Annotated in this window: 43 protein-coding genes and 2 pseudogenes (1 of these 45 cut by a window edge); 16 read left to right on the top strand and 29 right to left on the bottom strand. The window is 57.6% G+C overall.

Translation table 11 applies throughout. The features are described 5' to 3' along the window. Window positions 1-201, top strand: the 3' portion of a protein-coding gene (locus ACOTX5_RS15620; RefSeq protein WP_006811693.1) for a DUF2002 family protein. 144 nt of this gene lie to the left of the window's left edge; 201 of the gene's 345 nt are visible here — the last part of the coding sequence; its start codon lies beyond the left edge, outside the window; it ends in the stop codon at window positions 199-201. A gap of 32 nt (window positions 202-233) precedes the next feature. Here the strand turns inward: ACOTX5_RS15620 and alaE are convergent, their stop codons facing one another. Continuing rightward, the gene (alaE, locus tag ACOTX5_RS15615) at window positions 234-683 is read right to left on the bottom strand and encodes an L-alanine exporter AlaE (protein WP_045911573.1); all 450 of its coding nucleotides are present in this window, start codon (window positions 681-683) and stop codon (window positions 234-236) included. Between the two features lie 497 nt (window positions 684-1,180). Between alaE and stpA the strand changes: the two genes are divergently transcribed. Then, the gene (gene stpA, locus ACOTX5_RS15610) at window positions 1,181-1,585 is read left to right on the top strand and encodes a DNA-binding protein StpA (protein WP_022651717.1); all 405 of its coding nucleotides are present in this window, start codon (window positions 1,181-1,183) and stop codon (window positions 1,583-1,585) included. 37 nt (window positions 1,586-1,622) lie between these two features. On the opposite strand, the gene ACOTX5_RS15605 is transcribed toward stpA, so the two are convergent. Then, a complete protein-coding gene (locus tag ACOTX5_RS15605; protein ID WP_006811690.1) occupies window positions 1,623-1,802 on the bottom strand; it encodes a hypothetical protein in 180 nt (59 codons plus the stop codon). 83 nt (window positions 1,803-1,885) lie between these two features. After that, the gene (locus ACOTX5_RS15600; RefSeq protein WP_045911572.1) at window positions 1,886-2,404 is read right to left on the bottom strand and encodes a rhodanese family protein; all 519 of its coding nucleotides are present in this window, start codon (window positions 2,402-2,404) and stop codon (window positions 1,886-1,888) included. Window positions 2,405-2,583: 179 nt separating this feature from the next. On the opposite strand from ACOTX5_RS15600, the gene ACOTX5_RS15595 reads away from it, so the two are divergent. Further along, entirely contained in the window at window positions 2,584-2,742 is a 159-nt protein-coding gene (locus tag ACOTX5_RS15595) for a YqaE/Pmp3 family membrane protein (protein WP_045911571.1), read from the top strand. On the opposite strand, the gene ACOTX5_RS15590 is transcribed toward ACOTX5_RS15595, so the two are convergent. Next, window positions 2,739-3,668 (bottom strand): LysR substrate-binding domain-containing protein, encoded by a 930-nt coding sequence (locus tag ACOTX5_RS15590; protein WP_015571650.1) that lies wholly within the window; start codon window positions 3,666-3,668, stop codon window positions 2,739-2,741. The two genes, ACOTX5_RS15595 and ACOTX5_RS15590, sit on opposite strands and share 4 nt — an antisense overlap. A gap of 320 nt (window positions 3,669-3,988) precedes the next feature. Here ACOTX5_RS15590 and ACOTX5_RS15585 point away from each other — a divergent pair, with 320 nt between their 5' ends. From ACOTX5_RS15585 to ACOTX5_RS15560, 6 genes are all read left to right on the top strand, one after another. Beyond that, entirely contained in the window at window positions 3,989-4,594 is a 606-nt protein-coding gene (locus tag ACOTX5_RS15585; RefSeq protein ID WP_045911570.1) for an ankyrin repeat domain-containing protein, read from the top strand. Window positions 4,595-4,702: 108 nt separating this feature from the next. After that, entirely contained in the window at window positions 4,703-6,244 is a 1,542-nt protein-coding gene (gene fdrA / locus ACOTX5_RS15580; protein ID WP_045906887.1) for an acyl-CoA synthetase FdrA, read from the top strand. Further along, window positions 6,244-7,659 carry a DUF1116 domain-containing protein gene (locus tag ACOTX5_RS15575; protein ID WP_045911569.1) on the top strand — a complete coding sequence of 472 codons (1,416 nt, stop codon included), beginning with the start codon at window positions 6,244-6,246 and terminating at the stop codon, window positions 7,657-7,659. Before fdrA ends, ACOTX5_RS15575 begins: the two co-directional genes overlap by 1 nt. A gap of 11 nt (window positions 7,660-7,670) precedes the next feature. Next, window positions 7,671-9,251 carry a hypothetical protein gene (locus tag ACOTX5_RS15570; protein WP_045911568.1) on the top strand — a complete coding sequence of 527 codons (1,581 nt, stop codon included), beginning with the start codon at window positions 7,671-7,673 and terminating at the stop codon, window positions 9,249-9,251. Next, on the top strand, window positions 9,248-10,204 hold the full coding sequence (locus ACOTX5_RS15565; RefSeq protein WP_045911567.1) for a carbamate kinase family protein: 957 nt from the start codon (window positions 9,248-9,250) through the stop codon (window positions 10,202-10,204). The genes ACOTX5_RS15570 and ACOTX5_RS15565 overlap by 4 nt, the downstream gene beginning before the upstream one ends. A 1-nt stretch (window position 10,205) precedes the next feature. Then, a complete protein-coding gene (locus tag ACOTX5_RS15560; protein ID WP_045911566.1) occupies window positions 10,206-11,585 on the top strand; it encodes an amidohydrolase family protein in 1,380 nt (459 codons plus the stop codon). 110 nt (window positions 11,586-11,695) lie between these two features. On the opposite strand, the gene ACOTX5_RS15555 is transcribed toward ACOTX5_RS15560, so the two are convergent. Then, entirely contained in the window at window positions 11,696-12,298 is a 603-nt protein-coding gene (locus tag ACOTX5_RS15555) for a short chain dehydrogenase (RefSeq protein WP_017382759.1), read from the bottom strand. A gap of 97 nt (window positions 12,299-12,395) precedes the next feature. On the opposite strand from ACOTX5_RS15555, the gene ACOTX5_RS15550 reads away from it, so the two are divergent. Beyond that, window positions 12,396-13,283: a LysR family transcriptional regulator gene (locus ACOTX5_RS15550; RefSeq protein WP_015571641.1), complete on the top strand. Its 888-nt coding sequence runs from the start codon at window positions 12,396-12,398 to the stop codon at window positions 13,281-13,283. A gap of 20 nt (window positions 13,284-13,303) precedes the next feature. Further along, on the top strand, window positions 13,304-14,485 hold the full coding sequence (locus ACOTX5_RS15545) for a PLP-dependent aminotransferase family protein (protein ID WP_017382758.1): 1,182 nt from the start codon (window positions 13,304-13,306) through the stop codon (window positions 14,483-14,485). A gap of 26 nt (window positions 14,486-14,511) precedes the next feature. Here the strand turns inward: ACOTX5_RS15545 and ACOTX5_RS15540 are convergent, their stop codons facing one another. From ACOTX5_RS15540 to ACOTX5_RS15485, 12 genes and pseudogenes are all read right to left on the bottom strand, one after another. Continuing rightward, complete coding sequence (locus tag ACOTX5_RS15540; RefSeq protein WP_015571639.1) at window positions 14,512-14,877, bottom strand: HigA family addiction module antitoxin; 366 nt, start codon at window positions 14,875-14,877, stop codon at window positions 14,512-14,514. A gap of 10 nt (window positions 14,878-14,887) precedes the next feature. Then, window positions 14,888-15,187, bottom strand: a complete 300-nt coding sequence (locus ACOTX5_RS15535; protein WP_032654718.1) for a type II toxin-antitoxin system RelE/ParE family toxin — start codon at window positions 15,185-15,187, stop codon at window positions 14,888-14,890. A gap of 250 nt (window positions 15,188-15,437) precedes the next feature. Next, window positions 15,438-16,637: an HlyD family efflux transporter periplasmic adaptor subunit gene (locus ACOTX5_RS15530; RefSeq protein ID WP_017382757.1), complete on the bottom strand. Its 1,200-nt coding sequence runs from the start codon at window positions 16,635-16,637 to the stop codon at window positions 15,438-15,440. Continuing rightward, window positions 16,618-18,810, bottom strand: coding sequence for a type I secretion system permease/ATPase (locus ACOTX5_RS15525; RefSeq protein WP_045328302.1), 2,193 nt, complete (start codon window positions 18,808-18,810; stop codon window positions 16,618-16,620). Before ACOTX5_RS15525 ends, ACOTX5_RS15530 begins: the two co-directional genes overlap by 20 nt. Further along, the gene (locus tag ACOTX5_RS15520) at window positions 18,807-20,210 is read right to left on the bottom strand and encodes a TolC family outer membrane protein (protein ID WP_023295304.1); all 1,404 of its coding nucleotides are present in this window, start codon (window positions 20,208-20,210) and stop codon (window positions 18,807-18,809) included. Before ACOTX5_RS15520 ends, ACOTX5_RS15525 begins: the two co-directional genes overlap by 4 nt. A gap of 82 nt (window positions 20,211-20,292) precedes the next feature. After that, window positions 20,293-31,716 (bottom strand): BapA/Bap/LapF family large adhesin, encoded by an 11,424-nt coding sequence (locus tag ACOTX5_RS15515; RefSeq protein ID WP_234101223.1) that lies wholly within the window; start codon window positions 31,714-31,716, stop codon window positions 20,293-20,295. An 864-nt stretch (window positions 31,717-32,580) separates the two neighbouring features. Next, window positions 32,581-33,756, bottom strand: a complete 1,176-nt coding sequence (locus tag ACOTX5_RS15510) for a hypothetical protein (RefSeq protein WP_023295302.1) — start codon at window positions 33,754-33,756, stop codon at window positions 32,581-32,583. A gap of 11 nt (window positions 33,757-33,767) precedes the next feature. After that, complete coding sequence (locus ACOTX5_RS15505; RefSeq protein WP_023295301.1) at window positions 33,768-34,559, bottom strand: HpcH/HpaI aldolase family protein; 792 nt, start codon at window positions 34,557-34,559, stop codon at window positions 33,768-33,770. After that, entirely contained in the window at window positions 34,541-35,284 is a 744-nt protein-coding gene (locus ACOTX5_RS15500; protein ID WP_017692805.1) for an alpha/beta fold hydrolase, read from the bottom strand. Before ACOTX5_RS15500 ends, ACOTX5_RS15505 begins: the two co-directional genes overlap by 19 nt. Window positions 35,285-35,292: 8 nt before the next feature. Next, on the bottom strand, window positions 35,293-36,057 hold the full coding sequence (locus tag ACOTX5_RS15495; RefSeq protein WP_045911564.1) for an SDR family NAD(P)-dependent oxidoreductase: 765 nt from the start codon (window positions 36,055-36,057) through the stop codon (window positions 35,293-35,295). A 3-nt stretch (window positions 36,058-36,060) separates the two neighbouring features. Continuing rightward, window positions 36,061-37,382: pseudogene (hisD, locus tag ACOTX5_RS15490) on the bottom strand (histidinol dehydrogenase). Between the two features lie 75 nt (window positions 37,383-37,457). Next, window positions 37,458-38,696: an MFS transporter gene (locus ACOTX5_RS15485; protein WP_022651680.1), complete on the bottom strand. Its 1,239-nt coding sequence runs from the start codon at window positions 38,694-38,696 to the stop codon at window positions 37,458-37,460. A 308-nt stretch (window positions 38,697-39,004) separates the two neighbouring features. Here ACOTX5_RS15485 and ACOTX5_RS15480 point away from each other — a divergent pair, with 308 nt between their 5' ends. The 5 genes from ACOTX5_RS15480 (at window position 39,005) to ACOTX5_RS15460 (ending at window position 44,948) form a co-directional block, all read left to right on the top strand. Then, the gene (locus ACOTX5_RS15480; protein ID WP_003862277.1) at window positions 39,005-40,075 is read left to right on the top strand and encodes a LacI family DNA-binding transcriptional regulator; all 1,071 of its coding nucleotides are present in this window, start codon (window positions 39,005-39,007) and stop codon (window positions 40,073-40,075) included. Next, window positions 40,072-41,043 (top strand): nuclear transport factor 2 family protein, encoded by a 972-nt coding sequence (locus ACOTX5_RS15475; RefSeq protein ID WP_015571630.1) that lies wholly within the window; start codon window positions 40,072-40,074, stop codon window positions 41,041-41,043. The genes ACOTX5_RS15480 and ACOTX5_RS15475 overlap by 4 nt, the downstream gene beginning before the upstream one ends. Window positions 41,044-41,148: 105 nt before the next feature. Beyond that, window positions 41,149-42,291: an ester cyclase gene (locus ACOTX5_RS15470; protein WP_015571629.1), complete on the top strand. Its 1,143-nt coding sequence runs from the start codon at window positions 41,149-41,151 to the stop codon at window positions 42,289-42,291. Then, window positions 42,292-43,587, top strand: coding sequence for a histidinol dehydrogenase (gene hisD, locus ACOTX5_RS15465; protein WP_045906895.1), 1,296 nt, complete (start codon window positions 42,292-42,294; stop codon window positions 43,585-43,587). 53 nt (window positions 43,588-43,640) lie between these two features. Continuing rightward, on the top strand, window positions 43,641-44,948 hold the full coding sequence (locus tag ACOTX5_RS15460; protein WP_045911563.1) for an amidase: 1,308 nt from the start codon (window positions 43,641-43,643) through the stop codon (window positions 44,946-44,948). Between the two features lie 72 nt (window positions 44,949-45,020). On the opposite strand, the gene ACOTX5_RS15455 is transcribed toward ACOTX5_RS15460, so the two are convergent. The 12 genes and pseudogenes from ACOTX5_RS15455 to ACOTX5_RS15400 form a co-directional block, all read right to left on the bottom strand. Continuing rightward, window positions 45,021-46,076 (bottom strand): ABC transporter ATP-binding protein, encoded by a 1,056-nt coding sequence (locus ACOTX5_RS15455; RefSeq protein WP_234101224.1) that lies wholly within the window; start codon window positions 46,074-46,076, stop codon window positions 45,021-45,023. A gap of 1 nt (window position 46,077) precedes the next feature. Continuing rightward, window positions 46,078-47,289 carry an ADP-ribosylglycohydrolase family protein gene (locus tag ACOTX5_RS15450; protein WP_032104644.1) on the bottom strand — a complete coding sequence of 404 codons (1,212 nt, stop codon included), beginning with the start codon at window positions 47,287-47,289 and terminating at the stop codon, window positions 46,078-46,080. Beyond that, on the bottom strand, window positions 47,286-48,686 hold the full coding sequence (locus tag ACOTX5_RS15445; protein WP_045911562.1) for an extracellular solute-binding protein: 1,401 nt from the start codon (window positions 48,684-48,686) through the stop codon (window positions 47,286-47,288). The genes ACOTX5_RS15450 and ACOTX5_RS15445 overlap by 4 nt, the downstream gene beginning before the upstream one ends. Window positions 48,687-48,700: 14 nt before the next feature. Beyond that, window positions 48,701-49,600, bottom strand: a complete 900-nt coding sequence (locus tag ACOTX5_RS15440) for a carbohydrate ABC transporter permease (RefSeq protein WP_017692842.1) — start codon at window positions 49,598-49,600, stop codon at window positions 48,701-48,703. After that, a complete protein-coding gene (locus tag ACOTX5_RS15435) occupies window positions 49,600-50,523 on the bottom strand; it encodes an ABC transporter permease (RefSeq protein ID WP_223832628.1) in 924 nt (307 codons plus the stop codon). Before ACOTX5_RS15435 ends, ACOTX5_RS15440 begins: the two co-directional genes overlap by 1 nt. Before the next feature lie 121 nt (window positions 50,524-50,644). After that, entirely contained in the window at window positions 50,645-51,883 is a 1,239-nt protein-coding gene (rbsK, locus tag ACOTX5_RS15430; RefSeq protein ID WP_045911561.1) for a ribokinase, read from the bottom strand. Window positions 51,884-52,521: 638 nt separating this feature from the next. After that, window positions 52,522-53,181 carry a type I restriction enzyme HsdR N-terminal domain-containing protein gene (locus tag ACOTX5_RS15425; RefSeq protein WP_063438861.1) on the bottom strand — a complete coding sequence of 220 codons (660 nt, stop codon included), beginning with the start codon at window positions 53,179-53,181 and terminating at the stop codon, window positions 52,522-52,524. A 337-nt stretch (window positions 53,182-53,518) separates the two neighbouring features. Further along, window positions 53,519-55,853: pseudogene (locus ACOTX5_RS15420) on the bottom strand (primase-helicase zinc-binding domain-containing protein). A gap of 14 nt (window positions 55,854-55,867) precedes the next feature. Beyond that, complete coding sequence (locus ACOTX5_RS15415) at window positions 55,868-56,188, bottom strand: DUF5375 domain-containing protein (protein WP_063438863.1); 321 nt, start codon at window positions 56,186-56,188, stop codon at window positions 55,868-55,870. Beyond that, window positions 56,185-56,412 carry a hypothetical protein gene (locus ACOTX5_RS15410; protein ID WP_063438864.1) on the bottom strand — a complete coding sequence of 76 codons (228 nt, stop codon included), beginning with the start codon at window positions 56,410-56,412 and terminating at the stop codon, window positions 56,185-56,187. Before ACOTX5_RS15410 ends, ACOTX5_RS15415 begins: the two co-directional genes overlap by 4 nt. Beyond that, window positions 56,409-56,960, bottom strand: a complete 552-nt coding sequence (locus ACOTX5_RS15405; protein ID WP_063438865.1) for a host cell division inhibitor Icd-like protein — start codon at window positions 56,958-56,960, stop codon at window positions 56,409-56,411. Before ACOTX5_RS15405 ends, ACOTX5_RS15410 begins: the two co-directional genes overlap by 4 nt. Next, complete coding sequence (locus ACOTX5_RS15400; protein ID WP_063438866.1) at window positions 56,957-57,223, bottom strand: helix-turn-helix transcriptional regulator; 267 nt, start codon at window positions 57,221-57,223, stop codon at window positions 56,957-56,959. The genes ACOTX5_RS15405 and ACOTX5_RS15400 overlap by 4 nt, the downstream gene beginning before the upstream one ends. Window positions 57,224-57,671: the final 448 nt, after the last annotated feature.

Here is a 57,671-nt window from a genome sequence, read left to right as displayed (position 1 = left end):
CTCATTATTCACCCGACACTTAAAGACAGAAGCCTGTCATTTGCTGAGCCCGCCTCGGATATTAAAACCTGCGATCATTATCAGCAATTTCCGCTCTATTTAGGCGGCGAGACGCATGAACATTATGGTATTCCGCACGGTTTCAGCTCGCGTATGGCGCTGGAGCGGTTCCTGAAAGGACTGTTTGGCGACGTACAATAACTCTGCGACTGGCATGAGCCAGTCGCCTTACCTTACGCTTTTGCCTGGCTATAAGGGCTGACTTTAAACAGGCGGCGGCAGTAGTCAAGAAAGTAACCGTACACCGCACCCATCAGCATGGATACCACGATATTTGAACTTACCGCAGCGGCGATTTGATGCCAGTCTGCGCCCACCGTCAGCAAAATAACCACATACACCGGGGACTGGAACGTTACGTAAGCCAGCACGTCCGCCAGGTTTTTTACCCAACCCGCCGGGCTAATACGCCGGGCTAAACGCATCACTGTATCGCGATACAGGCCGTACGGCCAGGCAATCATGATATTCACCGGAATGGCCACCAGGCGCGACGAGAGGGATTGCTCAAAGGACATTCCCGACAGGAAAATTTCAATCAGCATATTCACGACGGAACAGTAAACGACCATCGCGAACGTATCCGCTACCGCATGGCGCAGGCGAGACTGCGGTGAGAACATGTCTGAACTCCTCGAACAGGACAAAAAAGTGGCGTTTTACCTGCGGCCTTTAGTGCTTTAGGTTGGTTTGTTTTGAGTGTATAGCGTATCTCTCTGGATTTTAACTAACAAGTAGTGATTAATTTTTATTTACAGGCGCTTTAGCCATAAAATTCTCTAAAATTGTGCGTTTTTTTGCGCGCTTCGTTATTTTCTCTCCTCGAGCCTATTTTAGTGAAATATATCAATGGATTAGTTTGTCTGTGTGCGTGTGAAACCTCTGTTGTGTGGGCGAGTGGAGGCGGTTTTTTGAACTGTTTTAAACAGGAGCTTGTGGTCAGGGGAAGGGCGGTATATTACACATTAAAACAGACATATATTTCGGGGTTATATTAACGGGATATTCTAAAACATTTACAATAATGTCAAAACGTCAGGGTGGGTAGATATCAGAACCAAAATCAATTATTCTGTTGCCTGATTTATGTTATACACACGAAGAAAGGTTTTTCATTATTATGGCTTTAACGTTACAGAATCTTAATAATATTCGTACCCTCCGGGCGCTGGCACGTGAATTATCCATGGATGTTCTGGAAGAAGTGCTGGAAAAATTCCGGATTGTCACTGAAGAAAAACGCAGCGAGCAGGCTGAATTAGAGCGTCAACGCGCTGAACAGCAGGATAAAATTAATGCTCTGCTGGAACTGATGAAAGCTGACGGTATTTCTCCGAGCGATCTGTTAGGCAGTGACCTGGCGCAGGCGGGTCAGCCGACGAAAAAACGTAAAGCGCGTGCGGCGAAATATCGTTTTATTGACGCGAACGGTGAAGAAAAAACCTGGACCGGCCAGGGGCGTACGCCAAAGCCAATTGCGACCGCACTGGCAAACGGGAAATCGCTGGACGATTTCCTGATCTGATGATTATTCGGGCGGTCTATTCCGCCCGATTATTGACTTAGCAGACGCCAAAGTCACCTTCTTCGGAGTACAGAACCACGTCCGCCGCTTTCAGGTGATATTTCTCGCCCTGCTCATTGCTGGCCTGCACGGCCACAATGTTTTCACCATTCACTTCGAGCACTTTCAGTTTCGGACCGCCCTGACGCGGTTGGACATAATCACCGACAGAAAACATAGCACCTCCTCATCATTGTCATGATCTTCACCATAGCCCACGTCCGGGGGCGGGGTACAGCCTAATCTTTCAGATACCCCTTATCAGGTACGTCGGTTCCACGGCATCACTTTCAGCAGTCGCGCCATACCGCAAAAACCTGTCACACCGGCAAACAACAGCCCGGCGCCCACAAAACCGCTCAGCAGGAAAAAGCCGCTGGAGACGCTGTAACCCAGCACCACGCCGCAGAGGATCAGCAGTCCGGCGGCGATCTGCACCTGACGCATCAGCGGAAGCGGCTGCGATCGATCTTCAACGGTCAGCAGCCCGGCCTGCTTCCAGCCCTGAATGCCTCCCTCAACCACAAAGGCGTTCGCAGGGGACGCTGCCTGCGCCAGACGAGCAGCATGGTTTGAGGTTCGTGCGCCGGACTGACAGTGGAAAATCACCGTTTCTCCCGGCGCTGCGTTAAGCCCGCCGGGTAACGAATCCAGCGGAATGGAGTGCGCCGCCGGAATATGCTCGCGGGCATACTCGTCGGGGTCGCGAATATCGATAAGTCTGGCGCCTTCAGCAATCAGCGCGTTTGCCTGCTGCGGCGTAATAAGAGGAAGAGACATTGTGTTTCCTTACGGACAATTTCGGAACAGTAGAGCATTTAAGGCGGGGTTTAAGCCAGTGTAAAGAGGGTAAAGGCAGGTAAAAGCGCGAGAGACGAATGGCAGTTAACCGTAAACTGGCTACGCTTAGAGAAGTGTCTTTTATAATTTTCAATTGGTTAGCTTGCACGGAGTGTTTTATGGGTTTTTGGCGCGTTGTTTTTACGATTATTCTCCCGCCGCTGGGCGTGCTGCTTGGCAAGGGGCTGGGCTGGGCGTTTATGCTGAATATCCTTCTGACTATCCTGGGCTACTTCCCCGGTCTTATCCACGCATTTTGGGTTCAGACGAAGAGCTAGGTACGCCACAGTAAGTCACTGTAGATTCGGGTCAGCACGCCTTCCGGGCCAAACTGCTGTTTGATCCAGCGCGTGACCTGACCGGTCGCCGCATGCTGCGTGGCGAGCAGCATGCGCGAATCCTGACGTGGATTATTGATCCGCCGCGTTACCAGCAGCCCGTCCTCCACCGCCTCACGCGTCATATATTCCGGTAAAAAGCCAATACCTTCCCCCAGGATCTGACACTGGCATTTCGTGTTGAAGTCCGGCACCAGAATCGCCTCCTGGCCGTGAAGCAGCCAGCCCACCTTCTTGTTGATGGTATGCGCGGTGTCCTCGACCATGATATTGGGATACAGACGCAGCTGACTTTCGGAAATGGGCTCCGGGGCGAACGCCAGCGGATGGGTGGGCGCGATGGCAAATACCCAGCGGATCGCGCCTATCTCGGTGTAATCAATGCCGCCGCCGTCCAGCAGCGTATCCGGCGCGCCAATGGCGATGTTGGCCTGATTATTAATGATGGAATCCCAGACGCCGTTATACACCTCGGTCGTCACCGTGATCTGGCAGGTGGGAAACTGTTTTTTCAGCACCTGGAGCAGACGCGCGGTATGGCGTGGCGTATACAAAAGCTGATTTATGCAGATGCGCACCCGCGTCTCAATGCCCTGAGAAATGGTATCAATCCCGCGCTTGATGGCATGAAAGTCATTCAGCAGGTCGGTCGCTTTACGATAAAAGTAAAAACCGGATTCTGTCAGCTCAATGCTGCGCGTGTTGCGTACAAACAGCACCACGTCCAGTCCGGTCTCCATGCGTTTGATGGTGTAACTGATGGCGGAGGTGGTCACGCCCAGCTCGGCAGCCGCTTTGCTGAAACTGCCAAAACGTGCCGCGGTGGTGAAGGCCAGCAAATTCTCTTCGGTAAAGATGGAATTCATATTATGGCTCCTGGTGACCATCAGTTTTGAACATTTTTTAACAGCGGTGTTACATCATAGTTGATGCCGGTCACAGTTCTGGCTTTTTACGTAGGGCCGCGCTGTGTAAGGCTTTTTCAGCCATAAGGATAATGCAGCCTGAAGCGCGTAAACGCGGTAAAACATAAGAAAAAGGTTGCACAGACGCACGTTTCTGCCGGACCGTTGAATTTAACTCAACAATGAATTGCGTGTCGATGAATCATTTTTAAGCGGATTCTTTTATGACCAGGCTGTTGCTATTCTCAGGTCATCAGAAGTGAAACATAGGGAGTCTGAATATGTCTGCAACTGCACGGGTTACAGAATTTCTGCTGGCGGCAGAAGAGGGCAATATCGACGCGCTAAAAGCCTGCCTGGAGAAAGGCGTGGATATTAACGCGACCAACCGCCAGAAAAGAACCGCCATTATTATTGCCAGCCTGAAAAAGCATTACGCCTGTGTGGAGTTTTTAATTGCCGCCGGGGCGGATATTGATAAACAGGACCAGACCTGTTTTAACCCCTTCCTGATCGGCTGCCTGACCAATGATTTAACCCTGCTGCGCATTGTCCTTCCGGCGAATCCGGATCTCGACCGTCTGACGCGCTTTGGCGGCGTGGGCATTACCCCTGCCAGTGAAAAAGGGCACGTTGAAATCGTGCGTGAGCTGCTGGAAAAAACCGACATCAACGTCAACCACACCAATTTTGTCGGCTGGACGCCGCTGCTGGAGGCCATCGTATTAAATGACGGCGGCGCAAAGCAGCAGGAAATTGTGAAGCTGCTGCTGGATCACGGCGCGAACCCGCACATGACCGATAAATACGGCAAAACCCCGCTCGAACTGGCGCGGGAAAAAGGCTTCAACGCGATCGCAGACCTGCTGCTGGCGGCAGGCGCATAGCGCATTCGGTCAGCCTTCCCCTGGCTGGCCGTTAATCAATAAACGCATTGTTACCGACGTGCATTTAGCACGACGGCGGCCCCCTTTTATCTTAAACAGGTGAAAATAATGCCAACCAAAATCGTCATAAAAAAGAATACGTATTTCGATTCGGTTTCCTTAATGTCGGTTTCCACCAAAGCCAATAAATTGCCGGGCGTCGAGCAGGCGTTTGTGGCGATGGCGACGGAAATGAACAAAGGCGTATTAAAAAACCTCGGGCTATTAACGCCGGAATTAGCGGACGCGAAAAACGGCGACCTGATGATCGTTATTAAAGGCGATGCGGCGAATGAGGAAACCCTCGCCGCCATTGAAGCGTTATTCACGCGTAAAGAGCGCACGGGCTCCCATGAAGCACGCTACGCGACGATTGCCAGCGCCAAAACCCATCGTCCGGACAGCAACCTTGCGGTGATTTCCGTCAACGGCACCTTCGCCGCCCGGGAAGCGCGCCAGGCGCTGGAAAACGATCTTAACGTGATGCTGTTCTCCGATAACGTCTCGCTCGACGACGAGCTGGCGCTGAAGCAGCTGGCGCATGAAAAGGGTCTGCTGATGATGGGGCCAGACTGCGGCACCGCCATTATCAACGGTGCGGGGCTGTGCTTCGCCAACGCGGTGCGTCGCGGGCAGATTGGCATCGTTGGCGCCTCCGGCACCGGCAGCCAGGAGCTGAGCGTGCGCATTCATGAGTTCGGCGGCGGCGTGTCGCAGCTGATCGGTACCGGCGGACGCGATCTCAGCGAGAAGATCGGCGGCCTGATGATGCTCGATGCCATCGACATGCTGGAGGCGGACGACGCGACCCGGGTGATAGCGCTCATCTCCAAACCGCCTGCACCCGCGGTGGCTGAGAAAGTACTGGCCCGTGCGCGCGCCTGCCGCAAGCCTGTGGTTGTGTGCTTCCTGGGCCGCAACGAACCGCCAGCCGATGAAGACGGTTTGCAGTTTGCTCGTGGCACCAAAGAGGCGGCCCTGAAAGCGGTGCTGCTTACCGGCATTAAAAAAGACGACCTGGATTTACATCCGCTCAACTGGCCGCTGATCGAAGAGGTACGCGCCCGCCTGACGCCGCAACAGAAGTACATTCGCGGCCTGTTCTGCGGCGGCACCCTGTGCGACGAAGCGATGTTTGCCGCGCTGGAGAAGTTTGACGATGTTTACAGCAACATCCAGCCGGACCCGGCCAGGCGTCTGAAAGATATCAGCGTCAGCCAGGCCCACACCTTCCTTGATTTCGGTGACGATGACTTCACCAACGGCAAACCACACCCGATGATCGACCCGACCAACCGCATCAGCCGCCTGCTACAGGAGGCGCGCGATCCGCAGGTGGGGGTGATCGTGATGGATTTCGTGCTCGGCTTTGGCGCGCACGACGATCCGGTGGGGGTGATGATCGAGGCGATCAAAGAGGCACAGGCGATCGCGAAAGCCGACAACCGTCCGCTGGAAATTCTCGGCTACGTGCTCGGCACCGATCAGGATCCGCAGTCTCTGGCGCAGCAGTGCCAGCTGCTGACTGACGCAGGCGTCATCTGGGCCAGCAGCAGCACCAATACCGGATTACTGGCACGCGAATTTGTCTGCAAAGGGGAGAGAGCATAATGACGACCTTATTCAACCAGCCGCTGAACGTGATTAACGTCGGGATTGCGATGTTCAGCGATGACCTCAAAAAACAGCACGTTCCCGTGACCCAACTCGACTGGACGCCGCCGGGGCAGGGCAATATGCAGGTAGTGGACGCGCTCGATCAGCTGGCGGAAAAACCGCTGGCGGAGAAAATCGCCGCCGCGAACAAAATTGCCCTGGAGCGGATTATTCAGTCCCATCCGGTGCTGGTGGGCTATGACCAGGCGATCAACGTGGTGCCGGGCATGACCCGCACGACCATTCTGCACGCCGGTCCGCCTGTTACCTGGGAAAACATGTGCGGGGCGATGAAAGGCGCGGTTACCGGCGCGCTGGTGTTTGAAGGGCTGGCGACGGATCTGGAGGACGCGGCAAGGCTGGCGGCGTCAGGCGACATCACCTTCTCGCCGTGCCACGAGCACGACTGCGTGGGCTCCATGGCGGGCGTCACCTCCGCGTCGATGTTTATGCACATCGTTGAGAACAAAACTTACGGCAACCGCGCCTTCACCAACCTCAGCGAGCAGATGGCGAAGATCCTGCGCATGGGGGCTAACGACCAGAGCGTGATCGAGCGCCTGAACTGGATGCGCGACGTGCTCGGCCCGATGCTGCGCGACGCGATGAAGATTATCGGCGAAATCGACCTGCGCCTGATGCTGGCCCAGGCGCTGCACATGGGCGACGAGTGCCACAACCGCAACAACGCGGGCACCACGCTGCTTATTCAGGCGCTGACGCCAGGGCTGATCCAGGCGGGCTATCCAGTGGCGCAGCAGCGTGAGGTGTTCGAGTTTGTCGCCAGCAGCGACTACTTCTCCGGCCCGACGTGGATGGCAATGTGTAAAGCCGCGCTGGATGCCGCCCACGGCATTGAGTACAGCACCGTCGTCACCACCATGGCGCGCAACGGCTACGAGTTCGGCCTGCGCGTTTCCGGCCTGCCGGGGCAGTGGTTCACCGGCCCGGCGCAGCAGGTGATCGGCCCGATGTTCGCGGGTTATAAGCCGGAAGACTCCGGGCTGGATATCGGCGACAGCGCGATTACCGAAACCTACGGCATCGGCGGCTTTGCAATGGCGACGGCCCCGGCAATCGTGGCGCTGGTGGGCGGCACGGTGGAGGAAGCCATCGATTTCTCCCGCCAGATGCGCGAAATCACCCTCGGCGAAAACCCGAACGTCACCATTCCACTGCTGTCGTTTATGGGCATCCCGACCGCCATCGACATCACGAAGGTCGCGGGCAGCGGCATTCTGCCGGTCATTAATACCGCCATTGCCCACAAGGACGCCGGGATCGGCATGATTGGGGCGGGCATCGTTCACCCGCCGTTTAGTTGTTTTGAAAAGGCGCTGTTAACCTTCCGCGATCGCTACGTTCTATAAGGTATGCATCCATGAAAAACATGAAACTGGAGTGGAAAAGAGGTGACTGGGCAGCTTATTTCGGGTTGATGACCAACAACCTGACCAATTTGCTGACCATGATGGGGCTGCTCATTTTTGTCGTCGGCATCCCGAAGGAGATTGTTTATGGACGCATCGCGCCAGCCTTCGGGCTGGCGGTGCTGGTGGCGAGTCTTTGCTATACGTGGTTTGGCCTGCAAATGGCGCGCGCCACCGGACGAACGGACGTCACCGCGCTGCCGTCCGGCCCGAGCGCGCCGTCGATTTTTACCGTGACCTTTCTGGTCCTGATGCCGGTTTACCAGCAAACCGGCGATGCGGATTTCGCGATTCAGATTGGCCTGGTGTGGTGCTTTGTGGAAGCGATGATCCTCGCGGGCGGTTCCTTCCTGGGGGAAACCATCCGCAAGATGATCCCGCGTACCGTGCTGCTGTCGTGCCTGTCCGGTCTTGGCCTGCTGCTGCTGGCGATGAACCCGATGTTGCAGGCGTTCGAAGCGCCCACCGTGTCGTTTATCGTCCTGCTGCTGATCTTCATTAACTGGTTCGGTAAAAAGCCGATTTTCGCCAAAATCCCGACCGGCCTGCTGCTGTTAATTGCCGGTACTCTGCTTGCGTGGATCTCCGGCCTGCAAAGCCCGGATGCCATTAAAGCGTCCATGTCATCCTTCGGCTTTAACCCGCCGGAAGTGCACGTGGACAGCTTTATGCAGGGGCTGCCGCACGCGCTGCCGTATCTGGCGTCCGCCGTACCGCTGGGGCTGGCGAACTACATCTTTGACCTGGAGAACATCGAAAGCGCCCATGCGGCAGGGGATGAATACCCGACCCGCAAGGTAATGCTGGCGAACGGTCTGGCCTCGATGCTCGGCTGCCTGATGGGCAATCCGTTCCCGGTCACGGTCTACGTCGGCCATCCGGGCTGGAAAGCGATGGGCGCCAGCATCGGCTACACCCTGGCGTCCGGCGTGACCATGTTCATCGTGCCGCTGTTCGGGCTTGGGGCGTTTATGCTCGCCATCATACCGATGACCGCTATCGTGCCGATCCTGGTGTTTATCGGCGTGGTCACCGCCAACCAGGTGGTGAGGGAGACCCCGAAAGTGGAGGTGCCCGTCATCTTCATCTGCCTGTTCCCGTGGATCGCCAACTGGGCGCTGACCATGATGAACAGCGTGATGAGCGCGGCGGGGACCAGCGCGGGGAAAATCGGCACCGACGTGCTGCACAGCAAGGGGATCTACTACGAAGGCCTGATGCATCTCGGCAACGGCGCGCCGCTCGCCAGCATGCTCTGGGGCTGTATCGCCATCTTCGCCATCCTCAACAAACCGCTGCGCGGGGCCGTCGCGGCGGCCGGTGGAGCGCTGCTGGCGCTGTTTGGCGTGATCCACGCCCCGGTGGTGGGCTTTGCCGAGGGCAGTTCCCTGATGTTCGTTACGGCCTACCTGATGATGGGCGGGATGTTTGTGGTGAAGCATGTGCTGGATACCTCTGTTAATCCCCCTCTCCCTCTGGGAGAGGGCCGGGGTGAGGGCACCAGAACGCACCTTCTAAAGGAAACAAAATGAAAGAGCTTATGGTCGTCGCCATCGGCGGCAACAGCATTATCAAAGACAACGCCAGCCAGTCGATTGAGCATCAGGCGCAGGCGGTCAAAGCGGTGGCTGAGTCGGTGCTCGAAATGCTGGCTACGGACTATGACATCGTGCTCACCCACGGCAATGGCCCGCAGGTGGGGCTGGATCTGCGCCGCGCCGAAATCGCCCACGAGCGGGAAGGGCTGCCGCTGACCCCGCTGGCGAACTGCGTGGCGGATACCCAGGGCGGGATCGGCTACCTGATCCAGCAGGCGCTCAACAACCGCCTGGCGGCGCGCGGGGAACAAAAAGCGGTCACGGTCGTCACCCAGGTGGAGGTGGATAAAAACGATCCTGGCTTTACGCACCCGACAAAACCCATCGGCGCGTTCTTCAGCGAGGCGCAGCGCGACGAACTGCAACTTGCGCACCCGGACTGGCATTTTGTTGAGGATTCAGGCCGGGGGTATCGCCGCGTGGTGGCTTCACCGCAGCCGCGGCGCATCGTTGAGTCGGATGCCATCAAGGCGCTGACGCAGAAAGGATTTGTGGTGATCGGCGCGGGCGGCGGAGGCATTCCTGTGGTGCGCAGTGAACAGGGCGATTACCAGAGCGTGGACGCGGTGATAGATAAAGATCTCTCCACCGCGCTGCTGGCGCGCGAGATCCGCGCCGACGTGCTGGTGATCACCACCGGCGTGGAGAAAGTGTGCGTTAACTTCGGCAAGCCGAACCAGCAGACGCTGGATACCGTCAACGTGGCGCAGATGACGCGCTACATGGAAGAAGGGCATTTTCCGGCGGGCAGCATGTTGCCGAAAATCGTCGCCTCGCTGGAATTTTTACGCCATGGCGGCAGGAGGGTAATCATTACCTCGCCGGACTGCCTGCCCGCAGCGCTGCGCGGTGAAACGGGTACCCACATTATTAATGAAGGAAGATAAGATGAGTGAGAATAAAAGCCGCCGCGAGTTTATCAGCCAGAGCGGCAAAATGGTTACCGCCTGCGCGCTGTTTGGCGCCACGGGTTCCGTCGCGTATGCTGCCGATTCAGCAAAGGCAACCTGCGAGACGGGTAAACCGATGAACATCACCGCAAAACATTACTATCTCGACAACGTGCTGCTGGAAGCCGGGTTTAACTTCGACGGCAGCGTGGCGACAAGCACCCGCACCGAGCTGAAAACGCTGGAAATCAAAGACGGGAAAATCGTCGCCCTGCGCGACAACAACAGCCACGCCGACGCCTCGCTGCCGCACTACGACGCGGGCAAAAAGCTGATGCTCCCGGCGATGCGCGACATGCACATCCATCTGGACAAAACCTTCTACGGCGGCCCGTGGCGCTCCCTGAACCGTCCGGCGGGCACCACCATCCAGGACATGATCCGCCTGGAGCAGAAGCTGCTGCCGGAGTTACAGCCCTACACGCAAGAACGCGCCGAAAAGCTGATCGACCTGCTCCAGTCCAAAGGGTCCACCATCGCCCGCAGCCACTGCAACATAGAGCCGGTTTCCGGCCTGAAAAACCTGGAAAATTTGCAGGCGGTACTGGCGCGCCGAAGCCGAGGTTTTGACTGTGAAATTGTTGCCTTCCCGCAGCACGGCCTGCTGCTGTCTCATTCTGAAAAGCTGATGCGCGAGGCGATGCAGGCGGGGGCGCATTACGTGGGCGGGCTGGACCCGACCAACGTCGACGGCGCGATGGAGAAATCCCTCGACACCATGTTCCAGATTGCGCTGGATTATGACAAAGGGGTGGATATCCATCTGCATGAAACCAGCCCGGCGGGCGTGGCGGCGGTGAACTACATGGTACAAACCGTGGAGAAAACGCCGGCGCTGAAGGGGAAGCTGACCATCAGCCACGCCTTCGCCCTGGCGACGCTTAACGAGCAAGAGGTGGATGAGATCGCCACCCGCATGGCGGCACAACAGGTGACCATCGCCTCCACCGTGCCGATTGGCACTCTGCACATGCCGCTGAAGCAGCTGCGTGATAAAGGCGTGTTTGTCATGACCGGTACCGACAGCGTGATCGACCACTGGTCGCCGTACGGTCTGGGGGACATGCTGGAGAAAGCCAACCTCTATGCACAGCTCTATATTCGCCCGAATGAGCAGACGCTTTCGCGCGCGCTGGGCATTGCCACCGGCGACGTGCTGCCGCTAAACGACAAAGGCGAGCGCGCGTGGCCGAAAGCGCAGGACGACGCCAGCTTTGTGCTGGTGGATGCCTCCTGTTCCGCCGAGGCCGTGGCACGCATCTCTCCGCGTACCGCGACGTTCCATAAGGGGAATCTGGTCTGGGGCTCTGTGGGCTAATGTGGTGCCGGGTGGCGCTGCGCTTACCCGGCCTACGGTTCGGAGATTTTGTAGGTCGGGTAAGGCGAAGCCGCCACCCGGCAATGCCATATACTCGCCGCCCGTAAGGTTCAATAACCGACCTTATACACCCGCCCGCTCTGCACCCCTTCCACGCTGCGGCGGTAAGCCTGCGCAACGGTCGCGGCGGGAACGCTTTCAAAGCCCGGGAAGAAGCCGTCGTACGCTTCGGCGGATTCGGTCAGCACCGTCGGGCTGATCAGATTAATGCGAATACCGCGCGGCAGTTCACAGGCCGCGGCGCGCACAAACCCTTCCAGCGCGGCGTTAACCGTGGTGGCATTCACGCCCTGGGCAATCGGCTCGTGCGCCACAATCCCGCTTATCAGCGTAATCGAGCCACCTTCGTTCAGGTAGTGCTGGCCGGTCAGCGCCAGACGAACCTGCCCCAGCAGCTTATCCTGCAAACCCTGGTTGAACTCGCCGTCGGTCATGGTTGAGAGCGGGCCGAAGTGCAACCCTCCGCTGGCGGAGACAATCGCATCCACCGGACCGATCTTTTTGAACAGCGCCTGCACGCTCGCCTGCGAGGTGATATCCACCTGATGATCGCCCTGCGTGCGACCCACGCGGATCACCTCGTGGCGACGGCTTAGCTCTTCTGTCACAGCACGACCGACGGTACCGCTGGCACCAATAATGACGATTTTCATAGAAGACTCCTTATGTTGTGAGCCTTCATTCTTTAATAAATAAAAATTCAGATAAACTGGGCTGATGTTAGAAGAATGCTAACCAGAGGTTCGTAATATGGATAAGCTTCGCGGCATGGAGACGTTCATCGCGGTGGTGGAAAGCGGCAGCTTTACCGGCGCGGCGGCCCGGCTGGAGATGTCGGCGGTAATGGTCGGGAAGTATATTGCGCAGCTGGAATCGCAGCTCGGTACGCGGCTGCTGGAGCGCAACACCCGTCGCCAGAGCCTGACGGATGCCGGACGCGTTTATTTCGAAGAGGCCAGGCGCGTGCTGGAGCAGGTCTCGATTGCTGAAAACGCGGTTGAGCGTCTGCGAGCCACGCCCGCCGGCACCCTGCGCGTGACGGCGCCTACCTCGTTTGGCGGCTGCGTTATCGCGCCTCTGACGGCCACGTTTTTGCAGCGTTACCCGGAAGTGCGCATCGAACTGGATCTCACCAACCGAATGGTGGATCTGGTAGAGGAAGGGGTCGATCTGGCCATTCGTATCGGTGAGATCCGTAATGAGGATCTGGTGGCGAAATATCTGTGTCCCTACAACATGGTGATCTGCGCCGCGCCGGATTATCTGGCGCGTCACGGTACGCCGCAAACGCCAGCCGATCTGGTGGATCACCTGTGCCTGTCGCACACGGTCTGGACGGCGCGTAACGAGTGGCGGCTGCCGGGAGTGGAAGGCGAAGTGCGCTGGAAGCGTGATGCCGTCTTACGATGCAATGACGGCTATGGCTTACGCATGGCGGCGCGAGCCGGGGCGGGACTCCTGCTGCAACCGGAAGTGCTGGTGGCGGAAGAGCTGGCGAGCGGCAGGCTGGTTCGGGTTCTGGAAGCGTTTACGCCCGCGCCGAGGCCGGTGCATTTACTGTGGCGTCAGGATTTGCGGCCGCTGCCTAAGCTAACGGAATTTATTGCCCATATTCTGCTAAGATTGGGCACAATATAAAAAAAGAAGGTAAGTAAAGAATGTCTGCAAACAAACTCGCCAGCAGCGCGCAGGGCCTGCAATCCTCTGCCATCCGTGAATTATTAAAACATAGCAAAATGGCAGGCGTGATTTCGCTGGGTGGCGGTATTCCAAATCCGGACCTGTTCGATCATGAGGGTTTAAAAATCGCTGCTGATGCCGTGCTGTCTCAGCATTTTGGCGAAGCGTTCCAGTATGGCCTGACGGAAGGCGTCCCGGGGCTGCGCGAAGAGATCCAACGCATCTGTGAAGGTCGCGGCATCGCCTGTAAAGCCGATGACGTGGTCATTACTTCCGGCTCGCAACAATCGCTTGACGTGCTGGCGCGGGCGTTAATTAACCCGGGCGATACGGTCGTCGTGGAGCGGCCTACCTACCTCGCCGCGTTGCAGGTCTTTGGCCTGGCGCAGGCGAATTTTGAATCCGTTGGCACCGACGGCGACGGCATGAAAGTGGATGAACTTGAAGCGCTGGTAGCCACCAAAACCATCAAAGCGGTTTATATCGTGCCAACCTTTGGTAACCCGGGCGGCGTGACGCTCTCCGAAGCGCGTCGTAAACAGCTGGTGGAATTATCGAAGCGCTATGACTTCGTGATTATCGAAGACGACCCGTACAGCGAGATCAACTACACCGACGAAGCGTTCCGCCCGCTGATTGCTCATGCCAAAGATATCGGCAATGAGGATAACGTGGTGTACACCTCCACCTTCTCTAAAATCCTCGCGCCGGGCACCCGCGTGGGCTGGGTGCTGGTGCCGGAGTGGCTGAAGCGCGCGGTGGTGAACCTCAAGCAAACCACCGATCTGCACACCAGCACGCTGTCGCAGCTGATGACGTACGAGTATCTGAAAACCGGTCGTCTGGCGAATCAGATTAAAATGATCCGCGAAGCCTATCGCCAGAAATACCAGACCTTTGCAACGGAACTGGAAGCGGAGCTGGGCGATGTGATGTCGTTCCACAAGCCAAAGGGCGGCATGTTCCTGTGGGCGAAAATGAACAACGGCATCAATACGACGAAATGGCTGGAAAAAACGTTGAGCAACGGCGTCGTGTTTGTGCCGGGTGAGTTCTTCTACTGCAACGAGCCGGACCATACCACGCTGCGCATGTCTTTCGTTACCCCAACGGATGAGCAGCTTAAAGAAGCGGTTCGACGCCTCAAAATTTCCCTGTAACAGGATGCGCATAATGGCAGATGCCGTTATGCGCTGTTCCCGTGCAGGGTAACGTCTGGCTTGCCGGATTTTCGCTTCGCCATGACTTCCGCAACGGTTTTTATCCGGCTTAACTCCTCCTGCGTGCGGGAGTTAGATTGCGCTTCCCAGATATCAACGTTTAGCTGTAAGTTCAGCCAAAATTCAATAGTGGTATTAAAGGCTTTTGCCAGTTTGATCGCCATATCGGCAGTAAGTTTGCGATTGTTATTGACCAATGCGCTTACGGTATTGCGGTGTACATTTAGCATCTCTGCCAGATCGTTGATTTTCAGATTGAGCGGTTCAAGATACTCATACTGCAACACCTCGCCCGGCGTGGTGGGTTTGCGGAGTGCCTGTTGAAGTGTCATAGGTGATGCCTCACTTGTGTTGCGTGTACTTGTGTGGAGAGAGATAGAGATCGTCTGCTTTTCCCGCTGACCAGCGAAATACAAGCCTGTATTGTCTGTTTACCCGGATAGAGGAATATCCCTTCAACGGAGGACTCAATGCTTCATACATATTGCCCGGTGGCGATCGTAAATCCAGGTGCGACATGGCCGCATTGATGATGTCGAGCTTTCTTGCAAGCGCTGTTTCCAGATTCAAAGGAATAACATTGCTCGATCTCCCGTAGAGAAAAAAATCCTCAAGCCATTGATCCCGATAATGATTAATCATAATGCTGGTAAGCTCCAGTCCTTGAAGCTGAGTGGATAGTAATGCACTCCTACACTGTGCACAAGTGCGTTTTGTCTGCGAGTAATATTACCCTGGTCATGGCTGAAGGGAAGTGTGATGCATGACTAAAGGTTAATTCTTCGAGGCGGATTCCACGTCTTGCGTGCGGATTAATGCCCGGCGGCGCTGCGCTTGCGCGGGCCTGCGAGAATGTAGGCCGGGTAAGGCGCAGCCGCCACCCGGCGTTTGACTACCGCTCCCTCAGCGCCTCCTTCGCCCGGTTAAACGGTTTGATCATATAATCCAGCACCGTTTTCTCCCCGGTCTTGATATCCACTGTCGCTATCATCCCCGGCACGATCGAGAAGTGCCTGCCCGCCTTATTCACCAGATAATCCTGGCTGGTACGGATAAACACCCGGTAATAGAACACCTCCGGCTTCGCTTCGTCCTGAATAGTGTCCGGCGAAATGGTCTCCACCACCCCGTGTAGCCCACCGTAAATCGCGTAATCGTAGGCGGTGATTTTCACCAGCGCCTCCTGATTAGGGTGGATAAAGGCGATATCCCGCGGCGAGAGGCGGGTTTCAATCAGCAGGTGGTCGTCCACCGGCACAATTTCCATCAGCTCACCGTTGGGCGGGATCACACCGCCAATCGTTGTCACTTTGATGTTTTTCACGATCCCGCGCACCGGAGACTTCACCGTCAGACGGGTAACGGAATCCTCGCGGCCTTTCAGGATCGCTGACACCATATCCACCTCGGCGTTGGCCTTCGACAGCGCTTCACGGGCCTGCACGTAATACTGGGAACGTACGTCGGTGAGCTTCAGCTCCAGGTCGCTTTTCTGCCTTTGCAGGCGCAGCACTTCCACGTGGCTGGCGGCCCCGGTTTTCACCAGCCGCTGGGTGATCGCCAGCTCTTTGTTCGCGAGATCTAACGCGGCGCGCAACTCCCGCTGGGTATCCTCAAGCTGGGCGCGGCGCGAGTTGTAGAGCCGCGTTTCAGCGGCGGTCAGGTCGGTCCATTTCGCCAGGGACGGCGGGAATTTAAGCGGCAGATCGTTCACCTCGGCATACAGACGCGCGCTGGAGGCCAGCGACGCGCGGTAACGCGCCGCGCTTTCGCCGACGTTGGATTCCGAGCGGGTAGGATCCAGTCGCGCCAGCACCTGTCCGGCCTGCACCTGATCCCCTTCGTGCACGTTCAGCTCGGTGAGGATCCCCCCATCCAGCGACTGCAAAACCTGCTCGCGTGAGCTGGGGATCACTTTCCCGGTGCCGGTTGAGACTTCGTCCAGCACCCCGAACCACGCCCAGACGCCGAGCACCACAAACATCAGCAGGGAGAAGAAAACAATGCGCCGGGCACCGGTATAACCGCTTTCTGAGTCGAGCGCGTTATCCAGATCTTCTACTGCGGCAACGTCACGCTGACTGATTTTCATTTTTCCACTCCCGTCCGGTTGCCTGCTGCTGTTGCTGCATACGGCTGTTGTTCAGCGCCTGGGCTTTTGGCGCGTCCATCACCAGCATGCCATCTTTGAGTACCACCACGCGCTCCACCAGCTCCAGCACCGGCACGCGGTGGGTCGCGACAATCAGCGTGCGGTTGCCAAGCCACGCTCCGAGGCGCTGAATAAATTCCCGCTCGGTATGCTCATCAAGGGAAGCGGTCGGTTCATCCATCAGCACGATATTCGGATCGCGCAGTAGCATCCGTGCCAGCAGGATGGACTGCCGCTGCCCGCCGGACAGCCCGACACCGTTCTCCATAATCGGGTAATCCAGCCCCTTCGGCAGCTTCTGCACAAAGCTGGCCGCGCCGCACATCTCCAGCACCTCGAAGATCTCTTTATCGGTGGCGCGCGGCATGCCGAGCGTGATGTTCTCGCGCAGGGTGCCGTAAAACAGCCGGGCGTTCTGGGTCATAAAGCCGACGTTTCGCCGCACGTCAGCCACGTCCAGATGCGGCAGGCTGAGGTTGTCGAGCCGCAGTTCACCGCCCGCCAGATCCATCCCGCCCGCCATCGCCTGCAACAGGGTTGATTTGCCCGCGCCGTTGCGCCCGAGGATCGCCACTTTCTCGCCCGCTTTGATCTCCAGACGGTTAATGCGCAGCGCCATGCGCGGATCTTCCGGGTGATAGCGGAACTGCGCCTGCTCGAACAGGTAATGTCCGCGCAGCACGTCCTGACGGATCGGCGTCTCTTCGCGCTGATTCTCGGTCGGCAGCTGCATAATGCTGTCCAGCCCCTCTTTGGCCGCCTTCACCTGCTGCCAGCGGGCCAGCACGCCGCACAGCGTCGCCATCGGGGCGATCATCCGTGAGGCGAGCATTGAGGCGGCCACCACTGAACCGGTGGTTAAGGTGCCGTCGATCACCATCGGCGCGCCCACCACGATCACCCCGGCATACACCAGGCTCTGAATGGTCATCCCCCAGTTGATCAGGTTCTGCGTCAGCTCGCGGGTGCGCAGGCCGGATTCGGCGGTGATCTGGATATAGCTGTTCCACTGCTGCAAAAAGCGGTTCTCCGCCTGCATCAGCTTGATGTCCTCCAGCCCCTGCACGCTCTCCACCAGCACCGCGTTGCGCAGGGTGGATTCATGCGCTGACTGCTTCGCCAGCTCCGCCAGCTTCTTTTGCAGCAGCAGGCCAGGCAGGACCATGATCACTGCCGCCACCGGAGCGATCCACGCCAGCTGCGGGGCGATGATCGCCAGCACAATCACAAACAGGATAAAGAACGGCAGATCGACGATGGTGGAGATGGTGGAGGAGGTGACCATCTCACGGATCTGCTCCAGCTCGCGCAGCTGGGAGATAAAGCTGCCGGTGGAGCGCGGAATGGCGCTGTGGCGCAGCCGCAGCGCGTGGCCGAACACCCGATCCGAGACGCGCAGATCCGAGCGTTTGCCCAGCAGATCCATAATGTGTCCGCGCGCCACGCGCAGCACAAAGCCAAACAGCGTGGCGATCAGCACCCCGATGGTCAGCACATAGAGCGTCGGATAGGACTGGGCGGGGATCACCCGGTCATACACCTGCATGGAAAAGACGATGCCCGAGAGGGAGAGCACGTTAATGAACAGTGCAGCCAGCATCACCCAGCTGTAAGGGCGAAGGTCGCGCATCACCAGCCGGTAGAGCCAGTCCGGGCGGTATTTTGAGATATAGGCATCCACGCGGCTGTCCTTCAGCGCCGCCAGCGGACGCAGGGCGATGACGTGGCGGATGGCAGGCAGCATCGCGCTCATCGACAGGCGGTTGGTGTGCGTGCTGTCGTCGAAAAAGCTGACCTCAAGCGTATCCTCGCCGTCGAAATTGTCGATCACGCCGATTTTACCGTCGTTCAGCTCCACCACCACCGGCAGACGCCAGCTGTTGATGGCGTGCTGATCGGCCGTCAGCAGCTGGAATGTCAGCCCGGCTTCACGGGCGAGCTGCGTCAGCGCGGGCACCATCGGTTTGCCTTTCAGCCACGGCGCGCCGGCGATCAGCGAGCCTGGCGAACAGGCAACGCGATAGCGCGTCGCCACATAGCCAAACGCCTGCGCCCACTGCTCCAGCGCCTCATCCGTCATATTTTCACCCTGCGGAATATCGCGTTGCTTCATGGCTGGATCTCCACGGTCTGGATGGTGCGGTTTTCAAGATCGAACGCGTGACGCAGGCGCCCGGTGTTGTACAGACAGTTGAGCTGAAGCTGATGCAGCTGTCCGGCGGTTTGCTGTTGGGTAAAGCGCGCCTGATACACCTCCTGCTCGGCGTTGAGCACGTCGAGCAGCGGGCGGGAACCGAGATCGAGATACTGCTGCTGATACAGCTCGCGGGTGCGGGCGCTGAGCGCTTCCTGACGGCCCTGGATCTGAAGCGTGCTCATCAGGCTCATCACCTGGCTGCGCGCTTCCAGCAGTTTTTGCCGCACCTCAAGACGGGTGCGCTGGATGGTGGACTGGGCGGATTCCACCGCGTGTCCGGCGGCGTTACGCCGGGCGGTAAGGCCGCCGCCCTGATAGAGCGGCATCTGCACTTTTACCCACGCGGAGTACTGGGTGCGGTCCCGCGTTTCGTTGCCGGCGTAGCGGTCGTTCAGGTAGTGACGAACTTCCGGCTCCAGCGAAACGGTAGGGGTCATTTGCGCGTTGGCATAGTCGAGATTAGCCTGCGCGACGTTGGCCTGCGCCCAGGCCGCTAATACCGAGGGCACCAGACGATCGTCCGGCTCGGCGATGTCGCAGCTGCGGGCCAGGCTCTGCGGAAAGTCATTGCTGACCGCGTTCAGGCTGTCCCAGCCCAGCAGGCTCATCAGCGTGGCGCGCGAGCTGTCGAGGCTGGCCTGATACTGCATCAGCTGCGCACGCGCCCCTTCGATGCGGGCGTCGGTCTGCACCACGTCAGAGAGTGACGTTGCGCCTTCATCATTACGTTGTTTCGTCAGGGTGCCGATGGAGGACAGGGCATCCAGCTGTTCTTTGGCGGTCTCGACCATCTGCTGCCAGGTCTGCACCTGCACCATGGCGATGGCGGTATCGTGGGCGATGGTGTCGATGCTCACCAGCACGTTGGCCTGCTGCTGGGCGACGCCCGCGTTTTCCGCGCGTACCTGGCTTGCGACTTTGCCGAAGTCGTAAAGCATTTGCGAAAGAGAAAGCACCAGCGAAGGGGTAAAGCCATTATCGTCACCGTCGTGGCTATAGCCGTTATCCATGCCGGCGTTAATTTGCGGATAATATTTCGATTTGGCGACGTCCACATTTTCGCTCTGCTGATAAAGTTTGCCGACGGCTTCACTGATGGCCGGATGCCAGGTCACGGCGCGGTTAACCGCTTCATTCAGCTGTAGCGTGCCGGGGGCGGCTTTGCTGGCTACGGGCGCCACGCGACCATTTAAAGAGGGGAGTTCCTGCGTTTCGCTTAATTGTCCGGTATTAATCATCGCCGCAGGGTTTGCCGCGATAGCGGGCACAGATATCAGGCAGCACGAGAGCCACCAGTAAGGCATCTTCTTTCCCATGTCTTGTCCCTAATAAAAAAGTACTGCTTTTTTGTTTATGCCCGGGCGCTGTGCGCGCCCGGGTCATTTCTTGCAGGTGCTATCAGGTAATGATGTGTTGCTGGTTTACAAGCTCGTCGTAGGTGGTCTGAACGTTGTCCAGCGTAACGAGCGTAGATTTAGTGTAGGCGGCTCCCGTGCCGTCACGGTCGATGGAGATCACAGTATTGTTAACGCTTTGTGAAACAGACACATAGTTCCCCAGCGTCGACGCACTACCGTTCCAGCCCACCAGCAGATCGCCAATGTCGATCTTGTCTCCCTGCGTGAGGGAGAAGTTCGTCCAGTGGTCGCCCGTGCTGTTACCTGCGGTGGCGTTACCCGCCGTATTGTTCAACACCTGATAAATCAGCGTGTCGCCGTAGGCCGTGCCGCTAATCACATCGTTATGCTCCGAACTGACAAACTTCGGCGCCATGTCAATGGTCAGCGACGCGGTATCTTTCACACCGTTGGCATCGGTCAGGGTGTAGTTAAAGACCTCCTTGCTGGTAATGGTAGAGAGCGAGATCCCCGGGTTGAGGGTATAGGTGTAACTGCCGTCAGCGGCAATCGCCAGCGTCCCGTAGTGGCCCGTGATGTTTGACATCGTGCTGCCGGTGTACGGATCCAGCGTGGTGGTAACGCCGTCGTAGCCGGTAATGCTCACGCGGGTATCAACCGAGTGCAGCTGGTCCATCGCCCCTGCGGAGCCGGTGCCGTCGAAGATATTGCCGTCAACGGTGTGGGTGCCCGTCGCGTCGAATTGCGACAGGGAGTAGGTCGTGCCGTTTACGCTTGGGGTAATGGTGATGTTCCCCACGCTCAGCCCCGGTACGCTGCCGGTAAAGTTCAGCGTATAGGTCCCGGCGTTGAGATCCAGACCGGTCAGCGGAACGTCGATGCTGCCGCCCAGCAGTGAGCCTCCGCTGAAGGAGCCGCTGCGAATCACATTCGTCCCGTCAGTGATTGACCAGTTCACCGTCAGCCCGCCCAGTGCCAGCAGCGAGGCCACGTTAAAGTGCAGCGAGGCGTTATGCAGCGCGGTGTTTGCATCCACCACGAAGGTCCCGCTTCCGCTGCCCTGCGTTGACCCCAACACGGCGGTGGTCCAGCTGGCGGTGCCGACGGAGGTATCCGTATAGGTTGACGTATGGTGAACCGACGTGACGTCCATCGCGGTGCTGACATCGTTTACCGCATCCATTGGGCGCGCGGTTGGGGTGATGTTCAGCGATGCCGTGTCTTTCGAGCCGTCAGGCGCGGTGATGGTGTAGACGAAGGTATCCGGCGTGCTGATATGGTCCGCCCCGACCCCGCTGTTCAGGGTGTAGGTGTACTCTCCGGCCGCGTTGATCCGCAGCGTACCGTACTCGCCGGTGATCTCCGTCAGACCGCTGCTGTTCACCGCCACGCCGTTCACGTCGGAGACTACGGTACCCGCTGGCGCAATATCATCCGCCAGCACATCCCCGGTCGTGCTCTCGCTCACGCTTGCCACGCTGTAGACATGATCCTGCAAGACGTTCAGCGTGTAGGCCGTCAGCGCGGTGATCCCCGCCGCCGTATTGAGCAGGAACAGGTACTCACCGGCGGGCAGATTCAGCGTCAGCTGCGAAGAGGTGCCGCCCAGCAGCGGCGCGCGCAGCCAGCCGGGTTCAACGCGCATCTGCTCGAAGGTCTGCGTCGCATTGTTGAACTTATAGATGTAGAGGTCGAACACCGAGGCCAGCGCCACGCCGCCCACGGACGCCTGAACGGTCATGGTGCGGGTGGTGCCTTCTTCCACGTTATAGATGATCGGGTTGGCCAGATCGTCCAGCAGGTTCAGCCCCAGCGTATTGCCAAGGTTGATCCCCACCAGGGTAAAGCCGCCCTGCGACGAGGTGCCGTTGTTGATCGCCTCCACGGTGGTATCGAAGGTCAGCGAGGCGGTATCGTCCACGGCCACGATACCGCTGCTGCTGGTGCCTTCGCCCAGCGACAGCACCAGATTTGCCGAGGCGCTGGTGCCGTTGTGGGTGATGGTGTAGGTAAAGTTCTCCGTGCGCCCAATGACGGCGGCGCTGGTGTTGGTCAGGTTATAGGTATAGCTGCCGTCCAGGTTGATGGTCAGCGTGCCGTACTGCCCCTGAATCACCGTGCCGTCAGCCGTGACGCTGGTGGTGGTGCCCTGGGCGTTGGTGACCGCGGTGACGGTGGTGCCCGCCGGGGCATTGTCGCTGCCTGCGGTTGGATCCACGTCGGTGATGACGTTCCCGACAACGCTGGTCTCGCCGGACACGGTGCCTGCGCTGGTCTCTTTCACCGCCACATCGAGGCTGGTGTAAGAGCCGGTTGCCAGCAGGTTAGTGTTGTAGCTCAGGACGCGATACTGACCATCCGCCAGGCCGGTCAGGTTCAGCGACACCCCCGTCGCGCCGAGGGTCAGCAGGTCTGCGAACTGCGGCTGTCCGGTGTCGACCACGGTGGTCCAGGTGTTGTTGGCGGCGTCAAAGCGCTGTACCACCAGCTCAAGGGTATTGAGCAGGGAGAGTACGGCACCCGTGGCGTTGGCGTTCACGGCAATATCCGCACTGCCGCCGCTGCCGACGGTGAAACCTACCTGCGCGGTGTCGTTGCCGAGCAGCGTCAGCACGTTACCTACGGCGCCCACCAGCAGGAAACCATAGTCGCTGTACTGTGAGTTGGTCACCGTTGCGGTGGTCGTCAGCGCCAGCTCTTCAACGTTGGTGCTGGCAGAGAGCGGCACCACCGGCGCAAGGGCTGAGCCGGGCAGCGAGACGTTGCCTGCCGCATCGGTGGCGGTGATTTGCAGTGTCTGGCCTTCCGTCTGTTTATTGAGGAAGGTGTAGCTCCAGGAGCCGTTGCTGTCTGCCGTGGCGGTGACCGTTGAGTTGTCCGCCAGACGGATGGTGACGGTACTGCCCGCTTCGGCGCTACCGGTCAGTACGCTGCCGTCTGCGTTGAAGGTCCCGGTTGGAGCCGTTGGCGCAGTGAGATCGACAATCACGGTGGTCGAGGTGGAAATCGGGCTGGTGCCCGATCCGTTGGTCGCCGTGGCGGTGAAGGCATGCGGCCCTTCGCTCAGCACCGGGGTGGTGAAGCTCCAGTTGCCGCTGGCATTTGCGGTGACCGTGCCCATCAGCACCCCGTTGTTATAGAGGGTGATGGTCGCGTTCGGCTGCGCCGTGCCGCTCAGGGTTGGCGTGGTGTCATCGGTGGTTTTCCCGTTGGTCAGGTTGCCCGTCACCGTGCCGACGTTATCGTCGATGTTAGCGATCACCGGCGCGTTCGGGATCGTGGTGATCGGGGCAATCACGGAGGTGGTGATACCCGCGTTACCGGCCTTATCGGTAGCAAAGACAATCAGTGACTCCCCGCCGGTCTGTGGAGGGGTGAGGGTGGCGCTGAAGTTTCCGCTGCCGTCCGCGACGGCGGTACCAAGCACGGTTCCGGTGCTGCTGGTGATGGTGACGGTACTTCCCGCTTCCGCCGTACCGGTAACCTGCGTCCCGTTGGTGATCACCGCCAGCCCGGTTGGGGCTGCTGGCGGCGTCAGGTCCACGTTGATCGTGATAATCGGCGATGGCGCGCTGGTATTGCCCGCGGCATCGGTGGCGGTGGCGGTGAAGTTATGCGCGCCTTCGGTCAGCGTGGTGCTGGTTTGCGGCAGCGTCCAGTTGCCGTTGGCATCGGCAGTGACGGTTCCCACCAGCGTCGTGCCGTCGTAGATACGTACGGTGGCATTGGCTTCCGCCGTACCGTTTAAGGTCGGACGGGTGTCGTTGGTTGGGTTGGTGCCGGTGACAGGGCCGGTGACGGTTCCCACATCATCCACAATCGAGGTGATTGCCGGTGCGACAGGGGCGGTGGCATCCACATTGATGGTGTAACCCCCGGTCTGCGCGCTGGCGTTGCCCAGGGCGTCGGTGGCGGAGAAGGTCAGATTATGCGGCCCGTCAGCCAGCGGGGTGGACGGCGTAAAGCTCCACGCGCCGCCGGTGGCGACCGCAGTGCCAATCTGTACCCCATTGTCATAGATGGTTACCGTCGCGCCAGCTTCTGCCGTACCGGTGAGCGTTGGACGTGCATCGTTGGTTAACCCGCCGTTGGCGACAGGCGTCGCAGCATTACCGACGTCGTCGGTGATGCTGGTCAGTACCGGTAGCGCTGGCGGCGTGGTGTCAATGGTCAGGCTGAAATCGGCGGACGGCGCGCCGGTGTTCCCCGCCTGATCCGTTGCTTCTGCGGTAAAGGTGTGTGACCCGGTGCCCAGCGGCACGGTGATATCCACGGTCCAGTTGCCGTTAGCATCGGCAGTACCGGTGCCCACCAGCGTCGTGCCCTCGTAGATATTCACGGTGGCCAGCGGTTCGCTGGTCCCCACCAGACGCGGGAGAGGATCGTTCGTGGTCTGGCCGGAACCAATCGCCCCGGTGATGGTACCAACATCGTCAATCGCCTGGGTGATAACCGGCGCGGCAGGCGCAGTCGTATCCACAACCAGCGTAAAGCCTGGTGAGACAGGGCTGATGTTGCCCGCGGCATCGGTTGCCGTGGCGGTCCAGGTGTGGCTGCCGTTTGCCAGCGTGCCGGTGGTGAAGCTCCATACGCCGTTGGCATCCGCCACGGCGGTGCCCACCTGCTGACCATTCTCATAGATGGTGATGGTCGCGTTGGCTGCCGCGGTGCCGTTCAGCGTTGGCGTGGTGTCGTCTGTGCTTTGTCCCGAGGCGACCGGGCCCAGCACGGGACCGGCATTGTCGGTGGCAGGGGTAAAGACCGGTGCGTCGGGCACCGACGTATCCACCGTCAGGTTGAACGGTGGCGAGGTGACCCCGGTATTGCCTGCGGCATCGGTGGCGTTGAAGGTAATGGTATGCGGCCCTTCACCCAGCGCGGTGGTCGGCGTGAAGGTCCAGTTACCCTGCGCGTTGACGACCGCCGTGCCGATTTCCACATCATCGACAATAACGTGCACCGTTGCGCCCACTTCCCCCGTACCGTTGAAGGTTGGACGGGTGTCGTTGGTGGAACCGTTGCTGGCGATGATTCCCGTTCCCAGGCTGACATCGTCTATCACCGTGGTGACCACCGGGGCCGCAGGGCCGGTGGTGTCCACCGTAAAGGCGAACACTGGCGAGTTGGCGGAGACGTTTCCGACATCATCGCTGGCGTTGACGCGCAGGTTATACGTCCCGTCTGTTAGAACCGGATCCGGCGTAAAGGTCCAGTTACCGTTGCCGTCGACCGTAGTGGTACCAATCTCCACGCCGTTATTCAGAACGTGAATGGTGGTACCCGCCTGGCCGGTGCCGCTCAGGGTTGGCGTGGTGTCATTGGTGACCTGCCCGGCGGTAAGCGGGCCGGTTACGCCACCCGGGGCGTTGTCGCTGACCGTATCGATCGTTGGCACCTGTGGCGCCGTCAGATCGATATTGATGCGCCAGACGCCGGACGGCTGGCTGACGTTGCCCTGCGGATCCGTCGCTCTGACGGTAAAGTCATGCGTCCCTTCGCCGAGGGCGGTTTCAGGGGTAAATGTCCAGGCGCCGGTGCCGTCTGCCGCCACCGTACCAATCTGCGTGGCGCCATCAAAAATGGCGACGACGCTGTTCGGCTCGGCGGTACCGGTCAGGGTTGGCGTAGTGTCGTTGGTTGGATCGCCGCTTGGGACAGGCGTTGCCGCATTGCCTGCGTTATCCGTCACGCTGGTAATCACCGGCGTGGTGGAGACGGTGTCGACCACAATGGTGATCCCGGCCGACGGGGTGCTCTCATTGCCCGCCGGGTCGGTGGCGGTCACGGTCAGGGTGTGGCTGCCGTCGTCCAGCGCAGGCGGCGTGTAGCTCCAGGTGCCGGTCGGACCGACAACAACGGTGCCCAGCGGGTCGCCGTCATCGTACACGGTAATGGTGTCCCCCGCCGTGCCTGTCCCGGTCAGGGTAGGACGGTTGTCGTTGGTGCTCTGCCCGTCGGCGATTGGGCCGGTGATCGGACCTACGTCATCGGTCACCGCACCGATGGCTGGCGCTGTCGGGGCGGTAAGGTCGACGGTGACGGTCGCGATCGGCGACTGCCCGCTGGTCGCGCCGGTGGTGGTATTCGTGGCGGTCACGGCAAAGGTATGTGGCCCTTCCGTCAGCGGCAGGAGCGGCGTGTAGCTCCAGTTGCCGTTGGTATCTGCAACAACGTTGGTCAGCGGAACCAGCACCCCATCCTGATAAATGGCGATCACGCTGCCCGGATCGGCGGTGCCGGTAAGGGTAGGCGTGATGTCATTGGTGGTTTTATCTTTCACATCACCAATGACGGGATCGACGTCATCGTTGATCGCTGTAATCACCGGCACCGCAGGCAGATCGAGCGGAGAGTCCGGCACGTCAAAGGTGGTTGACGGGCTGGCATTGCCTGCGGGGTCGGTGGCGGTGAGCGTCAGCGTAGTGGCATCGAGCTGGGCCGGGGAGAGGGCAATGGAGAAGTTGCCTCCCGTCGCGACCCCGGTCCCGATGACATTGCCGTTGGCGTCACGAACCGTCACCGTGGTTCCGTCATCCGCCGTCCCGGTCAGCGGGGTGCCCTCCGCGGCAATGGCGATATCAGTTGGCGTTGCAGGCGGCAGGGTATCCACCGTCACGCTGAGATCCCCGGAGCTGGCGGAGGTATTTCCCGCCGCGTCACTCGCGGCCACGGAGAAGGTATGCGGCCCCTCGGTCAGCGCAGGGTCGGAGGTCCAGGACCATGTCCCGTTCGGCTGAACCACCACGACCACCGGCGAGGCGACACCATCAACGGAGACGGTGACGCTCGAACCCGGCTCGCCAATCCCGGTGAGGGTTGGCGTACCGTCGCGGGTGTAAAGCACGCTGTTGGTCAGCTGGCTGTCAGAGACGGCGTCAATTTGCGGCACGGTTGGCGCCTGGGTATCAACCGTCACGCTAAAGACCGGGCTCACCGGGCTAACGTTACCGGCCTCGTCCACCGCGGCGACGGTGATATTCAGCGGGCCGTCGGTCTGCGTCGGCAGGGTATAGGACCATTCATTATTGACGACCTCAACGCGCGCGACTTCCACGCCGTTGTTGTAGATGATCACCGTCTCGCCGGTGGTGCCGGTTCCGCCGATGCCTGGCGTAGTGTCGTTGGTAGACTCGCCATTCTGCACGCCACCAATGGCACTGATAACCGGAGTATTCGGGGCGAGGGTGTCGACCGTTATCGTGATACCGGCTGATGGCACAGATTCATTTCCGGCTTCATCGGTGGCGGTCGCCGTGTATTCGTGCGTCCCTTCGCCAATGTTGCTCTCAGGACGCCAGCTCCAGTTACCGTTACCGTCCACCGTAACGCTGCCCACGGCCTGCGGCTCGCCTGTACCCACCTGGTCATAGATGGTAATGACGTCATTCGGCGTACCGGTGCCGCTCAGGACCGGACGCGGATCGTTGGTGGATTCGCCATCCAGCACGGGGCCGGTGATCTGGCTTACGCTGTCTGTCACCGTTGGGGTTCCCGGCTGGGCAGGCGCATCGGTATCAATGGTAATGGTCACCGGCGTGGACGGGGCGCTTTCGTTCCCGGCGCTGTCCTGGTTAGTGACCGTCAGGGAGAGATCGTAGGTGCCGTCAGGCAGCGGAGTGGTGGGTGTCCAGCTCCAGTTACCGTCGCCATCGATCTCGGCTTCACCAATTTTGGTGGCGCCATCGTAAATGTTCACGGTATCGCCCGGCGTGCCCGAGCCGCTCAGGGTTGGCGTGGTATCCCGGGTGGTCTCCCCAGGATTCAGGGCCGTCCCCGGCGTGCCGCCGTCCGGGTTGACGGTGATCTCAGGAATATCAGGCGTTGCAGGCGCTGTCGTGTCGATCGCCAGTTCAAACGGCGGCGAAATGGTGGTGTTACCCGCCTCATCCGTTGCGTGGACCGTCAGCGAGTGCGGGCCGTCCGTCAGCGGCGTGGTTGGCGTAAAGCTCCAGCCGCCGCTGCCGTCGAGCACCGCCGTACCGAGCAGGGTGGTCCCGTCATAGATCGTGATGGTGGTGCCTGCCGGTGCGGTTCCCTGCAACTGCGGCAGCGTGTCGTCGGTGGTGTCCCCGCTGTTAAGCGGAAGCTGCACCGGCCCCACGTTATCGGAGACGGTGTCAATGGTGGCCGCCGGTGGCGGAGTCGTATCGACGGTAAAGGTAAAGCCGGCTGATGGTGCGCTGGCGTTACCGGCCGCATCGCTCGCGACGACGGTGAACGTATGCTGCCCGTTCACTAATGGGGTAGTAGGCGTGAAGGTCCATGCGCCACCGCTGTTGACAACGGCAGTACCAATATCCTGTCCGTCCAGACGGATCGTCACGGTGGAGCCCGGCTCGCCGGTACCGTTCAGCGTCGGGAGCGTGTCGTTGGTGGTTTCATTGGTGTCGAGCGCACCCGTGCGACCCGGTACGTCATCAATGACCTGCGTAATGGCTGGCGCGCCCGGGGCGGCGGTATCCACCGTGATGCTCCAGGTGTTCGATGTCCCGCTGAGGTTATTGTTGGCGTCAACCGCTGTCGCCGTCAATACGTGCCCGCCGTCCGGTAGCGCGGTTTCCAGCGTGATGGACCACTGACCGTTCGCCGACACAACTGCGGTGCCAATTTCGGTAGTACCGCTGTAGAGGGTGATGGTGGTGCCAGGCTCGCCCGTTCCGTTGATGGTTGGCTTGCTATCGTTGGTGAGACCGTTCTGGCTGACAGGACCGGTGACGCCGGGGGCATCATCCACCACGCCCGTGATGACCGGGGTTTGTGCCGCGGTGATGTCCGGCGCGTCAAACGGCGCGGTCGGACCGGTGTTTCCGGCGGTATCGGTGGCATCGGCGGTCAGGGCTTCGCCGTTGGCTTTTGGCGGGATCAGTTCAACGCTGAAATTCCCCTGATCGTCGGCGACCGCTTCCCCGACCTTCACGCCATTTTCACGAATGGTGACGGTGCTGCCCGGCTCGGCTGTACCGGTTACGGTGGTGCCGTCGGCAGAGATCACCACGTTTTCCGGCGCCAGCGGCGGCGTGCTGTCTGGCGCGTCGGCAAAGCCAGACGGGCTGGTGTTGCCGCTGCCGTCGGTGGCCGTCACCTCAAGGGCTTCGCCGTTGGTCTGGGCTGGCGAAATCGGGATGGTAAAGGTGCCGTCCGGACCGGCAGTAGCCTGGCCGATGATCGTACCGTCCGGCGCTTTAATGATAATCGTGCTGTTTGGCTCGGCGGTTCCGCTGACGCTTGCCCCGTCTTCCGCCACCACCAGGTTGCCCGGTGCGGCAGGTGGGGTAATATCCGCTGCGTTAACCAGCGCCGGTGAACTCTGGTTGCCTGCGGCATCGGAGGCGACCACGGAGATAATCTCGCCGTTGGTCTGCGCAGGGTTCAGGTTGGCGACATAGTTGCCGTTGCTGTCGGCAGTGGCGGTCCCGATTTGCAGCCCGGCATTGTTGGTGATGACGATTTTACTGCCCGGCTCGGCGGTACCGGTGATCTGGGTGCCTGCGGAGTTGAGCGTCGCAACCGGCATGTCTGGCGGCGTAAGATCGACGGTAAAGTTGATCGGCTGAGACAGACCGCTCTGGTTGCCTGCCGCATCGGTTTCCCGCAGGGTAATCGAGTGTGCGCCTTCTGCCAGTGGACTCGTCGGCGTGATGCTCCAGGTGCCGTTCGGCAGAACGGTGGTGGTGCCGATAACAACGCCGTTATCGTAAACCGTGATCGTGCTGCCCGGTTCGCCTCTGCCCGTCAGGCGCGGCTCTGAGGCATCGGTAAATTGCCCGGCACCGATCGCCCCTTTCAGTACGCCCGTATCGTCGTTAATGATAAATCCGGAAGGCGTTTGCGGCGCGGTGACATCTACCGTGACGGTAAAGACCGGCGAGGCCGGGCCAGTGTTACCGGCGACGTCGGTAGCGCGCACGGTAAGCTGGTGGCTGCCTTCGCTCAGGTTCACCGACGGCGTAAAGCTCCAGCTTCCGTTACTGCCCACAACCGCTGTGCCAATGGCAATGCCGTTATCATAGATGGTGACCGTCGAGCCCGCTTCCGCCGTACCGGTGAGCTGTGGCCGCGGGGCGTTGGTGCTGCTTCCACTCCCGAGCGTGCCGGTGCCAGGCGCAACATCATCGGTGATGCTGACGATCGCTGGCGCGCCAGGCGCGACGGTATCGACCACGAAGGTTACCGCCGTGGACGCCGGGCTGGTATTGCCTGCGGCATCGGTCGCGGTGGTGGTAATGGCGTGGTTGCCTTCAGACAGGTTGGTCGACGGGGTAAAGCTCCATTTCCCGGTGGCATCGGCTGTGGCGGTGCCAATCGGTTTCCCGTTGTCATAGAAGGTAATGACGGTGCCGGCTTCACTGATGCCGCTGAACGTCGGACGGGCATCGTCCGTGCGTTGTCCGTTGCTCAGCGGGCCTGTTTCGGCGCCCACGTTATCATTGACGGTGACAATCTCGGGTGCATCCGGCGCGGTTAAATCCGGTGCCGTGACCTGAACGCCCGGGCTGGTATTGCCGGACGGATCGGTGGCGGTGGCGGTGATCTGTTCCCCGTTGGTGAGCGGCGTACCGAGATCAATCGTAAATTTCCCGTCGCTGCCCGCCTTGCCCGTTCCGATGGTGTTGCCATCGGCATCTTTCAGGGTAACGGTGCTGCCCGGCTCAGCGGTACCGGTGACGGTTTTGCCGTCAGGGGAGACCTCCAGATTGGCCGGGGCATCCGGCGCGGTGAGATCCGGTGCCGTAACCTGACCGCCCTGGCTGGTATTGCCGGACGGATCGGTGGCGGTGGCGGTGATCTGTTCCCCGTTGGTGAGCGGCGTACCGAGATCAATCGTAAATTTCCCGTCGCTGCCCGCCTTGCCCGTTCCGATGGTGTTGCCATCGGCATCTTTCAGGGTAATCGTGCTGCCCGGCTCAGCGGTACCGGTGACGGTTTTGCCGTCAGGTGAGACCTGTAGATTGGTGGGGGCATCCGGAGGCGTGGTATCTGGCTCGGAAGGATTTCCCGGATTGCCGGGATTCGGGCTGTTGTTATCGTCATCCCCGCCACCTCCACCGCCGGTTCCTGCCGCAATGGCAATCCCACCTGCGACGGCCAGGCCACCCAGCACCCAGGGCCACGCTGCGGCGCCGCCGGTATCACTCCCTGACGCCGCCAGTAGGGCGTCCGTGGAGGCGATGGATTCATAGGTGGCGGCACCGGTTGGATCTTCAATCCACCACAGCGCACCGTCGCTCTCCTCAAGCACCAGCTGGCTCACGCCCTGAGCGTCGGTGATGTAGAAATTCTTAAGGGTAATCACTTCGCCCGAGTTGAGGGTAATCACCAGATCGTTTCCGCTGCGGGAGTAACCTGAGATGTCGGCGCGATCCACGTTAAGTTTAACGATTGAGGAGTGATCGAGTGTTATCTGTGTCCCTTCCGTGGTCGTTTCCACGCCAGTTAGTTTCGATATAACAGATATTTGGCTCATACAGTTATTACTCCAGCAGAGTTATTGTTTACGGCGTGTCAGACGTGGCCATATTTTCTGAAGGGATGAGGGCGCTCCCGGCGAAAATACTGTGAATAAAACAGTATTTACCGTTGCTTTCTTTAGAGCGACCGAGATCCGCCAGCAATCAACGTGGCAACATCAGGGCGAAGCTAATTATTTACATGAGAAACTGTTATTTATTTATATTTTCGTGTTTTATAAGCCTTATTATTTGTGCAGGTATTATTTATTTTGCTGTAAAAATGATATAGCTATAAATATCTGAATGTGAAAATTAAGTGTCTGTAAACCCTGCACGGTGATTGCAGAGAAAATTAATTGATAGCGCGAATATATTTTGTTGGCTATGCGGACCGCGCCACAGAGGCGTTGGCGTACAGGCGGTCGGGATTAGGTAGTGGAAGAGATGTTAGGGGGATAATACTGAATACACAGGCTTTATTTATAATTCCAGCGAATATTAATGACTGCTTAATTATGATTTAAGTTAGGGTAAATCATCTGCTGTATGATATATTTCAAAGAATCGCATTAATAAAATATATTTTCGGTTTGGGTTTGGATTCTGCTACGCATAAAAATAAACTGTCGACTTCACATATTTCATAAATAAAAAGGCCGCAAATGTGGCCTTTCTGAGGGGGGAGGTTTAGCCGAAAGAGATAATCCCCATTTCAATCAGTGCGGCGAGCGTCAGAAGAATAAAGAGGATAACGACTATGGGTCTGTACATTTGATTTTCCATCCATGTTTATCATGCAATCCGTTTTATGTGCATCATTATTGATGATGGTGCAGGCGATCCCTGCCCCCCTATTTTGCGCCACTTTGCCGTAAAAATCAGTTAGCTGCTGGCACTTTTTCTACTTTTTCTCCGGCCCGACGGGCCGTGGCTGGCAGGATGTCGGCATCCGCCACGTAGCCATCAGGATCGAGACAGCGATTGTGTTCTCTCGCCTGGTGCAGGATCGCTTCGTCCCAGTACAGGCGCTTACGCTGATCGCCCCGGGTCGTCAGAATAAACTCCACATTGCCATCAACCGCGCGGTAGCGGCGCCAGCTGTTTGCCGGAATGGAGATCACCGAACGTTCCGGGGCGATAATGCTGACTTCCTTACCCGCCTCGTTCCAGGTCACCTCCAGCTGGCCTTTAAAGACCATGATCACCTGAATATCCGGGCAGAGATGGCGACCGACAATGTGGTCGTCAGCAAGCCGCAGCCATTCGACGGAAAAACCGTGCGGGCTCAGGATAGCGGGAGCGGAATCCCGATCCTGTGAAATGCCGAAACCGATAACCGGCGCAATTTCGCCGCCGTGTCCCGGCAGCACCGAGTCCAGCAGTCCCTGCGCTGACCAGCAGCGATCATCGCCGGTTACCGCACGCTGGCGCATCTCCTCAACGCTGTAGTCACGCAGACCGGCAATATATTGCTCTGACAGCGGCGTCAGCAGCGTGGCGGGATCGGGCGTTGGTTCACCTGCCTCCTGCGCAATCAGCATATTATCCTTGCTGAGATACATACCGTACTCGCTGGCGGCCGCCAGCACTGACGGGTGCCAGATGATGCCGCCCGTGTTGTCCCCGCCGAGCACGGTAAATACCATGCCGCAGGTATCTTCTTTACTGACGTTGGTGAAACCGCGGAAGATCCAGGTCGGTATTGAGAGGATGGTGGGCGCGCTAAATTCCGCTTCATGCTCGCCGTTGGCGCCCCAGCGAAAACGCCATGTCCCTTCATGGATCAGGAACACTTCTGCGGTGAAATGCAGATGCAGGTTATTGGTTACCCCTTTCGGCATAGCCGCCGCGCCAATGTTAAAGCCGTGCGGCTCGGGGATATTAACAATCTGCTCGCTGGACTGAGTTACACCCGGGCCGATGAAGGAATAGTTTTGTTTGAGATGCGAACCGGGCAGCTTGCAATCAATAAAAGCAAGATTGCAGGAAACCATATCGTCGGGGGCGATTAACCGTGTTCGTGCCTGGCTCTGGGTAAGATGGATTGTTTTCATCATTTCTCCTTTTAATAACCGGATGCACCGGTGGTAGGGATGGCGTTGCCGCGGGCGAGGGCAATTGCTTCACGTGAGGCGCGACCCAGCTGCATAACGTCGTTTGCAGGGGTAACAAACTGGAAACCCTGCGCAATACGCGCTGCGGCGGCCGCGCCGGAAGTGCAGAAAATACCGGCAATCTTCTGCTGCTGGCGGCAGCAGTGAATCACCCGCTCAATAGCAGCAAGCATTTCGGGGTGTTGGGATTCGGCGCTGGCGCTGCCGGTCAGCGTCAGCGAGAGATCGTTGGGGCCAATAAACACACCGTCCAGTCCTTCGGTATCAAGGATGGCGTCAAGATCCGCCAGCCCTTCGCGGGTTTCGATCATTGCCAGCGTCAGGATCTCGTCGTTAGCGTGCTGTGGATAATCACTGCCGCCGTAGAGTAGACCTCTGGCCGGACCAAAGGAGCGAACACCCAGCGGTGGATAGCGACAGGCAGCGACAAAACGGCGAGCCTGTTCCGCGCTGGAGATCATTGGACAGATTACGCCATACGCGCCGGCGTCTAATACGCGCATGATTTGCGCCGGATCGTTATCTGCCACCCTCACCAGCGGCACGGCAGGCGTGCTCGATAGCGCCTGTAGCATCGACAACGCGCTGGCAAAATCAATCATGCCGTGCTGCAAATCGACGGTGACGGCGTCGTAACCCTGATGGCCCATAATTTCCGCGCTATACCCGGACGGGATCGCCAGCCAGCCGTTAACGATTGGGGTATTTTCCAGAAATGCGGTCTTTAAACTGTTTTTGCGCACTGTATGCACTCCGTTATCCACTGACGCAGCAGCGGCGCGATCTCATCCGGGGTTTCCAGCGGAATAAAATGCCCGCCAGCCTCCACCGTATGCCTGGTCACGTTCGCGTTGCCTGCTGCCAGTAGCTGATGATGATGGGGCGTGCAGATAACGTCCTGCGCGCCGTTTAGAAGTAATGTGGGGCAGGAGAGGGCGTTAAACGCAGCCCGGTTGTCCTGCCGGTGAATGGCCATTTCCGTTTGCTTCGCAAAGGTCTCAATGCCGCACTCTTGCGCCATTCGGCAAATAGTCTCTTGCAGGATACGATCGGACAGACGTGACGGGGCGACATAGCTCTGCCACAGCGAGGAGACCAGCCAGTCGGCCAGGCCCCGCGCCTGTGCGGTGTGTACCGCTTCCCGGCGTGAAGCGAGGGTGTCTGGCGCAACGGGCAACGGATTAACGGAAATCAGCGTCAGCCCGTTCACTCTTTCTGGCGCGTCGGCGGCCATTTGCAGCGCGACAATCGCGCCGAGCGAAAAGCCTGCCAGCAGAAAGCGCGGCGGCAGAACCTTTAATAACCGCCGTGACGCCTGCGGCGCGGACTCTGCGCCCGTCAGCGTGATGCACAGCACCGCTGAGACGTTCAGCCGTTCAATGACGGGCTGCCAGAGCCGGGCGTTACAGAGCGTGCCGCCAAGCAGCACCAGCGGCAGATCGGTATTGTCCAGAAGCGGATATTCCATTGCATCCCTCACGTAGCCGTCCAGCCGCCGTCAACCATCAGGGCGCTGCCGGTGATCAGCCCGGCGGCCTCAGAGGCGAGGAACACTACCGGCCCCATAATGTCCTCCAGCCTGCCTGGCCGGCGCAGTTTGATGTTGTCCAGCACATAGCGGCGAAATGCCGGGTCGGCGAGCGACGAACGCGTCAGGTCGGTTTCAATGAAGGTCGGGCACAGCGTATTGACACGGATCCCCGCATCGCCCAGCTCCAGCGCCATCGTTCGGGTTAACCCTTCAAGCGCGAATTTGGAGGCACAGTACACGCTACGCTCGGGGCCACCAACGTGTCCCATTTGCGATGAGATGTGAATAATCGATCCCCCCTTACCGTCCTCCCGCATTCTGCGCGCCACGTGCTGGCTGATAAAAAAGGTGGCGCGCAGGTTAAGCGCCATCACCGCATCGAAATTTTCCTCGTTCACCTCAAGAAACGGCTGGTGGCGGGCCAGCCCGGCACTGTTCACCAGAATGTCGGGCGTGGGCAACGTCGCCAGCACACGCTCCACCTCCTGAGCGTCGGTAATATCCAGTTCAAGCGGGTGAAATGCGAGACTGTGTTCCGCTGCCAGACCTGTGGCATGCGCCAGCGCCTCGCGGCCCCGGGCGGCGATCCATACCTCTGCTCCCGCCTGTGCGAGGGCGACGGCGGCGGCGAAGCCAATCCCTCTTGACCCGCCGGTCACCAGCGCGCGTTTGCCGTGCAGGGTGAAAGAGGGCGTTTGCAAAAGCGTCATGGCTTACACCTTTTCCCTGACCGGGGCCGGTGTGGCGTAGGGAACTTCCGTCTGGCCATAACGGCGCACGCGAATATTGGCCTGCTCGGCATGTCCGGCGAACCCTTCCAGCAGCGACAGACGGGAACAATAGCTGCCGATTTCGGCAGTGGCTTCGTCGCTGAGGACTTTCTGGAAGGTGCAGGTTTTCATGAACTTGCCCACCCACAGGCCGCCGGTATAACGTGCGGCTTTCTGCGTGGGCAGGGTGTGGTTGGTGCCGATCACCTTATCGCCGTAGGCCACGTTAGTACGCGGTCCAAGGAACAGCGCGCCGTAATTGGTCAGGTTAGCCAGGAACCAGTCGTCCCGGTCGGTCATCACCTGAACATGTTCGGAAGCGATACGATCTGCCTCCAGCAGCATCTCTTCGTGGCTGTCGCAGACGATGATTTCCCCGTAGTCCTGCCACGACTGGCGGGCAATGTCGGCGGTAGGGAGCTTTTCCAGCAGCCGTTCCACTTCGCTGAGCGTCTCTTTGGCAAGTTGAAGCGAGTTCGTCAGCAGGATGGCAGGGGTGGTGACGCCGTGTTCGGCCTGGCCCAGCAGGTCCGTGGCGCACATTTCCGCGTCAACGGTCTCATCGGCAATCACCAGCGTTTCCGTCGGACCGGCAAACAGATCGATACCTACCCGGCCGAACAGCTGGCGTTTGGCCTCCGCGACGAAGGCGTTACCGGGCCCGACCAGCATGTCGACCGGTGCCAGCGAGTCCGTGCCCAGCGCCATGGCGCCTATCGCCTGAATGCCGCCAAGGGCATAGATTCCGTTGCGCCAGCCATTTTTTGCGCCGCGACAATCGCCGGGGCGGGCTGACCGTTAAACGGCGGGGCACAGCTGATGATTCTTGAACACCCCGCCACGCTGGCAGTGATGATCGACATGTGCGCGGAGGCGAGCAGGGGATATTTTCCGCCAGGCACGTAACATCCTACGGCGTTAATCGGAATATTTTTATGTCCGAGGATCACCCCGGGACGCGTTTCAATTTCCAGGTCCCGCAGACATTCTTTCTGCGCGCGGGCAAAATTTGCCACCTGCTGTTGGGCAAATTCAATATCCTGAATATCCTGGCGGCTTAACTGTTTTATGCAGCGGTCAATCTCCGCGGACGTCAGACGATAATCCTGACGGTCATAACGATCGAATTTAATGGATAATTCGCGAATGGCTTTATTTCCGCGTTTTTCAATATCTGCAAGTATTTGTTCAACCGTTTCTCTTATTTGCTGGTTGGCTTGCTGGCGCTCTTCGGTAGATTTACCGGTTTTTAATTTCCAGGACACTCGCTTCTCCTTACCTTTTTCAGATGTCAGTTGTCCTCCCGGCGAGCCGGGAAAGGGTGTTTACTTCAGAAAGAGTTATTGATCCGGCGCGGCAGCGTACGCACCGTTTTTTAATAATTGGGCTGAGGTTTGCGTTTTACGGGCATATACCCATCGAGCGGACAGCGGCGTGGCAATAGCGGCCACAACGGAAAGGGCGGCAATCAATATATAACCGGACGACAGGTTAATATGTTGCATCATTACGCCCATCATTACCGGCCCGACAAACATGCCGCAGGAATAAATGGTCTGGAATAGTCCCATTCGCGTGGATTGTTCATCAGACGAGGTATTCACTACGCTGAGCGACATGAATGCGGCAAAGGCCATACCGAACGAGAACCCCGCCAGCGCCTGCCACAGGTAAATCACATAGATATTGCTGGTAAAGGGAATGCCGAAAGTGGAGATCACCTGTAAAACGATGCCGAGCACGGCGGTTTTTACCAGCCCAAGGCGCTGATAAAACACCGAGCTGCACAGGGCGATGGCCAGCCCGTAAAAAAGAAGGTGAATGTTACCCAGCAGCGCGAGGATCCCCGCCCGGGCGCCAAGCTGCTCGGCATAGACCGGCGTCAGCGTGTCGCGGGTGGCGAAGGGCACCAGAATGACAACGGTCGCCAGGATGCCAATCAGCCAGACGGAACGGTCGGCCAGCTGCTGGCGCGCACCGGTAATGCAGGCTTTAAGCGTGGGGGCCTGAACCGGGTCGTGTACGTCCTGAATGCGGGTCGTCAGGATCAACGCCACCAGGGCGGAGATGCAGGAGACAAAAAAGGCGATGTTATTGGCGAAATAGTGAATCAGCACCGCGCCAATACAGTTACCGAGAAACACGCCGATGGGCCCTGCCAGCGCCAGCAGCGCGACGGCGGCAGGCGCTTCGTTGCGACCGAAGTAACGCATGAACAGGATGTTGTACAGTACCCAGGTCGCCGCCGTGACACCGTCTGCCGCTTTCGCCAGATACAGCGTAATGGCGTTGGGTTCAAGCCAGGCAATCGGCCAGGCGATAATTGGCAGCAGCAGGCCAATCTGGATGAAGATCCTGCGGCTTTTAACCACGTCGGAAATAATGCCTAACGGGAAGCGTATCAGAAGGGTTGCCAGCCCGGACGCGCCCATGATGATGCCCATGATCTGTGGCTCAATGCCCTGGTTGATCATCATGGGGGCCAGGAATGCATCAATGCTATGAATGCAGATAAAGAACAGGATGCTGATGATGAAAAAGAGCCGGGCTTCCCGACGGCGTAACAGTGCTTGAAACATGGTTTTGAACCTCTTAAGAATTAATGGGTTATAACCAGTCAGGGACGACGTTTACCGGTTCAATCCTTTGGGCGACTCCTGTTCTCTCCGGTACCATTGACGGTATGAAAACTCTTTGCATACGTATTCAAGATTTGAAGTTACGAAAAGGTTTCATGTTTGTAAAGTGATCTCGATCTTGTTGTGAGAATTTTAATTTTTTGTGTTGCATACGCATGCAAAGGTGGTGTAAGTATAAAAAACACCCACTTGCTGAGGCGTTTGAAGCACGCGCAAATGGGCAGGACGTTGATAAGGAATCAGGGGTAATGAAACGTAAGACTTTTGCAGCAGTCACATCCCAACAGGTCGCTCAGCTGGCGGGGGTATCGCAATCTGCGGTGTCGCGAACGTTCACGCCGGGGGCCAGCATTTCACCGGCAACGCGTGAAAAAGTGCTGAAGGCAGCGCGCGAGCTGGGCTATCGCCCGAATGCGATCGCCCGTTCGCTCAACACGGCTCGTTCGCGCATTATCGGTGTCGTCATTTCTTACTTTGATAACCCCTTTTACTCGCAGGTGCTGGAGGCGCTGGCGCAAAAGCTGGATACGCTGAACTATCACCTGCTGCTGTTCGTTGGCGATCGGGAAGGTAACGTAGACCGTATTTTTGACCAGATTATGCAGTACCGGGTGGATGGCATTGTGCTGGCCTCGGTGACGCTGTCGCTGGAGTTATCCGAGGAGTGCCTTGCCGCCGGGATCCCGGTAGTGCTGTTTAACCGCAGCGAAGAGAGTGGCATGGCCTCCAGCGTCAACAGTAATAACGAAGCGGCCGCGCGGCAGATTGCCGAGTTTCTGCTGGCGGGGGAGCACAAGCGTTTTGCGTACGTGGGCGGCGTGGCCGATTCCCCGGTCAATATCGCCCGCCAGCGCGGGTTCATTTCCACGCTGGAAGAACATGGCATCACCGATGTCCGGGTGGTGCACGGGAATTACGACGCTCAGCAAACCACCCGGGCAGCCTATACCCTGTTTTCGACGTCGCCAGCGCCGGATGCGGTCTTTGTCGCCAACGATCATATGGCCGTCACGGTAATGGATGTGGCGCGCTATGAGTTTGGTTTGCGCATTCCGGAGGAGGTCTCCGTTGTCGGCTATGACGACATCGGCCCTTCCGGCTGGCCCTCTTATGCGTTGACCTCGGCGTCGCAGCCGGTCGGCGCGATGGTGGATGCCACGGTGGAACTGTTAATGAAGCAAATTGACAGCGGAACCATAGAGCCTGAACAGATTACGGTGCCCGGTACGCTGGTGATACGCCACTCGGCGCGTCGCCCACGCAGCGGCGTTATCGAAACCAATGGTTTAACGCTATTCCAGTCTAAGGAGCGCACATGACCAGATTACGGGGCTTCAGCCCTCAATTCGACTCTATCCAGCAGTTCATTTTGACGTTGACGCACGTGGTGTGGGAGCAGAAAGATATCGGCCAGCTGGCGGATTTTTACGCCACGCCGGTGGTTTTCACTACCCCCGAAAAACAGCTGCATGAGCTTTCCCAGTTTATGCGCCTGACGCTTGAGGCGATGCACAGCTTCCCGCAGCGAGCGGTGCTGACGGAGGATATTCTGTGCAGCCAGAACCCGGGGGACGAGTACTATGCGGCGCAGCGTACCGTAGCCCGCATTCAGCACCAGGGGGAGGGATTTTTTGGCCCGCCGACCGGGAAAAATGTCTGGGTCCGCACCTGGGCCGATCGCATCTGTGTTGATGGTGCCGTACGCCAGGAGTGGCTGCTTCAGGATCGTGCCGCGATTGTGGCGCAACTGGGGCTGGATGTCCGCGACTTTGCTTTTAACCTGGCGACCATGCGCCAGCAGCTTGGGCTGGAATCTGTGTCTGCTGAGACGCTGGACGCCCGCTGGGCGGGTGGGCCTGAGGGCGACGACGTGGAAGGGGCGCTGGCCGGGGTCGTTGAGCGCTACTTAACGATGTGGGCGGGCGGTAACAGCGGCGTGGTGCCCGGTCTCTATCACCCGGCGGCGACGCTGTACGCGCCGGGGCACTGCCTCTGCACCGGCGAACAGGAAATTGGCGCACAGCTTTCCGGTTATCGCGCTTCATTTGCCGACAGCGAAACGCAGCTTCATCACCTGATTGTGCGTAAAGATCCTAACGAGCCGATTCGACTTTCATTGCGCTGGTCGTTGTTAACCTGGCATGACGGTTACGGCAAATTTGGTGCGCCGACCCGTAAACCCATATCAATTACCGGTATCAGCCAGCTTGAATTACGTGATGGTTTAATTTTCCGTGAATATCTGGGGATCGATGAATTAGCGATTTGGTCGCAAATATTTAATTAATGGGGCGGCAGCCCCCTTATTCCGGCTGCAAAAAATAACCGTGTTTAATTCACCCTCACTTACGGGTGCGGGTTCTTATTGTCTGAAAACAGAGCAGGAGTTTATATGTCTTCCACCGAAGCAACAAATAAAGCACCAGCCGTACCCGAAAAAAGCAGCGTGAAATCGCTGAAAGAGGAACCTGTATTACAGGTGGAGCGTCGTGATTTTGTCGATCTGGTACCGGAAAAAAGACCGCGCGTGCAATCATTACGCGGCTTTGATGACTGCTATACCGATATTGTCGATTATATCGTTCGCTGCACCCATAAAATATGGGACGAGCGCGATGTTGGCTTAATTTATTCTCACTATACCCATAACTGCGTGCTGTATAACGCGCTGGGGACACTCTATAACCGCGAACAGGTGGTACAGGATACGCTGCAACGCTTAATTGCCTTCCCGGAACGGCGCGGAATGGCAACCCAGGTTATCTGGAACGGAAATGATGTTGACGGTTTTTATACCTCTCACCTGGTGACGGGAAGCGGGCGGCATACCCAGCACAGCCATTTAGGCAAACCGACGAACCGTACGTTTGTGACGCGTACCGTGGCGGATTGCATGATCCACGAGAATAAAATTTATCGGGAGTGGGTGGTCAGCGACAATATGTCACTGATGAAACAGCTTGGCCTGAATACCGATCAAATCGCATTTAATATGGCAAAGGAGCAGTTCGATAAAGGCTTCCGCGTGATGGACATCGGCGAAAACGGCCGCATGCTGGGGCAATATCCGCCGGAGATGGAGTGCGATGTTTCCATTGCGCACACCGATACGGAGGAGCAGTGCCTGCGCTGGCTGCATGAGATCTACAACCGCCGGATGTTTGGCAAGATCAAAGAAGTGTATGCGCCTAACGTACAGTGGCACGGTCCGCTGATGAAAGAGCTGTACGGCACCGCGGCGGTAACCCATCAGACGCTGGCGCTGGTGGGGATGATCCCTGACGGCGCGTGGCTGCCGCAGCATATTTGTTCCAACCCGTGCGATGAAGGCGGCGTCAAAGTGGCCGTACGCTGGATTATCGAAGGACATCACCTGGGTTACGGCGAACTCGGCAAGCCGACCGGAGAACGACTGTTCGTGATGGGCATGTCGCACTACCACATCGTCAACGGAAAAATTGTTGATGAGTGGGTGGTTTATGACCATCTGGCGCTGCTGGCGCAGATCAAACTCGGCCAGATGGAGGACGCGTAAATGTTAAATCAGGTGAGCTGGATTAAGCGTCCGCAGGGGCAGGATGCGCAGGCCGATCGTTCCCTGACGGAGAAGGTCAGCGCCATTATCGAGCGCGTGAAAACCGAGGGCGATACGGCGCTAAGAGCCTTTTCGCAGCAGTTTGATCGTGTCGTACCGGCGCAGTTTGAGGTGAGCGAGCAGGAGATTGCCGAAGCACTGGAGGGGATGGATGCCCAGACGCGCCGCGACAGTGAGTTTGCCATTAATCAGGTGCGTCGTTTTGCGCAGGCGCAGCTGGCGACCATGCTGCCGCTGGAGGTAGAGACGCTGCCTGGCGTGCATCTCGGTCACCGGATCATCCCGGTGCAGACGGTGGGCTGCTACGTGCCGGGCGGACGGTATCCGATTCTCTCCGCACCCGTGATGTCGATTGTTCCTGCGACGGTGGCGGGCTGTGAACAGATTATCGCCTGTCTGCCCCCGGGCGCCCATCCGGCGATGATTGCAGTTTGCCATCTGGCGGGCGCGCACCGCATTTTCAAAGTTGGCGGCGCGCAGGCCATTGCGGCTATGGCCTGGGGAACGGAGAGTATTCCGTCGGTGGACAAAATCGTTGGGCCAGGCAACGCCTTCGTTAACGAAGCGAAACGCCAGGTGTTTGGTCGAGTCGGCATTGATGCCCTCGCCGGGCCGAGCGAGATTTTTACTATCGCCGACGACAGCGCCGATCCGCGCATTCTGGCCGCCGATATGCTGGCGCAGGCAGAGCACGATATTCATACCCGCGTCGGGCTGGCGACAACCAGCCGGGATATCGCTGAGCGTACCCTGGCGGAGGTTGAGCGTCAGCTTGCCACTCTGCCAACGGCCGCCACGGCGGGCGAGGCGTGGCGCCGGCAGGGTGAAATTGTGCTCTGCGAAGATGAAGCGCAGCTGATTGCGTTTGCTGACCATATGGCGACGGAGCATTTGCAGGTGCATACCCGCGATCCGCACGCGACGGCAGCGAAGATCCGCAACTATGGCTCGCTGTTTATTGGTCAGAACGCCAGCGTGGTGTTCTCCGATAAATGCTGCGGCACCAACCATACGTTACCGACGATGGCGGCGGCACGCTATACCGGCGGTCTGTGGGTAGGGGCATACGTCAAAATCTGTACCCATCAGTGGATTGACGAGCAGGGTATCCCGGCAATCGCAGAACCGGCGATCCGCCAGAGCCGTACCGAGGGGATGCAGGGGCACCGACGGGCGGCGGAAATTCGTCTGCGTCCGCAGGACATTGATGCCATTACTACCGGCATGCGGGACTAAAACGTATCCCGGGCAGCCTTCTGCCCGGTTTTCAGCACGGGGAGCCTGAGACTATGAAGCGCCTGACACCGCCAGACGACTGTCCGGAGGAAATTGCCCGCCGTCTCGACGTCATACAGCAGCACCGGGCGCTCAACGCGATCCTCGGGGTTAACCCTGACGCCATGTCTCAGGCGGAACAGCATCAGCAGCAGCGTCGGCGTGGAGAGCCGATCGGCCCCCTGCACGGCGTGCCGCTGATCGTCAAAGATAATATTGCCTGCGCGCCGATGCCGATCACCCTTGGCTGCCGTGCGCTGGCCTCACTTAACGCGACAGCGGATGCTCGGGTCGTGCAGCGATTGCGCAGAGCGGGGGCGATTATTCTTGCCAGGGCCAATATGTCCGAGTTCGCGTTCGATGTGCGCTCGCGTAGCTCGCTGGGGGGTGATGTGGCGAATCCACTTTGCCCGACACTCACCGCCGGAGGTTCCAGCGGAGGATGCGCCGCGGCGGTGGCGGCTGGAATGGCGGATGGCGCATTGGGTACCGATACCGGCGGCTCTATCCGCATTCCCTGTAGCTATACCGGGCTGGTGGGGCTACGGCCTGCCTTTCGCCGTTCACAGCTGGACGGCGTGGCGCCGCTCTCGCCCAGCAAAGATACCGTTGGGCCAATGGTACATAGTGTTGAGGATGCCGCCTTGCTGCATGCGGTGATCCATGGCCTGCTGCCGGTTGCGCTTCCTGTGCGTTCGCTGAAAGGCGTTCGCTTTGGCGTGGTGACCGCGTTACAGGGAGAGGATGAGGTACAGCTGGAGGTCTGGCAGTCGGCGCTGCACACGTTGCGCCGTGCCGGAGCGACGCTGGTGGAGGTTTCACTCCCCTTCCTTGAAGAGGTGAGGCAGGCCACCTGCCTCAGTCTGTATGAATTTCGCGTGGCGATTGACGACTGGCTTAGCAAACAGCCTGGCGCTCCCTCCGGACTGACAAGCATTGTGGACTCCGGCGCTTTCCTGCCAGAGTTTGCGCCGTTTCTACGTCAGATGCTGGCGAGTAACACGCTGAAAACCCCGCTCTGGCTGGCGGGGCGTCGCTTTCAGCGCCTTTTGCGGCAGAACCTTTGCCAGGTGGCGGAGGTGCAGCGCATCGACGGATTTGTGTATCCCACCGTACAACGATTACCAGAAAGTATGGCGAAGATGCCGCCAGGCTGCGCGCCGGAACTGGCCGCCATCAGCGGCCTGCCTGCCATTACGTTGCCCTGTGGCGTAAGCCGTATCGGGCTGCCGGTAGGGATGGAGATGTTATCGGCGCAGGAGGATGAGACGATGCTGATGACGCTGGCGCTGGCATGTGAGGGGGCATTGCACAGTAAATGAAGATATAAAAAACCCGCAGGGCTTGCACCATGCGGGCTTTAATGCGTTCACAGGAGGGATTGAGCCAGCATTCTATGACCGCAGGCGCTTACCGGTCTGGGCATCAAACAAGAACATTTTTTCCGCGTCTACGGTGAGGAAGACCTTCTGACCCACGTTGATATCCAGCTTTTCATGGGACACCACGATCAGCTCCTGATCGTTGATACGCACCCGGATCTCCTGTCCTTCCCCGGTCATTTCTATCAGCACGATTTCCGCTGGCATCCCTGACTCGCCGAGCCGGATATAGTGCGGTCGGGTGGCGCAGATGATCTCCATCCCTTCAATATGTGAGCGGAGGGGGCAGGGGAAGCGGTAGCCGTTGTTGAGCACAATCTCGCCGTGCTGAATCACGCCTTTAAGGATGTTAATTTCCGGCGTGCCGATAAAGCCCGCGACAAACAGGTTATCCGGGTTACGGTACAGCTCTTCCGGGGTGCCGACCTGCTCAATATGTCCGGCATTCAGCACCACAATTCTGTCCGCCATGGTCATCGCCTCCGTCTGATCGTGCGTGACGTAGATGGTGGTGCGCCCCATCCGCTGGTGGATCTTACGAATTTCGCCGCGCATTTTATGGCGCAGTTTGGCGTCCAGGTTGGAGAGCGGTTCATCAAACAAAAAGGCCTTCGGGTCACGCACCAGCGCGCGTCCCATCGCCACGCGCTGACGCTGGCCGCCGGAAAGATCCCGCGGGAGGCGATCGAGCAGATGCGTCAGGCCGAGGATTTCCGCTGCCTCTTCCACGCGCGCCATCCGTTCCGCTTTTGAGACGCTGGCAAGCTTCAGGGCAAAACTCATGTTGTCCCGCACCTTCATGTGTGGATAGAGCGCATAGCTCTGGAACACCATGGCGATATCGCGTTTTTTGGCGGGCAGAGTGTTGACCACCTCGCCGTGCATCAGCAGTTCACCGGAGGTGATGTCTTCCAGACCCGCAATCATGCGCAGCAGGGTGGATTTCCCACACCCGGACGGGCCGACCAGCACAATAAATTCGCCTTCGTGAATGCTCAGCGAGATCCCTTTAATGATGCTGACGTTGCCGTAGGATTTACCGAGATTATTTAAAACGATTTGGCTCATGTTACTCTCCTCGCCCGGCGGTGTGGCCTGGCTGCAATAATGGCATGACGTGCTGGCGGTAAAGCGCCGCCGCAGCGAGATCCTGCTGGATAATGCTTTGTGCTGATTCGCTGAAGCGCAGCGCGGCCGTACGCAGATCCAGGTGGTTGGCGCTATCAATACCCGCCAGCACCTCAGGTTCGACAATGGCTTCCCCGTGCAGCGCGCCTAAAATCGCGCCGCTCATCACCCCGATAGAGTCGGTATCACGGCCTGAATTGATGGCGTCTTCCACCGCGCCGCGAAACTCGCCTTCGCGCAGCAGGCAGAAGGCCAGCGCCATTGGCAGTTCCTCAATCGACATCAGGCGCGAGGGCTGGTAGGCCATGGTCGGGACGCCCGCTTTTTCCGGGCCGTGCATCAGGTCATCACCCATCGGTGAGAAGGGCAAAAGCGCATCGTGCAGGGCGTCAACGACCTGTTGATAATCCCATGCGGTTCCACGGTAGCGATGCGCGACCTCAAGCGTTGCCGCGATGGCCTGGTGGGTGCCGTCTTTAGCCAGTTTCAATGCGATGTTGGTGATAGCCTCAATGGTGATGCCAGGAATAAATGCCGCTGCAACGCAGGCGGCGAAGACCCCGGCGGCCTCCAGCCCATAGCTCTGCTGATGCCCCTGGGTGAAATTAATGGCTTCCTGGTAAGCTGCCTCAGGGTTGCAGGCATTAATAGCTCCGATGGGGGCGGCATACATGGCTGCGCCGCAGTTCACCATATTGCCCACGCCGCCCTGGCGCGGATCGCAGGCGGCCAGTTGCAGACGATGGAAGATCCATTTTTCCGGATAAAACAGGCGCTCAATAACCAGCGCTTCCCGATCCAGTTCCGGCACCCAGCGCGGTTCCCAGGCAATCTTCCGCACAAAAGACTCCCCCATATCCCACGCATCAACGTGACGGCCCAGCTCGCTGTAAACCTCCATCAGGCAGAGCGTCATCAGCGTATCGTCGGTGATGATACCGTTGCCGCGTACGCGGTTGTTGCGCCGTGCGGACGGCTCGTCCATCCGGTGCCAGCGCTGGTGGATGGAGGTGACGCGGCCATATTTCTCCGCGATTTGCCGGGCGGAGAGTTTCTCAACCGGTCCGCCTAAGGCATCACCGAACGCCACGCCATACAGCATGCCCAGAATGCGGGACGTGAACGATAAATCAGCGGCTTGAGTAACGGTCATTTTAATTTTTCCTCTGCATATTCGGTCATGGCGTTTCCACCTGCGGCTTTCCAGGCGCTGACATACTGATCCCACTGATCAAATGACGCTTTGCCAGAGACAAACTGGTACGCCCACTGGTTATAAATACTGCTGGTTGAGTCGATGGCGGCGGCAAACGACGCCGGGAAGATAAAGGCGTTATCCGCCGTAAAATAACGTTGTGAATTGTCGATATAGCGCAGCATCGCGGGCGTCCGCCACTCCACCGGCGGCTTCCAGTTGGAGGCCTGGATAAACCGCGGATACCAGGCATTAATTTTTGGCGTCACGTTTATCGTGTTACCCTTACGAACGTAGTGCGTGTTCTCGAAGCCCATCTGCTCCATCATTTGCCCTTCCGGGCTTGCCAGAAAATCGAGCAGGATCATCACTTCCTTTTTATGTTTCGAGAGCGAGGACATGGCAAAGCCTCGCGTTTCCATGGAAACATCTGTCGCCGCCAGCCCTTTACCTGCCGGGCCTTCGGGTGGGTCGAGCAGGGTGAGGGTGGCGTCAGGATGGATCTGGCGCATCTTTTCCTGGTACACGCCGACGTTGCCCGGCGATGAGACGGATACCACGCCAACCTTGCCGGTATAAAACTCATCCTCTTTTAGCTCCCAGTTGGTGGTGATGTACTGGGAGGAGAGCAATCCTTTCTGATACAGCGAATGGTAGAACTCCAGCTTGCTCCGCTCCTGCGGGCTTATCTGGGCGTTGATCAGCTTGCCCTGATCGTCCTTGAGCCAGGTGGCGTGAATGCCAAACGCCGGGTTCATAAAACCGTCGAGATCGCGCAGGTCTTTCTCGGAGGTGATCCCCCAGCTATCCGTCTTACCGTCGCCGTTGTAGTCACCGGCGTGGATCGCATTGAACAGCGTGACGTACTCCGCCAGCGTTTTGGGTGATGCGCTGAATCCGCTCTTCTGTAACCAGTCCTCACGGATCACCGGCTGGCGCGCGCGCAGGGGAAAGACATACAGCAGGGTCGGATGGTTTTGCAGGCGAAGCCGGTTGTGCGGCCACAGCGCCTCTTTCAGATAGCGGGTTTGCGCAATCCACGGACGCCAGTCTTCAAGAATGCCCTGTTCGACCATCTTCTGGTCGCTGCCGTTGAAATAGATCAGATCAGGGATGGTGCCGGAGAGCAGCATCACGTTCAGCACGTCGGAGTAGCCGGAAGACGACAGGTTGACGATCTCAATGTGGATATCGTGTCCCTGGCGTGCCAGCGCCTGCTCGATTCGCTGAATATGCGCGACATCTTCGCGGTTGGTGGTCAGCAGATCTTTTTCCACAATCCGGATAGTGACCGGCTCGGCCCAGGCGGCCTGGCATAACAGCAGGCCGCAGGCGATTGCTGTGAATAATTTCATCGTCATCGCTCCAGTTAACCCTTCACCGCGCCGGACATGGTCCCTTTGGTGAAGAAGCGCAAAATAATCGGGTAGATGGCAATCAGCGGGGCGATGGTTAAGGTGATCATCCCGGCTTTCAGCGCCTTAATGCTGATCTGGCTGGCATCGGTGTAGTTCGACATGCTTTCGACGCCTACCATCGCCAGCTTATCGCCCTCGACGACAAACTGACGCAGCACCACCTGCAACGGCCATTTGTCCGGGTCGTTGAGGTACACCATGGCGCGGAAAAACTCGTTCCAGTGCAGCACCATGTAAAATAACGTGATCATGGCAATGGACGATTTGGCGACCGGCATAATGACGTACCACAGCGTCTGGAACGGGTTCGCGCCATCGAGTTCGGCGGCTTCCAGCAGCTCCTCCGGGATCTCTTCGAACAGGCGAACCAGAATAATCAGGTACCAGGCGAAGACGGCGCGATACAGGATGACGGACCAGTAGCTGTTCAGTAGCCCCAGCTTTTTCATCACCAGAAAATCGGGGATGATGCCCGGCTCAAAGACGATGGTGAACAGGACAAACATAAACAGCCAGCGGCGTCCCGGCAGGCGTTTTTGCGCCAGCGCCCAGGCCAGCAGCACGGTGAAAACTACGTTGATGATGGTGCCCACCACGGTAATCAGCATCGCATTGCCAAACCCGCGCAGCACGGCTTCGTTGGTCAGCAGCAGCTTCCAGACGTCCAGCGAAAAGCCCTGCGGAATAATTTCCAGGCCGCTCATGCCGGGCACGTTTGCCGGGCTGGAGAAGGATATCGCCACCAGGTTGAGGATCGGTTGTAGCGTCACGACAACCAGCAGCATCAGTACCGAGAGAATGAGCACGTATTCGATGCGCTCAAAAGGGGTGCTTCGTGATGAGATGCGCATTACCAGACTCCTTTACCCGTCAGGCGTTTTGAAACGTTATGTGCCAGCACGATAAGGATCATGCCGATCACGCCTTTGAATAACCCTGCGGCGGTCGCCAGCGAGAACTCCCCGGTGCGCAGGCCCATGCGGTAGACGTAGGTGTCGATGATGTCTATCTGACCGTTCACCACGTCGTTGGTCATGTTGAAGACCTGATCAAAACCCTGGCTCAGGAACAGCCCGACGTTGAGGATAAACAGCGTGGCGATAGTCGGGGTGATAGCGGGCAGGGTGATGTGCCAGATTTTGCGCCAGCGCCCGGCACCATCCATTTCTGCCGCTTCATACAGCTGTGGATCGATGGCGAGGATCGCCGCGATGTAAAGTAATGAGTCCCAGCCCGCGCTGCGCCACATTTCAGTAAACACCAGCACCCAGCGGATAGAGCCGCTGTCGGTCATAAAGGGGATCGGATCGTAGCCCATCGATTTAATGATGTCGTTAACTGCGCCATCAACCGGCGAGAGCGTGGCAATCGCGATGCTGGCGATCACCACCCAGGAGAGATAGTGCGGCAGATAAATCACCGACTGGACAAATTTACGGTAACCGGACGAGCGCACTTCATTGAGCAAGAGCGCCACGATAATGGGAACCGGAAAAATAAAAATCAGCTTCATTGCGCCTATAATCACGGTGTTCTGTATCACTTGCCAGAAAACAGGGGATGACATCAGCGTGGCAAAATACTCCATTCCGACCCAGATATTCGGCGGGATAATACGGTACTGCTCAAACGCAATTTTGGTTTCCCAAATGGGTAAATAGTGCCAGATAAAAAAATAGATAACCCCAGGCAGGGCCATCACGTAGAACGGCCACCACCGGCGTAACGTCTGGCGGCAACGTGCCATGCGGGATAGTGTTTGCTGGTGAGGCATGTTATTTACCTGCGGTATCGCGCCGCCGGGTTTAGATTCTGTCAGGGCTTTCATCGGACATACTCCCATTACTGAAATGGTTGTCGTGAATATAATCTGTGTTTGCAGAAATATGCGTGCGTTAAATTTTCTCGGTGAGAATGTTTTTATCGTTATATTGCGCGAGGCGGGTCAGGACATCTTTATATTCAGGCATATTTGATGCGCCTTCTTTTTCGACGGCCAAAGAGGCGAAAGCACAGGCAAATTTTGCTGCCTGAATAATGGATTCCCCTTTCGCCATCGCGGCGGCGAATGCGCCGTTGAAGGCATCGCCAGCACCGGTGGTATCCACACATACGGCTTTCAGCGCCGGGATATGAATAAATTGCTCACCGTCATAAATAAGCGCGCCTTTCGCTCCCATGGTGATGATGACGTGACCTACCCCTTTCGCTTTAATGGCTCTGGCGGCTTCCTTCGCGCTGGCAAGGTCCACGATATGAATGCCGGACAGCAATGAGGCCTCAGTCTCGTTTGGGGTCAGAAAGTCCACGTTCTTCAGGCAGCTAACCACATCAGATGACCAGGGGGCAGGGTTCAAAACCACCTTAATCCCGTTACGGCGGGCAATTTCAATGGCCCGAAAGGTAGCGGGTAGATTATTTTCCAGCTGGGTTAAAAAAATATCTGAGTTTTTCACTTCAGGGGTAATCGCTTCAACTTCATCGGCTGTAATGGACCGATTGGCCCCAGGGCTGATGGCAATCATATTTTCACCATCACTTTGACAAACATAAATAAGCGCGGTGCCGGTTTTCTGATCTTTATCTTGATAAAGCGTGAAGCTGTCGATAGCAGAAGATGAAAGATGTTCAAAGGCCATCTGACTAAACTGATCGTTACCCACCTTACCGACAAAATGGGTTTTAACATTGCATTTGCTTACGGCCAGCGCCTGATTGGCGCCTTTGCCGCCGGGTCCAATAATGGTATTTTCGGAGAAAATAGATTCTCCGCTTTGCGGGAAACGATCGACATTAGCAATAATATCAACGTTGAATGAACCCAGAATACAGACTTTACCTTTCATCTTTCGCCCTTTATGTCGGGATTGGATCGTTTTTCTTGACTGCGCGGAGTCAAAAAAATGAATGATATTGCTATCTAAATTATTGACTGATTGGGTATGAAAAATACGGCGTTTGATAATTGCCCCACCGTGGCATCGCTCAATGCCGCCTTCCTGCGCTAATAAGTTCAGATCGCTGCGAATCGTTTCCCTGGTGACGTTAAATACTTTCGCAAGCTGATTCACCGTCGCCCGTTCGTACCTGTTAAGCCAGGTCAAAATTGCATAATGCCGTTCTTTATTGAGCATAAGGTCACCTCTGTAGTTATATTATTGTTTCCTTGTTGTTAATGTTTTGGTGTTGTTCACAGATCGTTCGACAAAACAAAAGAAAACGGAAATATATGAGGTGATAACTATTTAATATCAATTGGTTATGTTGATTGCGTGAAGGGGGGTGGGCTTTGATTTGCAGTGCGGGGATTTCAACGATGGCATGGGCCATGACGCAACGTTAGATTTTTCTCGGGCGCTTTAGCACGCAGAACATTGGTGTAGGTCTGGGGGGCTGTGGCTGATCCGGCATGAACCGGAATACCTGAACGTATAGCGATAATCGCCGGACTAAGTCGAATGGCTCGGACAACGACAGACACAAAAAAGCCCGCAGGGCTTGCGCCGTGCGGGCTTTCAGGACTTCATCGGATGACTCTGGTATTCACCGATGGAGAATTTTGGGCTGGCGGAGTCTGATTTTGACTGTTAATTATCTGTATTTAATGCTTTTTTTATTAAATTTAGATTTTGGATATACCTAAGCGTATACCAATTCTGCTTTGTAGGCACAAAAATACAGTCATGCTGGTATGACAATTCCAACCCCATCACAGCTTGTATCCATCTGGTCACAAATGACAAAAGCAGGCAATCAACACTAAGAATTTACTTTACGACTCTTCGCTATTGGGGTTCTTAACTTTTTCCCATTCAATGCCCAACCCTTTAAATTTTTGTGCAAATGGGATTACTATGAGCGCAACACAAGCCCCTAATAGTGCCATTCTCTCAGTGGTTAAAAAATTAAATCGTATATCTGCAATTACTATAAGTAATAAGGCGACAGCAAGAGACCAAGTAACTCGTTGAAAAATATCCATCGTTTGAGATTTTTTCTGCCGAATATCATTTTTCCTAACTGCTGACTGCTCTGCGGTAAGGGCTCGGAAAGTTGGGAAAAGATTGAAATCAGATTTAACTAATTCACCCGAATCAGTGACTGAATACAGTGAAAATGGCAATGGGTTATTAGGCAGGGAGGATACGGTCACCAAGAAAAGTGGGATTTTTTCATTTCCAATTGCTTGTTTGTATCTTTTTAATTGATTTAGAGTGTTTTCGCTATGTGCAAATCTGTCTGACTTTATTTCAATAATGGCAAGATATTCTTTTTTTTCTGGATCTATAATTGCAAAGTCTGGTCTGTATGTGTTTTTACCATCGTTGGAGAAAAACGCTGGTTCGTATAATATAGAATCTTTGGTATATCCTAGTGATAATAAGTATTCAGAGAATTTATTTTCCGCCTCTGAATGGTAATTGTTGTCCATTACAGTCCCTCTCTGCTGTGTGAAAACTAGTGAGCTAAATTAATAAGGTAACTAAAAAACGCAAGAGATTCAATTGATTAACGAGTGATAGGTCAAGTCAAGGTCAAACTCGGCGATCATGATGGTTATCTTGTTGAATCACAGCCAGACATGATGAATTTCTAGGTTGGAGAAAAAACTTTTTTTTAGGAAAACTGTTCACACTGTTCACTCCGTTGTTTTTGTTTTTAATTTCATAGTGATATGCTGTGAATGGTTGGTGAACAGTGAACACTTTACTGTTCATTTTTGCCGTTTTGCAGGTAAAAAAAGACCGGCGATTGCCGGTCAGGTCAGGTTATTTCGCTATGGGGTCATCACATTTCGGCAGCCAGTCGGCGTTGCTTTCCTCTCTTAGTGTTAGATTGGTTTGTATGCCCTGATTTTTTCGGCGCTTCTCATAACTTAGCCCGTACTCTTTCAGCATAGCTGGCAGCCCCTTACCGAACATGGTGAGGCTCAGGGTGTTCCTGTAGCCATGGGCCTCCATATACGCCAGATAGGCATGATACAGATACAGGCGCGGCTGACGCGGTATGATGTTAGCATTGCCGATATACATACCTTCAGGCTCCGGCAGCTCCTCCAGATAGCCACAAAAATCAAATGTCGGGTCGGCATCGCGTTTAATACTGAGTGCCTCATCGGAGTTCTGTTGTGACTGGAGAAGGGCGCGCGCGGTCATCGGGTCGCTGAACTTCTGCATAAGCTGTCGAACAATCACAGCCAGCTCACGGGCGATTTTGTACTTGAGCTGCGGGTCGCGTTCCTCCGGGGCAATCTGTTCCGGGAAATGCAGGATCACCCGGCGACGGGAAACACCGCCACTGCGGTCGGTAAAGCGCATCGGGTTATTGTTCACGGCCAGAATCACCGCCGGAATATGGGTGGAGTACGCATCCTTGTATTTCGGGTCGACCGATACCGCATCCCCGCCGGTGATGGCCTTAAGTCCTGCCCCGTCACCGCTCCATTTTTCCTGGTCAGGCAGACGGATCAGCGAGAAGCCAATCAGTGCGGCACGTTCACGCGGTGATTCCAGCGTTTCGATAGTGGCCGACGTGGCGTTATCTTCCCCGGCAAGCATGGTCGCAATTTGGGCCAGAATACTTTTCCCGCTGCCACCCGGCCCGGTCACTTCGAGAAAGAGCTGCCAGTCGTAACGATTCGCCAGCACCATAAACAGCGCGGCCAGAATCACGTCGCGTTTTTCCTGTCTGCCACCGGCGGCGCGGTCGAGCCAGCGCCAGAAATCCGGGGCGTGGGTCTCCAGCGTTTCGCCCTCCACCGGCGGGGTAAAATCCACGTCGCACAGCGTGCGCAGCCAGTGCGATTTCTGGTGTGGGCTGAATGTGCCGGTGGCGGTATCAAGTACGCCGTTACGAAAACCAATCAGACGGCGCGCTGGTGCGTCCTGCTGGGGAATAATCAGTTTCAGGGTCTCCACCACTGAGGCAATTTTCCCTGACGAGAACGGGGCACGCAGACGTTGAAATAACCCGGCCACGTCGCGGGCAAAGTCTGACGGTGGAATGATTTTCCATATCCCGGCCTCATAGCGGGACAGGAGCTGGCCGTTCGCGTCCACGGCCAGCGCTTCGCCGTAATGTTCATGCACCCGCATTGCCTTTTCACTGGTGCTCATGGCGGTAAATTCCGCCTCACTCATGGTAGAGAAAGGACTGTCAACCGGTGGCCGGATGGCGTCATAAATCGCTTTCCGTGTCGCCTCTTCGCCTCTCTGAACGAACGCATCATTCCAGTCACCGAACACCGGCGGCAGGACGACAATGCCCTCACAGGCATCTGCGGCCGCTGCGGCTTTGTTCTGGCCGTCGCCGTTAAGGTCACGGTCGGCGGCAAGCACAATCTGACAGGCCGGGTGTTTCTGACGGGCAAGGCTTGCCAGAGAAAGGAGGTTCACGGACGACAGCGCCACCATGACGGTTTCGCCGGTCAGGTGATGCACGGTGAGCGCGGTCGCATAGCCCTCCGCTATCCACAGGCGTTTTCCGGCCTGTTTTTTCCCTTCGATGGTATGGCACGCTCCTTTTACCGCCCCGCCTTTCAGGGTGCGTTTGAGACCGTCAGAATTGATAAGCTGAAGGTTAACCAGTGCGCCGGTATCGTCATACAGCGGGACAGCCACATCACCAGCGCGGAACGTCACGCCGCCGGTTTTATGTATGGCTGTGAGCGTCAGACTTTCCAGAGCGGGGAAGCCCTTGCGGGTCAGATAGGCGTTACCGCTGGCCGGGCGGGTTTTCTCCATCAGTCTGACGGCCAGCGAGGCCGCCGTTTTGCGGTCGGCATCGGTTTCGGCCTCTGCGGCCGCGATCACTTCCGGGGCAACCGGCGACAGATTGCCGGTCACGGTGTTCACCTTTCCGGCGGCCTCGGAGGCCGACACACCAAACACTTTCTCTACCAGCTTAAGCCCGTCACCCGCGCCGCACTGATTGCAGAACCACGTGCCGCGCCCCTCTTTATCGTCAAAGCGAAAGCGGTCAGAGCCGCCGCACACCGGACAGGCCTGATGGCGGTTTTTAATGACCCTTACCCCCAGCGCCGGGAGGATACGCGGCCAGTGGCCGCACGCCTTTTTTTACGGTTTCCGTTACGTTCATTTTCATTGTTTTTTTCTCCCTCAGTGCAGTACAGGCGATGTGATGTGACGGGCGCAAAGTTCATCCATCACCGCGAGCCCGAGAAAGGACAGTGACGGCGCGGCTTTCAATGGTCCGGCTTCCATTAAATCTTCCAGTAATGCACAGGCAATCTGACGGCCTTTCTCCTCGCCGTGCTGGCGCAGATAGAAGCCCTCCAGCTCGGCGGAAATGGCGTTTTCCAGTGCGTCGAGGGTGAGGTGCGGGTAGCGGCACTGATGTTCGCACAGAGTCAGCCACGCACAGGCCACGGCGCGGCGATAAAGTGCAGCACGTAATACGGGAGGTAATGGCTGTTTCATACGTTGCCCTCACCGGTCAGCCAGCGCTGATTGCAGCGCTCGACCACGCCGTCGAGCTGGGCGGTCATGAGATAAATCACGGAGGTGAGCTGTAACTGCTGCGCCGGGTCACGACGAACGGTCGCGCAGTCCTGTTCCTGCATCAGAGCGCCGACGAGCTGGCCGACGTTTCGCATATGCTCAAGGCATTCGAGGTCACGGGCGGTAATAGTGGTATTTCTCATGCGCACACCTCCGCAACCGGCAGACGGCCAGCAAACGAGAGGACGTAATCACGAACAAGGGAAATGCGTGCGGCGTGCTCATCACCGGCAACGGTGCGGAGCATACAAATACGGGGTTTACGGTCTGCGCGACAAACGGCGGCAAACACAAAGACAAACTGCGGGTGTGACGAGGTGAGGGTCGTAGCCATAAGGGCAACCTCCAATAAGTAGCGGTAATTGCCACCACCGGAGTTCCTACGCTCATGGGTGGTGACCCGAACGGGGGTAGGAATACCGGCCTTATTGGAAACCGGCCAGCCCGAAGACTGCCCCGCCCGGACCACCATTATCTGACAGGGGCTAGGGTATAAGCACCACAGCCCGGAAAATGGGTGTGCCTGAGCAACGACGTAAAAAAAGACGCATGGCGCGTCTGGTGTCGCCAATAAGTAACTCGGGTTCCTACGCCCGGCTGTCGATTTTGCGACAGCGGGAAAACTATACCTGGAAACGGCGAAAAGAAGCAAGCCAGAAAAAGGGGCTTTTTGCGGAACGGGTATCATCATGCGTCATAGCCCCGGTTGCGTTCGGTAATACGCTCTGCCATCCATGCGGTGATTTCAGAGTGCGCCCACGCCACGTTTTTACCGCCGAGGCTGATTTGTTTCGGGAAAGCCTCCCGGCTGATGAGGTCGTAAATGGTGGAGCGGGACAGGCCGCATAAATGCATCACTTCGGGCAGGCGGATAAAGCGCTCCTGAACAGCATCAGAGACCGGCATCAGCCGGGAGGCTGGGGCAGAAGACGGGGAAGAAAAAGCAGTATGCATCGGGCTACCTCACAAAGTCCATACAGTGCCGGTCGTGTCCGTCCGGCTTCGGGTAGCTCTCTATTTTGTGAATATTTTTACGCAGGGCAACAAGTCATTTTGTAGTGCTTCACCACACAACAGAACAATTTTTATACAGTGGCAAACGTTGGCCGTTTTTTGGTAAACGTTGGCAAACCGGTGACCAATTCCTGATTACTTTTATATATATATTTTCATTATTTAATCGAAATAAAGTCTAAGTAAGCAGGCCGGTCAAAATCCAAAAGGTGAATAGTAGTGAACAGTCGGTGAACAGTTGCAACCTCAACTGTTCACCCTTTATCTTACTGTATTACTTATCTTTTTCTATTAAGTGAACAGTAGTGAATAGTTATGAGTAAAAAAACAAACAGAGAGTAAGGTTTTCCTGAGACCTTTCTCTGGCCAGCCGGGTTTTAAGGTCTGT

It is taken from the genome of Enterobacter cloacae complex sp. IR5441 (assembly GCF_049238215.1).
GTDB classification, from domain to species: domain Bacteria; phylum Pseudomonadota; class Gammaproteobacteria; order Enterobacterales; family Enterobacteriaceae; genus Enterobacter; species Enterobacter hormaechei_C.
The sequence above is the reverse complement of the archived record's forward strand: the minus strand, read 5'-3'. Positions and strand labels throughout refer to the sequence as shown.

What these genes read in the sequence shown, in the direction of transcription:
- alaE (WP_045911573.1), bottom strand. Translation starts at nt 683, where the DNA reads ATGTTCTCACCGCAGTCTCGCCTGCGCCATGCGGTAGCGGATACGTTC.
- stpA (WP_022651717.1), top strand. Translation starts at nt 1,181, where the DNA reads ATGGCTTTAACGTTACAGAATCTTAATAATATTCGTACCCTCCGGGCG.
- ACOTX5_RS15605 (WP_006811690.1), bottom strand. Translation starts at nt 1,802, where the DNA reads ATGTTTTCTGTCGGTGATTATGTCCAACCGCGTCAGGGCGGTCCGAAA.
- ACOTX5_RS15600 (WP_045911572.1), bottom strand. Translation starts at nt 2,404, where the DNA reads ATGTCTCTTCCTCTTATTACGCCGCAGCAGGCAAACGCGCTGATTGCT.
- ACOTX5_RS15595 (WP_045911571.1), top strand. Translation starts at nt 2,584, where the DNA reads ATGGGTTTTTGGCGCGTTGTTTTTACGATTATTCTCCCGCCGCTGGGC.
- ACOTX5_RS15590 (WP_015571650.1), bottom strand. Translation starts at nt 3,668, where the DNA reads ATGAATTCCATCTTTACCGAAGAGAATTTGCTGGCCTTCACCACCGCG.
- ACOTX5_RS15585 (WP_045911570.1), top strand. Translation starts at nt 3,989, where the DNA reads ATGTCTGCAACTGCACGGGTTACAGAATTTCTGCTGGCGGCAGAAGAG.
- fdrA (WP_045906887.1), top strand. Translation starts at nt 4,703, where the DNA reads ATGCCAACCAAAATCGTCATAAAAAAGAATACGTATTTCGATTCGGTT.
- ACOTX5_RS15575 (WP_045911569.1), top strand. Translation starts at nt 6,244, where the DNA reads ATGACGACCTTATTCAACCAGCCGCTGAACGTGATTAACGTCGGGATT.
- ACOTX5_RS15570 (WP_045911568.1), top strand. Translation starts at nt 7,671, where the DNA reads ATGAAAAACATGAAACTGGAGTGGAAAAGAGGTGACTGGGCAGCTTAT.
- ACOTX5_RS15565 (WP_045911567.1), top strand. Translation starts at nt 9,248, where the DNA reads ATGAAAGAGCTTATGGTCGTCGCCATCGGCGGCAACAGCATTATCAAA.
- ACOTX5_RS15560 (WP_045911566.1), top strand. Translation starts at nt 10,206, where the DNA reads ATGAGTGAGAATAAAAGCCGCCGCGAGTTTATCAGCCAGAGCGGCAAA.
- ACOTX5_RS15555 (WP_017382759.1), bottom strand. Translation starts at nt 12,298, where the DNA reads ATGAAAATCGTCATTATTGGTGCCAGCGGTACCGTCGGTCGTGCTGTG.
- ACOTX5_RS15550 (WP_015571641.1), top strand. Translation starts at nt 12,396, where the DNA reads ATGGATAAGCTTCGCGGCATGGAGACGTTCATCGCGGTGGTGGAAAGC.
- ACOTX5_RS15545 (WP_017382758.1), top strand. Translation starts at nt 13,304, where the DNA reads ATGTCTGCAAACAAACTCGCCAGCAGCGCGCAGGGCCTGCAATCCTCT.
- ACOTX5_RS15540 (WP_015571639.1), bottom strand. Translation starts at nt 14,877, where the DNA reads ATGACACTTCAACAGGCACTCCGCAAACCCACCACGCCGGGCGAGGTG.
- ACOTX5_RS15535 (WP_032654718.1), bottom strand. Translation starts at nt 15,187, where the DNA reads ATGATTAATCATTATCGGGATCAATGGCTTGAGGATTTTTTTCTCTAC.
- ACOTX5_RS15530 (WP_017382757.1), bottom strand. Translation starts at nt 16,637, where the DNA reads ATGAAAATCAGTCAGCGTGACGTTGCCGCAGTAGAAGATCTGGATAAC.
- ACOTX5_RS15525 (WP_045328302.1), bottom strand. Translation starts at nt 18,810, where the DNA reads ATGAAGCAACGCGATATTCCGCAGGGTGAAAATATGACGGATGAGGCG.
- ACOTX5_RS15520 (WP_023295304.1), bottom strand. Translation starts at nt 20,210, where the DNA reads ATGGGAAAGAAGATGCCTTACTGGTGGCTCTCGTGCTGCCTGATATCT.
- ACOTX5_RS15515 (WP_234101223.1), bottom strand. Translation starts at nt 31,716, where the DNA reads ATGAGCCAAATATCTGTTATATCGAAACTAACTGGCGTGGAAACGACC.
- ACOTX5_RS15510 (WP_023295302.1), bottom strand. Translation starts at nt 33,756, where the DNA reads ATGAAAACAATCCATCTTACCCAGAGCCAGGCACGAACACGGTTAATC.
- ACOTX5_RS15500 (WP_017692805.1), bottom strand. Translation starts at nt 35,284, where the DNA reads ATGGAATATCCGCTTCTGGACAATACCGATCTGCCGCTGGTGCTGCTT.
- ACOTX5_RS15495 (WP_045911564.1), bottom strand. Translation starts at nt 36,057, where the DNA reads ATGACGCTTTTGCAAACGCCCTCTTTCACCCTGCACGGCAAACGCGCG.
- ACOTX5_RS15485 (WP_022651680.1), bottom strand. Translation starts at nt 38,696, where the DNA reads ATGTTTCAAGCACTGTTACGCCGTCGGGAAGCCCGGCTCTTTTTCATC.
- ACOTX5_RS15480 (WP_003862277.1), top strand. Translation starts at nt 39,005, where the DNA reads ATGAAACGTAAGACTTTTGCAGCAGTCACATCCCAACAGGTCGCTCAG.
- ACOTX5_RS15475 (WP_015571630.1), top strand. Translation starts at nt 40,072, where the DNA reads ATGACCAGATTACGGGGCTTCAGCCCTCAATTCGACTCTATCCAGCAG.
- ACOTX5_RS15470 (WP_015571629.1), top strand. Translation starts at nt 41,149, where the DNA reads ATGTCTTCCACCGAAGCAACAAATAAAGCACCAGCCGTACCCGAAAAA.
- hisD (WP_045906895.1), top strand. Translation starts at nt 42,292, where the DNA reads ATGTTAAATCAGGTGAGCTGGATTAAGCGTCCGCAGGGGCAGGATGCG.
- ACOTX5_RS15460 (WP_045911563.1), top strand. Translation starts at nt 43,641, where the DNA reads ATGAAGCGCCTGACACCGCCAGACGACTGTCCGGAGGAAATTGCCCGC.
- ACOTX5_RS15455 (WP_234101224.1), bottom strand. Translation starts at nt 46,076, where the DNA reads ATGAGCCAAATCGTTTTAAATAATCTCGGTAAATCCTACGGCAACGTC.
- ACOTX5_RS15450 (WP_032104644.1), bottom strand. Translation starts at nt 47,289, where the DNA reads ATGACCGTTACTCAAGCCGCTGATTTATCGTTCACGTCCCGCATTCTG.
- ACOTX5_RS15445 (WP_045911562.1), bottom strand. Translation starts at nt 48,686, where the DNA reads ATGAAATTATTCACAGCAATCGCCTGCGGCCTGCTGTTATGCCAGGCC.
- ACOTX5_RS15440 (WP_017692842.1), bottom strand. Translation starts at nt 49,600, where the DNA reads ATGCGCATCTCATCACGAAGCACCCCTTTTGAGCGCATCGAATACGTG.
- ACOTX5_RS15435 (WP_223832628.1), bottom strand. Translation starts at nt 50,523, where the DNA reads ATGCCTCACCAGCAAACACTATCCCGCATGGCACGTTGCCGCCAGACG.
- rbsK (WP_045911561.1), bottom strand. Translation starts at nt 51,883, where the DNA reads ATGCTCAATAAAGAACGGCATTATGCAATTTTGACCTGGCTTAACAGG.
- ACOTX5_RS15425 (WP_063438861.1), bottom strand. Translation starts at nt 53,181, where the DNA reads ATGGACAACAATTACCATTCAGAGGCGGAAAATAAATTCTCTGAATAC.
- ACOTX5_RS15415 (WP_063438863.1), bottom strand. Translation starts at nt 56,188, where the DNA reads ATGAAACAGCCATTACCTCCCGTATTACGTGCTGCACTTTATCGCCGC.
- ACOTX5_RS15410 (WP_063438864.1), bottom strand. Translation starts at nt 56,412, where the DNA reads ATGAGAAATACCACTATTACCGCCCGTGACCTCGAATGCCTTGAGCAT.
- ACOTX5_RS15405 (WP_063438865.1), bottom strand. Translation starts at nt 56,960, where the DNA reads ATGATGATACCCGTTCCGCAAAAAGCCCCTTTTTCTGGCTTGCTTCTT.
- ACOTX5_RS15400 (WP_063438866.1), bottom strand. Translation starts at nt 57,223, where the DNA reads ATGCATACTGCTTTTTCTTCCCCGTCTTCTGCCCCAGCCTCCCGGCTG.